This window comes from Bacillus cereus (genome assembly GCF_002561295.1).
GTDB classification, from domain to species: Bacteria; Bacillota; Bacilli; order Bacillales; family Bacillaceae_G; genus Bacillus_A; species Bacillus_A cereus_S.
The window spans coordinates 1-57671 of record NZ_NTUG01000011.1 but is presented as its reverse complement, the minus strand read 5'-3'; the positions used below and the strand labels follow the sequence as shown (position 1 = coordinate 57671).

Sequence of the window (57671 nt, the reverse complement as noted above, 5' to 3'; positions counted from 1 at the left end):
ACCAGGATCAGGGATTTTATATGATTTAGGATCGCATTTAATTGACCAAGTATTACATTTATTTGGAAAACCAGATACGGTTAGTGCGGATATCGTAAAGCAACGACCTGGGGCCGAGACAGATGATTATTTCCATATTGTACTTCATTATGGGGTTAAGCGTGTTATTTTACATAGTAGCAGTTATGTGAAACATGCAGGACCACACTTTAGTGTTCATGGGGATAAAGGTTCGATTGTGAAATATGGTATGGATTCACAAGAGGAGCAATTAAAGCTTGGTATGAAGCCAGGTAGTGTAGGATATGGGGAAGATAGTGAAAGTAATTTTGCTGTTTTAGAAACAGAAGAAGAAGTGAAATGTATTCCAACAGAAGTGGGATGCTATGAAATGTATTATAAAGGAATTCGAGATAGCATTGTAAGTGGAGCGCCAGTTCCTGTAACAGCGGAAGAAGGTTTACAAGTTATTCGTGTTATTCAAGCTGCTATTGAAAGTAGTGAAGCAGGTAGGGTTATTTCATTATAAATGAAAAAGACACGATTTCGTGTCTTTTTTTGATGAGTTTCGGGATTGAAATATATGATGGGTTTGTTTAGATAGAAACATTTTTTAATATTTGTTAAAAAAATTTTTAATTGCTTCTAGCTGTATATTATGACTACAGTGCTCACAAGTGTATTTTCCATTTCTATTTTCTTTAAAGAGTTTGTATATTTTGGTTCCTTCATATGCTTTAAATATTTGTTTACAGCTCATACAAACCAATTCATAGAACAGTTTATCTTGTGACATGTAACATTCCCCTTTGATCTTAATAGCCCAATTCAAACTTTCTTTTTCATTTTTGTGAGTCGTATTGTCGGGATTAGAAAGTCCATAAAAAAATAACGCAACAATATCTTTTATATGTTTTTTACGATTTCCTTCTAAGAACTGTGCCCCATAATCTTCACCTAACTTACTAAACATTTGAATGTATAATAGCACCATTTCTTTTGAAAGGTTTGGATTAATTTCATTTTTATCCCGCATTAACGGGCAGTAATACTCCCACCTCAAAATTCGGCGAAGGCAAAGTCTAGCTCTAGCGGCTAGANNCGTAAAAGCCCGATTGGTTCTACTAATAATCAGTGGGGGATGAAGAAAACCCCCACTGATTAAAGTTTCACTTTATGCTGTGCGTTTTCTAATATCTCGAAAAACCAAGGAAGGGCTGTCTCGCGCTGATAACGATATAGAAATTCATGGAGTTCTGGATCTTTTTGAGTTGCTTGCAATAGCATTTCAGGATGAAATAAACTGCCACTTTCCATCTTCCGTAGTATCATTTTATGCATCATATCGTGAAATGGCATGTTTTCAGCTGCTATTTTTTGATAGTATTGGAATTCAGTTGTCGCAAATTCTTGAATAAGTTCTCTAAAAAGGGCATCTTTACTCCCAAAATGGTTATAAATTGTCACCTGAGATACTTTAGCCTCTTTTGCAATATCCTCTATTTTTACTTCGTTAAATCCACGTTCTAAAAATAATAACAACGCGGCATCTTTAATGGCTCGTTATGTAGATAAAGGAGCAATGGCTTACTTGTTGGCAACACCGGTATCGAGAGTGAAAATTGCAATCACACAAGGAGTAATTCTTATTCTGGGGTTACTAATCATTATAATTGCGACGTATGGGGCAGGTGCATTAGGAGTAGAGTGGCTCTTGGAAGAAAACAATTTAAATCAAGAAGTATTCTTCAAAATGAATTTAGTTGGGGGACTGTTGTTTCTCGTAGTAAGTGGCTATTCATTTTTATTCACTTGTATATGTAACGATGAAGGAAAGGCTCTTAGTCTTTCTGCTAGTGTGACAATTTTATTTACTAGATATGGTAGGGAAATTAAGCGATAAGCTAGAATGGATGAGAAATATATCATTATTTACGTTGTTTCGGCCAAAAGAAATTGTGGCAGGGACATATAACATATGGCCGGTGAGTATTGGATTAATTTGCGGTGCGATTTGTATCTTTACAGTAGCGATTGTATTGTTTAAGAAAAGAGATTTACCGCTATAGATAAATAGAGTAGAAAAGATAGTTAGTTTCTAAAGAAATTAACTATCTTTTTTATTTATAGAAAATTTAAAAAAAGATGAACCTTTTCCCTTACAAATCCGTCTAATAAGTGTAGAGTTTTATTGAGAGAAATAAAACAGGAGGATAAACAGTGAAAGTAATACCGTTATATAAAACGATAGTGAAGGAAGAGAACGATGTTTCTTTAGCTAAAAAAGGCGATCATGAGGCATTTGTCTCTTTAATACATACACATAAAATTCAACTTTATCGTATAGCGAAGGCTATGCTATATGATGAAAATGACGTAGAAGATGCGATACAAACAACCATTTTAAAAGCTTATGAAAATATAAAAAAGCTTAAAAAAGAAGAGTTTTTCCAAACATGGTGCATTCGAATTTTAATTAATCAGTGTAATGAGGTGATAAGATCACGAAAAAAGGTAATCGCAATAGAAGGAAATAATGATTACATGATCGCATTTGATTCCTATGAAGATATAGACCTTCATAATGCGATTCAATCTTTAAATGAAGAATTAAAAGCTGTAACAGTACTTTACTATTATGAAGATATGAATCAAGAAAATATTGCAGCGTTATTAGAAATACCAAAGGGAACAGTTAAATCAAGGTTGTCACGGGCGAGAGAACAATTGCAAAAGAAATTACAAATGGAATAGGGGGGTGTATGCGTTGGATAAGGATGAATTGTTTGATGAAAAGTTAAAAAAGAGAATGGAACGAGAGAAGACTATGTTACCAGAGCATGTGAATCGGAAAATAAATGATACATTACATAATCTTCCGGTTAAAAAGAAATCTTATAGGATTCAAGTTATGGTCGTGAGTGTGGCAATAACGGTATTATCGATTGTTTCTATGTTTGAATTTTCTTTACAAAGTTTTGCACAAAAAGGTGGCGTATTTGAATATGTAACGAAAAAGGCATTTTCAGATTATGAAAATGAGGAAGAAACAGAACTCAACGTGAAGTATCCCGAAAAAGAGAAAATTCATCAAAAAATGCTTGATTCAATTGATTATTTTAAAAATGTTACAGGGCAATTTGAAGAGTACGCTAGCTCAACTCGTCTCATCACTACTTATAAGTATGCAATTGATGCAAAGAATCAAAGAGGAATTTCTTCTAAAGAGAATCTTCAGTCGAAAAAAATGACAGTTTTATATAATAAAGGGAAAAGGCAAGAATTTAATGATGCAGATTATACATATAAAGAAGTGAGTTGGGATCCAGAACCTAAAAGTAAAGAGTTACTAAAATTAACGCCTACTGAAAGAGCGTTTAACAAAATGGGCGAAAAAAAACGGTATGATGATGAATACGTTGGATTCGTTAAATATAGTATTCAATCAGAGTTTGCGGATTTGTTAATCAGATATAAAGATTGGGATTTTACAGAAATAAAGTATCTTGGATTAGATTGTTACAAAATAGAGGGCGTTATAAACATAGAGATGCCTTTAAGTACTTCCGAAGACTTACGAGGGAAATTTGAAATGGTTGTAGAAAAAAATTCGGGGATTATGTTAAACTTTCTTAGTTTTCATAATGGAATGATCCAGTATTCTATTACTACGGAAAAGATACAAGTAAACAAAGGAATTGATGAAAACGTATTTCAAAAAGATGTTTCTTCATATAAAAAATTGAAAAACGTTTTGAATAAATAATGATTTTGCTAGTTTTTAATTTGGATGGAAAAATATATATCGGAGGAAATAATATGGAGAAAAGCTCGCTTTCACGTAAAAAAAAGAGTAAGAAGAAATATAGAAAAAGGACAGTAGTAGGAATAATAGTAGGAATCTTGTTAGCTAGTGGAGTTGGATATGGTGCGTATTTATACAATAAAGCTTCAAATGCGGTGCAAAAAGCTTCGCTCAGCCTAGCACGTGGAGAGAAATCTGATTTACGTGAGGAGACCGTAAAGCCAATAACAAATAATGTTTCTCTATTAATTATGGGCATTGATGAAAATGAGAAGCGTCAAAAAGAATATAAGGGTGCATTTCATACGGATGCATTATTATTAGCTACTTTTAATAAAGATGAGAAGACAGTCAAGTTAACCAGTATACCGCGTGATACGTATACATATATTCCAATTGAAAAGAAAAAAGATAAAATAACACATGCATATGGAAAAGGTTTTGTGAAAAATGGAAAGGATGGCGGACCACAAGCTGCTGTTGAAGCCGTAGAAAAATTATTGCATGTACCAGTTGATTATTTTGTGAAATTCAATTTTAATTCCTTTATAAAAATTGTTGATGATTTAGGTGGTATTGAAATAGATGTTCCAATTGAGTTTTCTGAGCAAAATAGTAAAGATGAACATGATGCTATCCATCTGAAAAAAGGAATGCAAAAATTAACAGGAGAAGAAGCACTGGCTCTCGCACGAACACGCCACATTGATAGTGATGCTATGAGAGGACAGCGTCAGCAACTTGTCATTGAGGCAATTTTAGCAAAGTTAAAAAGTGTAGGATCTGTTACGAAAATAGGAAAGATGATTGATGCTGTAGATGGTGATTTAAAGACAAACTTAGCCTTAGATAATATGCTGTCGTTTTATAAATATGGATTAGATGCTTCAATTGAGAAAATTCAATTAGCTGGAGATGATTTATATTTGCCGAATGGACCGAACGGCGAACGTGTATATTATTATAATCCAGATACAAAGAGTTTAAGAGAACTTAGTGATACACTTCGAACCCATCTTGGGTTAAGTGAACAACAGGCTAAAAAAGAAAGTGAAGAGAGTTAAGGGATATAGAAAACACAATATAAATATTTTTAGTGAAGCAGATCATTGTAAGTATCTGCTTTTTTTATTTTGTTAAGAAAGGTATTTTTAAAATTATACATTATTTATTAACAATAATTAACAAGGGTTTTCTATAAAATCGAAATAAATAGAAGAAAGGGCTTCTTCATATGGCAATAAAGAGAAAACGTCATATCGATCTAATGGAATTTTTATGAATATTACTGCAATAAAATAATTTTTATAAAATTTTTAATAATAATACTTTACAAAAAAATAAAAACGAGTAGAATGATAGTTAACAAGAATCTTTTGATAAGAATATAAAGAAAAACAGAATTATCAGAAATTTCTTAATCTAGAAACGTACAGGTAATTAGGGAGGGTACAAAAATGAAAAAGAAAAAGATGAAAAAATTAACAGCAGTCGTAGCACCAGTTTTAGCAATGAGTATGGCATTAACTGCATGTTCTACAGGTGGAGACAAAAAAACAAGTACGAATTCAAGTGGAGATAGCAAATCAGGTGAGAAATTAGCAGCAAAACAAGTATTGAATCGTACAGAAACAAACGAAATTCCAACGATGGATGTTTCGAAAAATACAGATACTCTTGGATCACAAATTTTAGGGAATACGATGGAGGGTCTATATCGTCTTGATAAAGATAATAAGCCAATCCCAGCAGCAGCTGAATCTAGCACAACAAGTGAAGATGGCAAAAAATATACATTTAAACTTCGTAAAGATGCAAAATGGTCAAACGGTGATCCAGTAACAGCGAAAGATTTCGTATATGCATGGCAACGTTTACTAGATCCAAATACAGCGGCTGAATACTCGTTCATTGCATACTACATTAAAAATGCAGAAGCGATTAATAAAGGAAAAGCGGAAGTATCTACACTAGGTGCAAAAGCAATAGATGATTATACACTTGAAGTAGAGCTAGAAACAGCAACTCCATACTTCTTGAACTTAACAGCATTCCCATCGTATTATCCACTAAATGAAAAATTTGTGAAAGAAAAAGGGGATAAATTCGGTTTAGAATCTGATACGGTAGTTTATAACGGACCATTTGTTTTAACAGATTGGAAGCATGAAGAAGGTTGGAAGCTGAAGAAAAATGATAGTTATTGGGATAAAAAGAGTGTGAAGTTAGACGAAATCAACTATAGCGTTGTAAAAGATATGTCAACTCGTGTAAATCTATATGATAGTGGTGAAATTGACTTTACGCTATTAAGTGGTGAGTTTGTTGATAAATATCGAAATAACAAAGAAGAGTTTGGAACATATTCAGAACCAAGTACGTTCTACTTACGTTTAAACCAAAAACGTGGTGGTCAAGATACACCATTAAAGAGCAAAAAATTGCGTGAAGCAATTGCGTTATCAATTAACAAAAAGGATTTAGCAAATGTTATCTTAAATGACGGTTCTAAACCTGCGGATTATTTAGTACCGAAAGGATTAGCAAAGAGCCCTGACGGAAAAGATTTCCAAGAAGAGTTTGATAATGGTTTAAAACATGATACGAAAAAAGCAGCAGCAGCATGGGATGAAGCGAAAAAAGAACTTGGTAAAGATCAAGTGACATTAGAGTTCTTAAACTATGATACAAGTAATGCGAAAAAAGTTGGGGAATATGTAAAAGACCAAATTGAGAAAAACTTAAAAGGTGTAACAGTAAATATTAAAATGCAGCCATTCAAACAAAAACTGAAATTAGAATCTGATCAAGATTACGATTTCTCATATGGCGGCTGGAGCCCAGACTATGCAGATCCAATGACATATTTAGATATGTTTGAATCTACGAACTCTCAAAACCAAATGAGTTACTCAAATCCAAAATATGATGAAATCATCAAACACGGTAAGACAGATTTAATGGCGGATGCGAAGAAACGTTGGACAGAGTTAGGAAAGGCTGAAAAACTATTACTGGAAGAAGATGTAGCGCTTGTACCATTACATCAAAATGCTAGATCATATGTAATGAAACCAAACGTAAAAGGTGTTGTAAAACATAACATCAGTCCAGAATATAGCTTCAAGTGGGCTTATGTAACTGAGAAAAAATAGTAAGTAATAAAGGTAAAAAAGCATTTCTAAAAGTAGTATAACTACTTTTGGAGGTGCTTTTTTTCTATGCAGTGAATCTTTTTTGAATTCTATTTAATAGAAGCGATGTTTGGTAGTGTACCCTATATATAAAGTGAAACTTTAATCAGTGGGGGGTTCTTCATCCCCCACTGATTATCAGCCCGCACCAATTGGACTTTTACGGGCAGTTCATCTCTCGCCTAACTTCTTTAGCCGCTAGAGCTGGACATTGTTTTTGCTGAATTTTGAGGTGGGAGTGTTACTGTCCGTTAATGCGGGGTAATTTAATATATTGTTATTATAGTAGAAAATACTTTTAAGATTTTAAAAAAATAACTTTACAAAAGATAAAAAATAGTAGAATATTTAATCAATTAGAATTTTCTGATAAAAAATATTGGAAATCTATCGAGAATATCATCGTGTATATAATTTAGGGAGGGTACAGAAGTGAAAAAGAAAAAGTTAAAGAAGTTAACAGCGGTTGTGGCGCCGGTTTTAGCAATGAGTATGGCATTATCGGCGTGCTCCGGATCAGGTGGGGATAAAAAGACGGGGACAACGTCTAATAGTGGGGAAGATAAGAAGTCTGATATTAAATATGCAGCAAAACAAGTATTAAATCGTACAGAGAATCAGGAAATTCCAACGATGGATACTTCGAAATCAACAGATACACTTGGAGCGCAAATTTTAGGGAATACAATGGAAGGCCTATATCGCCTTGATAAAGATAATAAACCAATCCCAGCTGTGGCGGAGTCTAGCACGAAAAGCGAGGATGGTAAAAAATATACATTTAAGCTTCGTAAAGATGCAAAATGGTCAAATGGTGATCCAGTAACAGCGCACGATTTTGTGTTCGCTTGGAAGCGCTTACTAGATAAAGAAACAGCTGCTGAATATGCGTTTATTGCTTACTATATTAAAAATGCAGAAGCAATTAATAAAGGGGAAGCAGACGCATCGACATTAGGTGCAAAAGCAGTCGATGATTATACACTTGAAGTAGAATTAGAAAAACCTGTTCCATACTTCTTAAACTTAATGGCATTTGCATCCTACTATCCGTTGAATGAAAAGTTTGTAAAAGAAAAAGGAGATAAATTCGGTTTAGAGGCGGATACAGTTTTATATAATGGACCATTCGTCATGTCTGAATGGAAGCATGAGCAAGGTTGGAAGTTAAAGAAAAATGATAAATATTGGGATAAACAGACTGTGAAATTAGAAGAGATTAATTATAGTGTTGTAAAAGAAGTAGCTACAAAAGTAAATTTATATGAGACGAATGCAATTGACTTTACACTATTATCAGGAGAATTTGTTGATAAATATAAATCTAATAAAGAAGAATATGGTGAGTATGCAGAGTCAAGTACGTTCTTCTTACGTTTAAATCAAAAACGTGGAGGCCAAGATACACCACTTAAGAGTAAAAAATTACGTGAAGCGATTGCGCTATCAATTGATAAAAAAGGTTTAGCAAATGTTATTTTAAACAACGGATCGAAACCAACAGACCAATTAGTACCAAAAGGACTAGCAAAAGGTCCAGATGGTAAAGATTTTACAGAGACATTTAAAAATGGTGTAAAACAAGATACAAAAAAAGCAGCGGCAGCATGGGAAGAAGCGAAAAAGGAACTTGGTAAAGACCAAGTATCAATTGAATTGTTAAGTTATGATGATGGAACAGCGAAAAAAATTGCAGACTATGTAAAAGACCAAATTGAGAAAAATTTAAAAGGTGTAACAATTAATACGAAAATTCAGCCGTTTAAACAAAAGTTAAAACTAGAGACAGCACAAGACTATGAAATTTCTTACGCAGGCTGGAGCCCAGACTATGCGGATCCAATGACATTTATCGATATGTTTGAAACGAAGAGTCCTTACAATCAAATGGGTTATTCTAATCCAAAATATGATGAAATGGTCAAAAAAGCAGGGAATGAATTAATGTCCGATCCGAAAAAACGTTGGGAAGAGTTAGGAAAAGCGGAAAAATTATTGCTTGAAGAAGATGCAGCGATGGTACCATTATATCAAACAGGTAGAGCGTATGTAATGAAACCGAATGTAAAAGGAATTGTAAAACATAATATTAGCCCGGAGTATAGCTTTAAGTGGGCATATGTAGAGGAAAAGAGCGGAAAATAATCTGAAATGAGGAAAGCATCTTCAGAGGTGATCCATCTACTTCTGGAGATGCTTTTTCATAGAAAGAACATGATGAATTTGGAATTCTTAAAAATATATTATTTATATTACTGATGAAAGTTTCACTTTGTATAGAATTCGAAAAATAGAAAAGAATAAGCAGGTTCTAGTGCTCATATAGTAGAGGGGGAGAATCTTGTAATTGTACTCTAAACAAAGAGAATTATTATTATAGAAAAAATTTTCAGAATTTTAAAAAATAACCTTTACAAACTCGAAAAAAATAGTAGAATATTAATTAATAAGAATCTTCTGATAACTAGATGGATATCAGGATATCTCTCAAGAATAACACCGTACATATAATTTGGGGAGGGTACACAAATGAAAAAGATGAAGAAACTAACAGCAGTTGTAGCACCAGTTTTAGCAGTAAGTATGGCATTATCGGCATGCTCGGGATCAGGGGAAAAAGAAAAAGCAAATACAAAGCCAAAGGAAAGTGAAAAAGCAGGCGGGAAATTAGCTGCAAAGCAAGTGCTTAATTTGACAGATTCGAGTGAAATTCCTTCTATGGATTCTACGAAAGCGACAGATGCTGTATCATTTAATGTTATGAACAACGTAATGGAAGGTTTATATCGTCTTGATAAAGATAATAAAGCAACGCCTGGAGTTGCTGAATCATATAAAAAGAGTGATGATGGCAAAAAGTATACATTTAAATTAAATAAAAATGCGAAATGGTCAAATGGTGATCCAGTAACAGCAAAAGATTTTGTATTTTCATGGAAGCGTGCTATTGATAAAAATACAGCAGCTGAATATGCATATATCATGTTTGATTTAAAAAATGCAAAAGCTATTAATGAAGGAAAAGCAGAACTTGATACATTAGGGGTAAAAGCTGTTGATGATCATACATTAGAGGTAGAGTTAGAAAATCCAGTTCCTTATTTTGTAGAGTTAACATCATTTGGAACATTCTATCCTTTAAATGAAAAATTCATGAAAGAAAAAGGAGATAAATTTGGATTAGAAGCAGATACAACGTTGTATAATGGTCCATTTACTTTAAGTGAGTGGAAACATGAAGAAGGCTGGAAAATGAAGAAAAATGCGCAATATTGGGATAATAAAACAGTAAAATTAGAAGAGATTAACGTTAACGTAGTAAAAGATACTGGAACACGTATCAATCTATATGAAACTGGAGCAATTGACCGTACGGGATTAGTATCTGAATTCGTTGATAAATATAAGTCTAGCCCAGAATTCTATACACAAAAGACACCATCAACATTCTTCTTACGCTTAAATCAAAAGCGTGGCGGCCAAGATACAGTGCTGAAGAATAAAGACTTACGTAAAGCAATTGCAATGGCATATGATAAAAAAGGATTAGCAAACGTTATTTTAAATGATGGTTCCGTTCCAGCAGGTTACTTAGTGCCAGCAGAGTTTGCGAAGAGTCCGGATGGAAAAGATTTCCGTAAAGAAAACGGAGAGGGTATAAAAACAGATGCAAAGAAAGCGAAAGAACATTGGGAAAAAGCAAAGAAAGAACTTGGTAAAGATGCTGTAACGGTAGAATTATTAAACTATGATAGTGAAAATGCGAAGAAAGTTGGAGAATTCTTAAAAGCACAACTAGAGCAAAATTTACCAGGCTTAACAGTAAACTTGAAGAACCAACCGTTTAAACAAAAATTAGATTTAGAAACAAAACAAGATTATGATCTATCTTATGCTGGATGGGGACCTGACTACTTAGATCCAATGACATTTATTGATATGTTCGTGACAAATGGTTCACATAACCAAACAGGATATTCAAATCCAGAATATGATAAACTTGTTGAACAAGGAAAAGGTGAATTATTATCAAAACCAAAAGAGCGTTGGGAAGCTTTATTGAAAGCTGAAAAGATTTTACTTGATGATGTAGCTATTGCACCTTTATATCAACGCGGTGATTCAATCGTTCAAAAACCAAAAGTGAAAGGTATTGCTAAACATCCAGTTGGCGGAGATTATAGCTATAAGTGGGCGTATATTACAGAAGATAAGTAAAAAGAAAAAGGGACGCGATGAGGCGTCCCTTTTTGTATGCACTGCTTTTTTCTTTTTGAATATAAACAATAGAAAAGGAGAATTCCATGAAAAAGAACATTTACATTGATTTTTTAGCCTATTATGGAATTGGTAGTGCGCACCCTGGTGGGTTTACATTAACAAAACAGTTATTGGCACAGTTTCCGCTACACCGAGAAGCAAATGTACTTGAAATAGGCTGTGGAACAGGAAGGACAGCAGCTTACATGAGAAAGCAATATGGTTATAACGTCACAGCGGTTGAAAATAATGAAGTGATGATTCAAAAGGCGAAAAATCGATGGTTACAAGAGCAACTATCGATTGAACTGATTAAAGGAAATGCGGAACAGTTACCGTTTTTGAATGAACAATTTGATCTTGTGTTAGGAGAATCTGTACTTGCTTTTACAAATAAAGAGCAGACGATTCCAGAGTGTTATCGTGTTTTGCAAAAGAACGGAAAACTTGTTGTTATTGAAATGATAATTGAGAGGCATTTGCCAAAAGAGGAAGAGGATAAAATCATGCAATTATATGGACTAAAGGAATTACAAACAGAAATGGAGTGGATGAATCGATTTCAAATAGCAAATTTCAAAAGGATAACGATTGTAGGTGGAGGAACGATTGCAGAGACGGTTGCAGGCCAAATTGAACAGCCGGAATGGAACTTGTCCCATGTTATTCCAAGTGAATTGTATGATGCATGGGTGCAACATGAGCAAGTATTGCATATGTACCGACATGTATTGGGGCACCGCGTCTTCATTTGTGAAAAATAAAAATCGTATAATAAAGGAGTTGACTACATAGTGCAGTCAGCTCCTTTATCTCGCATTAACGGGCAGGAATACTGCCCGTAAAGGCCTGATTGGTGCGGGTTAATAATCAGTGGGGGATGAAGAACCTCCCACTGATTAAAGTTTCACTTTATATAGCTAGATGAAAAATAACCCAGCTAAAGCAATACCAAAAATAAACCCGAAAGCTAATTCAATTGCACCGCCGCTGCAAAAACCACCACGGCAACCTCTATCAAAACCAAATCCACATCGATCACATTCACCTAGTCCACCACAACAATCACAGCCGCCATCTGCGTATGCGTCATAGTAACCAAATCCTGTATTAAACGATGATTCATGAACTGGATCAATCCAAACGGAATCATTTGTCACATCAACAATCTTACCGATATGAACATAACCATCTACATCTTCAATACGTACGAATTTACCAAAATAACGATGACAAGTATTATAACATTTTTGACAATGCATGTTCTTTTGCCTCCTTCCATATACAGTAATACGATATGTCATAGGGACAAATGCGGCTTGTACGATTGACCTAAGTTTCATAATTGTTATGAAAAAGGGAAAAGATAAGGGGAGAGTGTATGTGGAAAAGGAGTGGGAAATATGGAACCTAAAGATCAATTTCAAACATATGAAGTTCCTTGGAATGAATTTACGAATGCCCTTCGCAATGAAATGGAAAAGCAAGTAGGAGCAGATATTGTCGATAGGATTGTTTGTGATTTAGCGGATGGATTTGAAGTGTATACATATATACAAGGGGATTTGGGTTTTGAATATAGAGAAGCACTTGAACGAAAATTTGGGAGTGATGGAAAAACTCCTAATTTGTTAACTGTCATGTTATTGGCAAGTATTTATCATACAAGTGAAGAGAATATTCGTTTGCATGCGGATCGTAAAGATAATCCTATTGTTGAGGTATATGTGAAACAATAAAAAACACGCTTTTATAGGCGTGTTTTTTATTCGTATGATAAAATGAAAGAAAATTCTAAATTAGAGGGGAGAGGGGACATAGTGCGGAAACGGTTGCGGGAGCTTGGAGTTGTAATAGGGAAATATGAAACAGGTTTGTGGAATGCAATAACAGATGTGGAAGGAGTTCAAGTTGGACACGTTACACTTTTTGAAAAGGGTAACGTTCGCACGGGTGTTACGGCTATCTTACCCCATTCTGGAAATGTATTTTATGAAAAAGTATTCGCGAGTAGTTATGTAATTAATGGATTTGGCAAAACAGTTGGAACCATTCAAGTACAAGAACTAGGTACTATAGAAAGCCAAATTTTAGTAACAAATACACTATCAGTAGCGGCTACTTTGCAGGGCACTATTCAATATATGCTGCGGGAAAATGAAGAAATTGGGCAAGCTGTGGGAACGGTAAATGTTGTTATTGGAGAATGTAACGATGGCTATTTAAATGATATTCGGGGGATGCATGTGAAACCAGAGCATGCAATTGAAGCAATTGAAATCGCACAAATTGGTCCAGTCGCAGAAGGTTGTGTGGGAGCTGGTACAGGAATGGCTTGTTTCGGTTATAAAGGTGGGGTTGGCACGAGCTCTAGAATTATAACTTTCACTACGAAAACATATACACTAGGCGTACTTGTCGTTACGAATTTCGGTAGAAAAGAAGATTTATATAGGAAGGAAGTAGATCATAAACAGCTACCAGATGGATCTATTATGATTATAATTGCAACAGACGCGCCGCTTAGTGAACGACAATTAAACAGAATTGCGAAACGTGCAACATTTGGTCTAGCCAAAGCAGGGTCATATGGAGCACATGGCAGTGGTGATATTGTTATTGCTTTTTCCACGGCACATCATATTCCTCATACTCCTGCTATAGAAAATTTGCAATACTCCTTTTTACGTGAAGATGGCAAAGAAATTTCCCATCTATTTGCGATGACTATCGAAGCGGTAGAAGAGGCAATTTGGAATGCTTTATGTATGGCGAAAACGACAAGCGGAAATGGAAAATGTTTAGAAGAAATACCGTATGCAAAGGTGAAAGACTATTTTTGTAGGTAGATTTTCATTTTTGTTCAAGAGTTATTACTTTCAGAAAGAAAAATCCAACTTTTATATGAGAATTTTTCATATGAAATGTAGGAAGATTCAGCTCGTAACAGTCCGATTGGGGAAGGCTAAAAAATGAGTGAAGGGGATGAAGGCTCTCTTCACTCATTTTTATATAAAGGATTAAGCGTATAAGACGTACAATTCATTAGACATTACAAGAAGGATTATTTCAGCAATATTGTTTACATAATAAAATTATAGAAACTTGATTATCCGAAAATACAAGTCATATATCTTGTTTCTTTTCATAAATTTAAACATAGGAATTTGTCTACAAAGGTGGCGAAGCCTCATCATGAAGATTCGAATCTGTGCCACATTCATCTTTTTTCTAGCATTATGTTTGAATCCTTTTTTAACTTTGGCAAAAGGAGAGGAGGCAAAAGAAAGGGTCGTTTCACTTGTATATGATGATTCCGGCAGCATGAGAAATAACGATCGCTGGAAATATGCCAATTACGCTTTGCAAAGTTTAGTTGCATTATTGGATGAAAAAGATAGTTTTTCATATATTCCAATGAGTCGTCCCACTGAGGCATTACAGGTCATGCTAACAAATGAAAAAAGGCAAACAGAAATCAATCAAATTGGAGCGTGGAAAAACTATTTAAATACACCGTTTCGTGCTGTAGAAACAGCGATGCAATCTATTAAAAAGGAAGCAGATATAAATGGAAAACGTGAATTTTGGCTTATTGTATTAACTGACGGGGCATTTAATGAATTAGAAAAAGAAAAGACTGATGGTAAAGAACAAATTACGCAGAAGCTAGGACAATTTAAAAAAGAAATGGAAGCGAAAAAAATATCATTGCATCCAATTTTAATAACGATGGAAGACAATTTAGGACCACAAGAACAACAACAGATGAATATATTCAAAGAAATTTGGAAGAAAGAAATAAACGGTATCACCATGCCAACGAGCGGGGAAGATGGAGTTATTGAGAGTGTAAATAAGGCCGCGGCTTTAGTGGCGAATCGAGATCCATTTTCTGCTGTTGAATCTGCTGTGAAAACGAATGTATCTGGAAATAAATTAGAGATTACCACGCCATTTCCATTAAAAAGAATGACATTCGTGCAGCAATCTTCTAATGCATCGCAATATCAAATTGAAAAACTTTCTAAACCATTAGCAGTGCAATCTTCCTTTTCGATTCAGGCGCCAGGAGAATCGAAGTTATATGGTGGTATTACACATATTGGTGCTACGAACGGTGAAGTGATGAAACAAGGAACATATACGCTAGAAATTGATAGAGATATTGTGAAAGAGGGGTTAAAAGTACTTGTTGAACCAGCTCTTGATTATATTGTCTCTACTTATGATAAAGAAGATAAAGCGAAAAAAAATGTTGGGGAAATGTATGAGGGAACAAAAGCGGTGATTGAAGCAAAACCGACAGAGCTGCCTATTCAATCTTCTTATTTTCAGGCAGAGATAGAACTAGATGGAAAACTGTATCCAATGAAATGGGATGATAAGAAAAAACGATTCTATTATGAAACACAGGTCGAAAAGCGAGCTGTACGTGGGAAAGTCCATATGAATATAAAAGGGTTTTACAGGCAGACAAAGGAATTTCGAATTGATTCGGTGCCAAAGGCGAAATTATCTCTACAGGTTCTCACGAAAGATTATGAAGAAAAGGTGACGAGTTTAGAAAAGAGTAAACCATTTGTGTTGCAGCCATTACTAAATGATGAGCCGATGACAGAAGCGGAAGTAAAGAAACTATTGCAATCTACAGGTGTCACATCCAATCAATCAATCAACTACGAACTGCGGCAACATGGCAATCAAATTTATGTGTACCCTCGTCCTTACTACTCCGACACATTCAATTTTACAGATACAGGCACCGTAGAAGCTACCATCACGATAAATGATTCAGGGTTACAAAAAGTGAGAAAAACCATTTCGTTTTATATTCACAGTGCACCATTTTGGGAGCGTTACGCGCTAATTTTTCAATTTGTAATCCCAGTTGCATTTCTACTTTTGCTTGTTGCGATTCTTATTTTAGGATGGATTATTCGGCCAAGGTTTCACCGGAAAGCGATGTTGTACTACGAATGGGATCAAGAAGTAGCGAAGGATTGGCTCTATCAATCTGAACCAGAATTACTAAGAAATAAGTGGTGGAAACATTATTTTGGTATCCCATTTCGTGCAGAACGAAAGACAATACAATCGATAACTTTTATAGCGAAAAAAGGTTCAAAGTCTATATTTATAGCAAAGGAATCACAAGTAATCGGCATGGTTATTGATGGTATGTTTATAACAGAGGGAGAGGCTGGAAATGAGCATAAGACGTTATATCCGAATGAGGTTGTATTGATTGATCGGGAGTATGGAAAGGAAATCTATCGATACGAATGTGAATGATAGGAAGTTCAAAAAGTCCGGTAAAGATAGCTTTCGCATTTCGTCGTTGCATCGCCAGTCCGATACTCATGTAGTGTCAGCTACACTCCGTATCCTCCTGGCTACTGCGCCTCGAACTGCTCGGCCCACTTTATCCTCCTTTTTGAACGTATATTTTAATAGGAAGTTCAAAAAGTCCGGTAAAGATAGCTTTCGCATTTCGTCGTTGCATCGCCAGTCCGGTACTCATGTAGTGGCAGCTATACTCCGTATCCTCCTGGCTACTGCGCCTCGAACTGCTCGGCTCTCTTTATCCTCCTTTTTGAACGTATATTTTAATGAGAAGTTCAAAAAGTCCGGTAAAGATAGCTTTTGTATTTCGTCGTTGCATCGCTAGTCCGGTATTCATGTAGTGTTAGCTACATTCTGTGTCCTCCTGGCTATTGCGCCTCGAACTGCTCGGCTCTCTTTATCCTCCTTTTTGAACGTATATTTTAATAGGAAGTTCAAAAAGTCCGGTAAAGATAGCTTTCACATTTCGTCGTTGCATCGTCAGTCCGGTACTCATGTAGTGTCAGCTACATTCTGTGTCCTCTTGGCTACTGTGCTTCGACCAGCTCGGTTCTTATTCTATATTTAAATAGGAATTTCACAAATAGGAAGGTGACTCACATGACATTACAAGTTCCTACAATTTTAATTGGCCTTGGCGGGATTGGTAGTACTGTTACTCATCAAATATATGAGAAGTTACCAGAGGAACGACGTAAAAAGGTAGCGATGCATGTGTTTGATACAGATGTGAATACGTTAAGTAAATTTGAGCATATTCGTAAGTTCAAGACACAAACGAGCTCCAGTAAAACGCCCAGGGAATATATCGCGGGAGATCCAACGATTCCAGAATGGTTTCCAATGGACCCGACCATTCTGGATAAACCGTTAACAGAAGGAGCTGGTCAGCTTCGTGTGATTTCACGTTTAGCTCTTCGGGCAGCGATGCAAGAAGATAAATTGACTGCTTTTTGGCAAGAAATTGAAAAGATTTTTCCTGTTACAAGTGATCAAACAGAGTATGGTGTTCGCGTTATTATTGTTACATCATTAGCTGGTGGTACTGGTTCAGGGATGTTCTTGCAAATTGCGTTGTATTTACGTGAAATGCTTCGGAAAAAATTGCAGCATCATAACATTTTAATACGTGGTGCGTTTTTAATGCCGGATGCACTTGTTAAGACACGAACCGTTAGTGCGAAAGAATTTGAAACTGTGCAGGCAAATGGTTATGCATCATTAAAAGAACTACATGCGATTACACTGGGTTCAACAGGTGAATTATCAAAGCGGGGCGGTGTAACAATTGAGCTAGAGTATCGCCCAGATCAAGTGGATGAAGACGGAAGAACGAATCATACAATTAAAGAACATCATTTACCATATAATTATTGTTTCTTATATGATTATGAAAATTTACACGGTCATCATTTACACAATCTATCAGACTACATGGAACAAATGACAAATACGATTTATTTACAGCTATTTAGTCCGATGTCAACAAGTCATTTTGCACAAGAAGATAATCAAATTCAGCAGTTAGCAGAATCAAATGGAAAAGCACGTTATTGTGGTGCTGGAACTGCAAAGCTCATTTATCCATATGAACATGTGCTAAAGTATTGTGCTTTGAAATGGGCTGTGCAAGGGTTAGATGAATCATGGCTACATTTAGATCAACTATTTCAAGAGAAAAAACAGCGGTATGAACAAGATGTTCGCCGCGGTATGCAGCGTGAGAAGCCAGAGCGAGGCAAGAGCTATTTAGAAGATTTAGAGCATCTTGCTACTCGTCCAGAACAAGCACATATTTTCTATCGACAAATGTACAATGAAACACGTGAAGGGGCAGAAGGCGGGAAGGTTGGCGTTGCGAAATCAAAGTTGTTTTTAGAAGCGGTTGAAAGTTATGTACAGCGTACGGTACAAAAGGATGAAGAGTTAAATAGGTTACAGCATGAATGTAAAATATATGCCACAAAACTGAAAATAATGGAGCAAATGAAGGGGGAAGTGGCAAGAGTTGATCACGCTGTTCGGTTGTATGCCTATGCGATACCAAGCCGTGTGCATGAGCATGTGACGACACTTTTATATGACATGATTGAATCAGACCGCTATACACCAAGTGGTTCAGAGGGACAGTCGTACCAACTAAATACATGGTTTTTAAAGAAAACGGAAGCTGTTCATCCGGTGGCCGCTCGTTTTATGTTGTATGAGATTCGTAAGCAATTAATAGAGAAGATGAATCGATTACATGAGAATAATGAACAAAAACGTAATTTAATTCAAAACTACGATAAGAAATTTAATGTCAGCAATATCGATGGTACAGTAACCGCAGTACGGCGCGTGGAATTGGCGCAGCAACAAGGGTGGTTTGGGAAGTTGTTTTATAATCAGCAACGTACATTCCGAAAAGAATTTGAAGATATCGTCACGCAATATGTGCATAAGTTGAATGAATATCGTAAAGAAATGTTACTTGAACTTGTTTATCAATCACTATATCAGGCTGTAAACAAAATGATTCAACATTGGGAAAGATTCTTTGATAACTTACAGGAGACGCGTGAAAACTTACTATTTGAAATTCAAAAGCGGAGTAAAGAATTTGAGGGGAAAACAAATCCGACAAATGTATATGTGTTAGCAGATGAAAAATTACAAGAAAAAATTTGGCAAGATATGCAGCAACATTTAAATTTAGGTGTACTCCCAAAAGATATATCAGCGGAGATTTATATGAGTTTGTACGGGGAATATTGCCGTGATGCACAAGCAGAAGAAAGCCAATCGAAGAAGGTAGAAGATTTTTATCGAGAGCATATTTTAACGTATTGCTATGCTGAACTTCAGATGCGATATCGTGACAAACTAGAACTCAATATTATTGAAGCTTTACGCAAAGAAGCTGACTTTAAAAAACGTGATCGCAACGAATATGTGAAAGAAAAAATTGAGGATCTTTTTCATTTAGCAAGTCCATTTATTCCGAAAGTAGCGCATCATCGAGAACTACAATATTGGGGTGTACATCCATCGCTAAAACAAGAATTGCAGGAGGAACTATTGCAAGAAATGTTTCAAGAGAAGGATACGGTGAACGAAGCATTTTCGCCATTTGAGGTAATTTGTTATCGAGCGCACTATGGATTATCGTTGCAAGATTTTCCTAAGTTGTCTTCTGGGCATATTGCAAATGGTTTTATGCATGATAAAGGTGATTATTTTCAGTCGTATTATCGCCGCGTGAATAAATTAAATATTAAAAAATCGAATTTAACACCGCATTTAGATAAATATTGGCACTTACCAGCCTTTATGCCGGACTTAAATGCGACGCAAACAAAGTTAGATTATGATAAGTGTAATCGAGCACTTCTTTATGCATATATGTATCGGTGGATTAGTCTTGTCGCTGTCGATGGTCAATTTGTTTATCAATATAACGGTGTAGGACGTAGTTTTTTAATTCAGTCAATGGGGAAAAATATTTCAAGTGAAAGTTATAAATTACACCGTGCATTGCTTCATAATCCGTTTATTTATGAAAATATTTTATCTCGTTTTGAAGAAGAACAAGAAAAAGCAATGCTTCAAGGCGGACATTTGTATACACAAGCTTTTGTGTTAGGTGCACAAGATGTAAGATGGCTTAGAAAGGAATATGTCCATAATATTTTAGATGTTATTTTAATGTATGACCGGGAAGCAAAGTACGATCCGACGCTTGAAGAAACATCAGATGAATTGTTACGGCTACTTCTTGATGAAATTTTAGTTTATTTCCAAAATTATTATGGAACTGGTGCTGAAATGGTAGCAAAGAAAGAAGCAGAGTTGTTTGTAAAACAACTATGGGACCGTTCGCATGCGAACGGTTATGTGGATCCAAATAGTGCGCCTTATAAAAAATGGCAACATATATTACATGTTCAAGATGAGGAACAAGACACAAAAACGAATGTATAAAATGAAGATAGGGAACCCTTAATTATGTCCATACTATTTTTGAAAAGAGGGGTTCAGATGCCATTTTTAGGAAGTGTGTATCAAATATTTGGATTATATCCAGAGATTTATCATGCGATGATTTCGGCGGAAACAAAAGAGCAACAATGTATAGCTGAAAATGAAGAGCAGGCAGAAACAGAAACAGAAGTATGAATGACCATGCAGGTTAGCCTGCATGGTTTTTTCGTGTTACAATAAAGGGAATTTTTTTAGGGAGAGAAAGAAATGAAGTGGATTTATTTTAGTATGATTAATATTATCGCATTTAGTCTTATGGGGCTAGATAAACAAAAAGCGAAGAAGAAGAAATGGCGAACGCCAGAAAGTACATTGTTTTTAGCTGCGGCAGCTGGAGGAGCTGTTGGTGCATGGATTGGGATGTATGTATTTCATCATAAAACGCATAAAAGTAAATTTGTTTTTGGTATCCCAGTGCTTGTTGCTGTTACACTAGGTTTACTCTGGTTGATATGAAGAAATTGAAATGAGAGAAATGTCGAAAAAGTTATAAGAGGTAACATTAGTAAAGTAACCTTATGACAACGTATAATGAAGAGAAAAAAGAGAAGAGGAGAAAAAGGGAAGATGGAGAGTCAAAAAGCACTGCAACAGAAGGGGATTTTATACGCAGCTGGGGCTTATATGATGTGGGGCGTTCTACCTATTTATTGGAAATGGGTTGAAGAGGTTCCTGCAGAAGAAATATTAGCACATCGCATTGTTTGGGCTTTTGTTTTTATGTTGTTTATTTTAGGGATATCAAAGCGGTTTGGGAAATTTGTGGGAGAATTGTTGAGTCTTTTTAAACGTCCTAAATTATTCATCTCATTAACAATCGCTTCTATTTTAATTAGCGGAAACTGGTTCGTGTACATATGGGCTGTGAATCACAATCATATTATCGAAGCCAGCCTAGGATATTATATTAATCCACTTGTGAGCATTTTACTTGGGACAATTGTATTAAAAGAGAAGTTGAATTTTTGGCAGTATGTTGCGGTAGGATTGGCTGGAATTGGCGTTATCATTTTAACATTCCGATATGGAACGATTCCATGGATTTCGCTGTCACTTGCATTGACTTTTGCATTGTATGGATTAACGAAAAAATTATTAAACTATGATGCAATGATTGGTCTTACGATGGAAACAATGATTGTAGCGCCGCTTGCGGTTATTTACTTGTTTATGAATGGTGAGCATGGATTTGGTTCATTTGGATCGATTTCGCCTGTTTCAACTTTACTTTTAATGGGAGCAGGTATTGTTACTGCTGTGCCGCTCTTTTATTTTGCAAAAGGAGCGCAATTGATCCCTTTATATATGATTGGCTTTTTACAATACATTTCGCCGACCATTAACCTTATTTTAGGTGTATTTATTTTTCATGAACATTTTACATCAACTCATATGGTTGCATTTTTCTTTATTTGGGTTGCGTTATTTGTGTTTTCAATGGCAAAAACAAAGTTTTTACTACGGAAGCAGCCGAAGTTTTTGAAAAATAAATCAGCAAAAGTATCCTAAAGCGTAGTATTTTCTACGCTTTTTTCTTTATACTTATAAGTATAGAATTTCCATTACTGCAAGTAGGGGGCTGGAAATATGGAAACAATTTTACATAACGATCCACTTATGGCAGCTGTACTCGCTTGGTTTTTGGCGCAATTAACGAAAGTCATTTTTAAATTAGTCAAGGCGAGAGAATTTGATTTCGCGCAATTTTTTGCTTCTGGAGGAATGCCAAGCTCTCATTCTTCAACGGTTACTGCATTAGCAACAGGTGTTGGAGTGGTAGAAGGAATTACAAGTGCCGTGTTTGCTGTTGCAGCCATTTTTGCCATCATTGTCATGTACGATGCTTCAGGAGTGAGACTTGCGGTAAGTAAACAGGCAAAGATTTTAAATGATTTTTTTCATGGTAGACAAACCGAATATAAAAAGCTGAATGAGCTTGTTGGACACACACCGTATCAAGTGGTTGTCGGGGCTATTTTAGGAATTGTTGTTGGAATTGGATATTGTTTATGAGCAGAATGTGTATTTACATGTTCTGCTTTTATTTATTTTACATATAATTGCGTGTGAATGGAATATCATATACGGATTTAAAAGGGTAGGTGAAAAGGGTGTTATTATATGAAAAAGTGCATGAAGAAGTTAAGGAGAAAATGGCTGCACTACAAGCGATGCAACAACAAGATGGAACGTGGCGTTTTTGCTTTGAAGGCTCACTGTTAACAGATTGTCATATGATTTTTTTACTTACATTATTAGGTCAGGATCAAGAGATAGAGCCATTTGTTGCAAGATTGGCAGCTCTGCAAACAAATGAAGGAACGTGGAAGCTTTATGAAGATGAGCCTGATGGTAATTTATCGGCTACTATTCAGGCATATGCCGCTTTACTTGTCTCTAAAATGTATAAGAAAGAAGATATAAATATGAAGCGTGCGGAAGTATTTATTCGTAAGCAGGGCGGGATTACAAAGGCTCACTTTATGACGAAGTTTTTATTAGCTCTTCATGGAGGATATGAATACCCTCCCTTATTTCACTTTCCAACACCTATATTATTTTTATCTGAGGATTCCCCGCTTAGTATATTTGAGCTAAGTAGTTCCGCACGCATTCATCTCATTCCAATGATGCTTTGTATGAATAAACGATTTACCGTTTCAAAAAAAATGCTTCCGAATTTAGATTATATTTCAGGTGGGAGTAAAGAGCAGTGGTTTCGTGAAGAACGTTCGCCGCTGTTTCAAACGTTGCTTAGAGATGTGACGAAATTTTTATCATATCCGTTATCGTTGCATTATAAAGGAGATAAAGCAGCAGAGCGTTTTATGATTGAACGGATTGATACAAATGGAACATTATACAGTTATGCGAGTGCAACCTTTTACATGATTTATGCGCTCCTCGCACTCGGGCATTCTATTCAGTCACCGCTTATTTCAAATGCAGTATTAGGATTGAAAACTTATGTATGGAATATGGATAGAGGGGCGCACCTTCAAAATTCACCATCTACAGTGTGGGATACCGCTTTACTAAGCTATTCATTGCAAGAAGCGCGTGTACCACATGATAACGAAATGATTCAAAAAGCAATCAATTATTTATTGCAAAAACAACATAAAGAGAAAAAAGACTGGAGTGTGCATGCTCCAACGCTTGATGCTGGAGGATGGGGATTTTCAGATGTGAATACGACAATCCCAGATGTCGATGATACGACAGCTGTACTTAGAGCATTAGCAGGAAGTAGGCAAGGAAATCCTAAAGTAGAAAGTGCTTGGAGAAAAGGAATTGAATGGGTAAAGGGATTACAAAATAGTGATGGGGGATGGGCAGCTTTTGAAAAAGGTGTAACAAGTAAAGTTTTAACACATTTACCTCTTGATAACTCAGGGGACATGATTACGGATCCGTCTACGGTAGACATTACAGGTAGAGTGTTGGAGTTTTTTGGAACATATGCTCCAAATGAGTTACAAGGTGACCAAAAAGATCGAGCGATTCGTTGGTTAATTTATACGCAGGAGAAGAACGGGTCTTGGCATGGGAAATGGGGTGTGTGTTACATATATGGTACTTGGGCGGCCCTCACAGGGTTACGTGCTGTAGGTGTTCCATCTAATCATATAGCTCTACAAAAAGCAGCTACATGGTTAGAGAGTATTCAACATAGCGATGGAGGGTGGGGGGAGTCTTGCAGGAGTAGTGTAGAAAAGAAATTTATTTCGTTACCGTTTAGTACACCGTCACAAACAGCATGGGCACTCGATGCGCTTATTGCTTGTTATGATTCAGAAACACCAACCATTCGAAAAGGGATTTCTTATTTATTGAAACATTCGACTAAGCATCAAGAATACCCTACAGGTACAGCGTTAGCAAATGGATTTTACATTCGCTACCATAGTTACCATCATATATTTCCACTCCTTACTTTTGCACATTATATAAAAAAATACAGAAAATAAACCGAGAAATAATCTCGGTTTATTTTTGTGGATAGTAGGACCCAATTGAAAAGAATAAGGTAATCAATCGTACCTTATTTTTTTGTTGATTGGCGTTTTTGGCGTGCATCGGCGGCATCTGCACGTGCGTTTGCCTCTAAGTCATCGTGGTCAGCAAATTCACGAGAGAATTCGACATCAATGCCATCAGAGGCTTTGTTTCTCTTTAAATGCTTTTTGTTCATTCGACACAATCTCCTTGTGTTTATGCTTATGTTGCAAGTTTAGTTTGACACAAATAGACTTTTTTATACAAAAAGGATTTAGAAAAGGAAAAGCCGAAATATACAGTATAAGCGATAGAAATGGGGGAAAATCATGGAGTTTTTAAATGGGAGAACAGCGGTTATAACAGGTGCTGCACAAGGGATAGGTAAGGAGATTGCTCGCACTTTTGCAAAGTTAGGGGCAAAGGTGTTAATCAGTGATGTGAATGAGGAGAAATTAAAAGAAACAACAAGAGAATTTTCAGATCAAGGGTATGAGGTAAGTGTATACGCATGTGATGTAAGTAGCCAAAATGAAGCAAAGTCATTAATTGAATATGCGGTTCAAACATTTGGCGGGATACATATTTTAGTTAATAACGCTGGAATTACAAGAGATGCGATGTTACATAAAATGGAGAAATCAGCTTGGGAGCAAGTTATGCAGGTGAATTTAACAGGGGTGTTTTATTGTATGCAACCGGCACTTCTTTATATGAGACAGCAACAATTCGGTCGTATCATCAATATTTCTTCCATTAGCAGGGAAGGGAATATTGGACAAGCAAATTATGCTGCAACGAAAGCAGGAGTTATCGGATTAACAAAAACGGCAGCAAAAGAAGTAGGTGGGTTTGGTATTACTTGTAATGCCATTTGTCCAGGGTTTATGGATACGGATATGACAAAAACAATACCGGATAAAGTGAAAGAGAAGATGGTTGGAGCAATTCCAGTTGGAAGAATAGGGACGCCACAAGATATTGCAAATGCAGCAGCCTTTTTAGCGTCAGAGTATGCGTCTTATATTACAGGCGAGGTATTAAATGTGAGTGGTGGATTACAAGTTTAAAGGAAAAGAGCCTGACTTTATAAAGTCAGGCTCTTTTCCTTAGTTTAAGTTTACCCAAACGCTTTTTACTTCAGTATAGTTATTTAAAGCATACGATCCCATTTCACGTCCAAGGCCGGATTGTTTAAATCCACCAAATGGAGAAGCAGCATCAAATACGTTATAACAGTTTACCCATACTGTACCAGCACGAACTTTGCTTGCAATGTAATGTGCATTTTTTACGTTTTCTGTCCATACACCAGCGGCAAGACCGTAATTTGATTTATTGGCACGTTCAATTACTTCGTCTAAATCATTAAACGGTAAGGCAGAGATGACAGGACCAAAAATTTCTTCTTTGGCAATTGTCATTTCGTCATTTACGTCGGCGAAGACGGTTGGAGATACGAAATAACCTTGGTCAAATGGATTATTTCCGCCACAAAGGACTTCTGCGCCTTCTTCAATACCTTTTTCAATATATCCTAAAACGCGTTTTTGTTGTTCTTCAGAAACAAGAGGTCCAATTGTAGTTTGTGGATCTAAACCTGCACCTTGTGTTAATTTTTTCGAATATAGCACAAGATCGGCCATAACATTGTCATACATTTTCTTTGGAATAAATAAACGGGATCCTGCGGAGCACACTTGTCCTTGGTTAAACATAACACCAGAAAGTACACCTGGGATTGCACGAGATAAATCAGCATCTGGCAAAATAATATTGGGTGATTTACCACCAAGTTCTAATGTAACTCGTTTCAGTGTTTCAGAGGCTTGTCTCATAATGTGTTTGCCGACAGGAGTGGAACCGGTAAATGCAATTTTATCGATGAGAGGGTGATTGACAAGAGCTTGTCCAGCTGTTTCACCGAATCCTGGTACGATGTTGACAACACCTTTTGGGAATCCAGCTTCTTCAAATAATTCAGCTAAGTATAATGCGGAAAGGGGTGTTTGTTCTGCTGGTTTTAAAACAATTGTACAGCCAGTTGCAAGTGCAGCTCCCATTTTCCACATCGCCATAAGGAGCGGGAAGTTCCATGGAATAATCTGTCCAACGACACCAACTGCTTCGTGGCGCGTGTAGTTAAAATATTCACCAGATACTGGGATTGTTTGACCAATGATCTTTGTAGCCCAGCCAGCATAATAACGCATATGTTCAATGGCAAGCGGAATATCTGCTGCTGACGTTTCACGGATTGGTTTTCCGTTATCTAATGTTTCAAGTTGTGCTAGTTCTTCTTTATGCTCCTCCATTAAGTCAGCAAGCTTGTACATAAGGCGGCTTCGCTCAGCAGCGCTCATACGAGACCAAGGACCTTCATCAAATGCAACTCTAGCAGCTACTACAGCCTTATGAATATCTTCGCGACCAGCTTCCGAAACAATTGCGAGTGTTTCACCAGTTGCTGGGTTAGGAGTTTTAAACGTCTTTCCGGAAGCGCTTTCAATGAACGCTCCATTCACATATAATTTTTTTGTTCCTTGAAGAAACTTCTCTACTTTTTCATGAAGATTTACAGCTAGTTGACTCATTGTATAACCCCCTTGAAAATATAATATAAACGCAGTATGGAACGGCGCTTATTTTTGACATAGAGTTGTAAAGAAACTAGGTGAAAGACCTCTAATTTAAATCATAAATAAAGAAGATTAAAAATTCAAATTTCATTTATGTTACAATTGTAAAAAATATGTAATATGAAGCTGAATTCTATATCTTTTTAAAAAATCCTTCTAGTTTTTCTTTTCTAGTAGGAAAAACTAGAAGAAGAATGTTACAATTATACCTCGTGAGAGGAGGGAGAAAATGAAGGATTATCATGATGATCCACGCTTTCGAGTTGCTCATAAAGAAGCGTTGATAGGTCTTGGACTTGCTGTTATTAATTTTATCATATGGTATGGGTTTGCTTATGGGCTTGGTAGTAAAGATCCAAGTGAATATACATATGTATTAGGCTTTCCGGCATGGTTTTTTTATAGTTGTATAGTGGGTTTTGTAGTAGTAGTTATTCTACTTATTTTAATTGTGCGTTTTGCATTTCAAGATATTTCGCTCGATGAGGAAGAAAAAAGTGAGGAATGATAAATGAATTGGTACGTAATAATTCCAATGATAATTTCTTTTATCGTTGTATTTTTAATTGGTGTATATGCATCAAGACGTGTACAAGCAACGGCTCAGAATAAATTTTTGCAAGAATACTTTCTTGGAGGACGTGAGTTAGGCGGTCTATTATTAGCTATGACGATGATTGCTACGTACGGTAGTGCGAGCAGTTTTATTGGTGGACCTGGAATTGCATATAATATGGGGCTTGGATGGGTATTGCTATCAGCAATCCAGGTTGTAACGGGTTACATCGTCTTGACGGTAATTGGTAAAAAGTTTGCAATTATTGCAAGAAAGATGGAAGCAATTACGCTTATTGATTACTTAAAAGGAAGGTACAATCATAAAGCGGTAGTCATTCTTTCGGCATTATGTATTATTATCTTTTTATTTTCAGCGACAGTTGCCCAGTGGGTTGGTGGCGGAAGGTTAATTGAATCGTTAACAGGTCTTTCGTATACAACGTCTTTATTTCTTTTTACCTTTTCTGTACTTATATATGTTTTAATTGGTGGATTCCGTGCAGTCGCTTTATCTGATACATTGCTCGGCATTATTATGTTAGCGGGTACGACAATTATTTTAATTGCAACGGTGATTGCTGGTGGCGGAATTGAAAAGATTATGCAAGAACTCGTTCAAATTAATCCTAATTTAATTACTCCATTTGGAGCCGATGGGAGTTTAACGAAAACATATGTAACATCATTTTGGATATTAATTGGGGTTGGTGTTGTCGGCTTACCCCAAATTAGTGTGCGTGCGATGTCTTATAAAAATTCAAAAGCGATGCACCAAGCTTTAATTATCGGAACAATTGTTGTCGGGACCATTATGATTGGTATGCATTTAACAGGTGTGTTTGCCCGTGTGGTACTTCCTGGTGTAACAGTGCCGGACAAAGTAATGCCACTTCTTGCAATGGAAGTGTTGCCACCTTGGCTTGCTGGAATCTTTTTGGCGGCCCCAATGGCGGCTATTATGTCGACTGTAAATTCACTTTTATTACTTGTGAGTTCATCGATTATTAAAGATATATATGTGAACTATGTCAATGAGAAAGCAACTGATGCCGCTATCAAAAAAGGAAGTTTGTGGATTACTGGGATCGTTGGTTTACTCGTGTATGCAGCAGCTATTAAACCGCCAGATTTTTTAATTTGGTTAAATTTATTTTCCTTTGGTGGTTTAGAGGCCGCTTTTATTTGGCCAATTGTTTTAGGGCTATATTGGAAAAAGGGGAATGCATACGGGGCGCTTGCGTCTATTCTTGTTGGTGTCGGTTCTTATATGATTGTTCACCTATGTTTTCCAAATCCGTTTGGTATACATACAGTCGTGCTGCCGATTTGTTTTGCTTGCATTGCGTATGTAACAGGCAGCTTGTTAACGTCAAAAAACAATGTGAAAATATAAATGCATGTCAATTGGTGATATTTAATAGAATGTATGGGATGGGGGTATCCTTCCATCCCATACATTTTCCATAAAAAATAGAGCTCCTATAAATGGAATAGGAGCTCTATTTTTATGTATAGAACTTATCTATGATGCGAATTTATGTGTAGGATAAGTTGGAGTATTATTTTTGTTCTTACTGAAAAGTTTTTGGAAAACAAATCCGTCCAAACCGATGCGCCCTGCATTATGTCCTGCTACTAAAATAAGGATAGACAGTAATATCATATTTGGGTTTGTACTTATAGTACCACTTAAAAGAAAAGCAGTATTCATAATAATTCCGAAAAATGCAGCCGTTTTTGTTAATCCTCCTAAAAGAAGCCCTAATCCGACTAAAACTTCTCCCCATTGCACAAAAAAGCTAAATAAATCAGCATTTGGAAGAGCGACATGTTGTAGAAAATCAGCCCACCAACCTTGTACAGCTGGATGATCTCCACCCGCCTTTGCGATTGCTCCTTTTAAAAAGCCGCTTGCGTCAAATTGTTGACCAAAAATTTTCCCTAATCCAGCAGCTAGCCAAGCATACCCTAAATATAAACGGAGAGGTAAAAGGATAAATAATGCTTTCGTGTTACTACGTAAAAAATGAATAAACATAATAAATTCCTCCTATACATAATAAAATGTATTTACAAGTTTATTATGTATTTTTGTGAATCGAATCACAATGAACGAAATTTGAACAAACAGTTTGAATTGGTTGTTTTTTTGTATAATTCATTGTTTGTTCAAAAGTCAGTGCGCAAATTTCATATTTCATGTGTATGGTATAAACGATAAAGAATATGCTTTTGGTAATAAGGGGTGAAAGGATGGAAAGTATCATGAAAAAGGTTCTTTTTTTAGGGGATCCTGGAATTGATGATTCTTTGGCGATTATGTATGGATTGTTACACCCTGAAATTGAGATTGTTGGGATTGTCACTGGATATGGAAATGTGACACAGGAACAAGCAACAAGCAATGCTGCTTATTTAATGCAACTAGCAGGGAGAGAGGATATACCTATCATTAATGGGGCAAAAATGCCGTTATCAGGTGAATTTACAACATATTACCCTGAAATTCATGGAGCGGAAGGATTGGGGCCGATTCGCCCCCCGAAAACAATTCAGCCAAATATTAAATCGTTTTGTACAATCTTTGATATTATTGAGCGATATAAAAAAGAAGTCATTATTGTTGATGCTGGGCGATCAACAAGCTTAGCAACCGCATTTATTTTAGGAAAAGACGTCATGCAAAATGTGAAAGAATATTACTGTATGGGTGGCGCTTTCCTCATTCCAGGGAATGTAACACCTGTAGCAGAGGCAAATTTTCATGGAGATCCACTTGCATCCAATCTCGTCATGCAGCATGCGAAAAATGTAACGCTGATTCCGCTTAATGTCACAAGTGAATCACTGATTACGCCGGAAACGGTAAAATATATAAAAAAACATTCTAAAACTGGATTCAGTAATTTAATTGAGCCTATTTTTGAATACTATTATAAGGCGTATAAGAAAATAAATCCGAAAATATCAGGTAGTCCGATTCATGATGTTGTTACGATGATGGCAGTTGTCAATCCTTCTATGATTGAATATGTATACCGGAAAGTAGATGTGGATTTAGAAGGGAGTGCAATGGGGGAAAGTATTGCTGATTTCCGGCCACAACCTGATGCAAAAGCTCTTAAAGATTGGGTGAGAATTGGATGGAAATTAAATTATAAGAAATTTGTTGAAAACTTTGTTCGAATTATGACATAGACATAATAAGAGATTACAAGTTAAAATAATAGAGACGATTATTTAAATAATCGTCTCTATTATTTTGTGTATAACTGTATATAAAAGATATAAATTAGGAGAGGGAATTCACTTGAGAAAAGTTATAATATGTGCAGGAATCATTGGGGTATTTATAGTGCTTATATCCGGTAACTTTTTAGTGAAAAAAGTTTGGAGCTCTAGTAATGATGATGCTCAATATATCGCCTCATATGTGGAAGAACATAAAGATGAAAAAAACAGCGCCTTACTTATAAAACGAAATGATAAAGTCGTTTATTCTGTAAATCCCAATGTTGTATTACCAGTTGCGAGCACGATGAAGTTAATTGTCGCATTTGAATTTACGAAACAAGTTGTAGATGGGAGAATTGACCCGAATAGTTATGTGTCAATTGATGATGTAAATCGCTATTATGTTCCGAATGCAGACGGTGGTGCGCAGGATCGTTGGCAAAAGTATTTAATAAGAACGGATAAAATAGATGGAAATGCAGTGCCATTAGAAGAAGTTGCAAAGGGAATGGTGAAGTTTAGTTCAAATGCAAATACAGAATATTTAATGGATCGACTTGGGCTAGATCATATTAATCAAAATTTACAAAACTTATCACTTCCTTCACATCAACCATTATTTCCAATCGTTTCTTCTCTATATATTCCGGGATATTTGCATAAAGAATTGCATATTCCGAAAGATAAGTTAGAGAAAACGCTAAAAGAAATGCCTTTAGAAGAATACCGTCGTTATGCGATTTTAATACATGAACGATTAAAAGAAAAAGGACCATTATTACAAAAAGAGATTCCGCTATATTTAGAAGAAAAATATGAGAAAATATGGTCGGATAAGTTGCCAGCTGCATCCGCAAATGATTATATGGTACTTTTGGAAAAAGCGAACCATAAAACAGGATTTACAAAAACTGAAGAAGAAGAATGGGCAAACCTTGTCGAAACGGATATGAAAGCAAAGAAGTATCGTAAGTCATTCAAACATGCTGGGCAAAAAAATGGGTATACACCATGGACGTTAGCAAAAGCCGTTTATGCTACCGATAAATTTGGGAATTGCACAGAAATTGTGTTTTTAGCAAATCAATTGGATGAAGATGATAGTATAGAGCTTCGTAAGCATCTGCGAAATTTACATTTCCAGGTGCTACAAAGTGAAAAATATGATGCAACTATTATTAAATAAACCTGATGCATGGGGCATCGGGTTTATTTGTGTTCATCGAATTAAAGTTTCACTTTATACACGCACCTTTTCAGAAGCTCAGGGTATGATGGTTAGTAAATAACTGGGCGAAAGGGGAAAGAGTGATGCGACAGGATAAGAAAGGATTTATAAAGAGTGAAGGCGCTGATTTCCCTGGAGAAACCTATGCAAATTGTGTATTGCAGCATGTGTTTCAATTTCAGCGAGATTATTTATTACAAGAGATGTTTATGATTCATCGTGCTCATATTATCATGCTTATGGAACAAAAAATAATGAAGAAAGAAGATGCGAAAATTATTTTAACAGCGCTCGAAAAAGTGTCTCGTATGCCAAAGGATCAATTCGTGTATAAGAAGGAACATGAAGATCTCTTTTTTTTAATTGAACATTTAATTGTAAAAGAAGCGAACGATGATCTAGTAAGTAATATGCATATTGGTAGAAGTCGTAATGATATGGGAGTCGCAATGTATCGCATGAGTTTACGACGGTATATATTGCGTTATATAGAGCATTTTCTACTTTTGCAAGAAAGCATACTAGAGGTTGCAAACGAACATATGGAAACCGTTATGCCGGCATACACGCATACACAACCTGCTCAACCAACAACATTTGGGCATTATATGTTAGCGATTTATGATACGATGCATCGGGACTTAGTGCGAGTTTGGAAAGCGTATGATCTCGTGAATCAATCGCCATTGGGGGCTGCTGCTCTTTCTACTACTAGTTTTCCGATAAATAGACAGAGGGTTGCAAATTTGCTCGGATTTTCAAGCGTGGTAGAAAACTCATATGATGCGATTGCAAGTGCAGATTACTTATTAGAGACAAGTGCGGTGCTAATGGTAACGATGACGAACAATAGTAGATGGCTTCAAGATTTCTTATTATTAGCGACAAAAGAATACAATGGAATTACTGTTGCAGATCCGTATGTGCAAATTAGTAGTATCATGCCACAAAAAAGAAATCCTGTATCAATTGAACATGCTCGTGCGCTTGCGAGTAGCGCATTTGGAGAGGCTTTTACTACATTTCAAATGATTCGTAATACACCGTATGGAGATATTGTTGATACGGAAGATGATTTACAGCCACATTTATATAAGGGGATTGAAAAAGCAATTCGTGTTTTTTGTATGATGAATGCAGTGATTCGAACAATGAAAGTGGAAAATGAGGTTTTACGAGCTAGGTCGTTGAAACATGCGATTACAATAACAGATTTTGCAGATGCGTTAACAAAAAATTATCAAATTCCTTTCCGGCGTGCTCACCATGCGGCAAGTCAACTTGCCAAAATGTCTATGCAGCAACAAAAAGAGTTGCATGAATTAAAACTGATAGAAGTAAATATGTATTTACAAGAAAATTTTCATATCATACTCTCAGAAAAAGAATGGAATGACATTATATCGCCAGAAACATTTATTGCAAAAAGGAATGTGTATGGAGGACCAAGTAAACTGGAAATGATGCGTATGATTCAAAAGAGGAGAGAGCTTATTAAGAAAGAAGAAGTTAAATTTGAAATGGAGAAGCAAAGAATTACGCAATGTGAAAAAGAAGTAATGATGGCAGTCTTGAATATTATTGAATCGTAAAAGAAGGATTTTGCGAATGAATCTCCAATATTCTATTAAAATATAAATAGAAGGAAGAGAATGTTGATGGTTCAATTACAGGTGTATGAAGATATTTCTCATTTTAAGAATGAGATCGTCCCTATTTTAGAAAGGAACGAACAAGAAAATAATTTAATATTAGGGGGGCTACACTCCGTAGAAAGCCCACTATTTATGGCAGCGGCAAAGCAGAATGAAAACAGCGTACTCATACTTCTTCAAACTGAGAAAAAGAAAATGATCGTTGCTAAATCTGAAGTATCGGAGAAGGACATAAAAGAAATAGCGAAACAATTAGTGAAGGTGTATCCCAATATACCTGGATTAATCGGGGAAAAGAGAGTTGTAACACAACTAGCTGAAGAAATCGCGCAGATAGAACAAAAGAATGTTTTTATCCGTATGAATCAAGGGATTTATGAATTAAAAAAAGTAAAGAAAAAATGGGATAATCATGGTGTCTTCCGTCAAATAAGAAACGGAGAATTACCATTAATTGAAAAATGGGTGTACCAATTTTGTGAAGATGTTGGATTGCCGACTACGGAAGAAAAAGCAAAAGAAACTGCAAATACATTAGTCAGTACAAATCGTTTATTTGGTTGGGAAGTAGACGAGAGACTGGTTTCAGTAGCTGCGATAACAAGACCGACGAAGAGTAATATTACAGTCAATTTTGTATATACACCGAAAGAAGAACGGAAGAAAGGGTACGCTTCTAATTGCGTGGCTGCACTGAGTCAACGTATGTTAAATGAAGGGTATGAAACGACTACATTATATACGGATTTAGCAAATCCAACGTCTAACAAAATTTATCAAGAAGTAGGATATGAATTCATAATGGAATCTGTTTTAATATTTTTAAAATCATAAAAGGCTCGCCTATTGGCGAGCCTTTTATGATGAAACTATTTTTCATCAATACGAATAACTCCACCTTGCTCAAAATCTTCTGTTTCTAGAAGGTGAACAATGGCCTTTGCGACATATTCAGGGGAAAGTAATTTTCCTTCTTCTTTTAAAGCGATAAATCGATCTAAGTTCGTAAAATCTTCTTTTTCTGTTTGGCGAATTTGTTGTTGCATGTTTGTATCTACAACGCCTGGTGCAAAGGCAATGGTTTTAACGGGATATTCTTTTCCTGCTTCTTCTGTAGCGATGCACTTTGTAAACATATTGATGCCTGCTTTCGTTGTGCAATAAGCTCCCCAGCCAAAGTATGGATTTTGTCCAGCGCCAGAAGAAATGTTAATAATACGTTTTTCTACTTCCAAATCTTTCGTATGTTTCATAAAAGAAGAAGTAAGAAGCATTGGTGCAATTAAATTAATTTGCACATTTGCAATTAAAAGATTACTCTCTGACTTTTCGATAGGTTTCATTGGAGCCAGAACACCCGCATTATTAATTAAATGGATAGATGAAACAGTCTCTTTTTCAATTGATGTAAAGATTGTGTCCATTGCAGTTTCAAGGTTATGTACATCTTGAAGATCGATTGAATGAAATGTTAAAGAAATATTTTTTTGCTTTGCTTGTTCCATAAGCTTTTCATTTTGTCTTCTGGAAATACAAATGAGTTTAGTGTCGTCCTCTAATAACTGTGTTGCAATTGCTTCTCCTAATCCTTGTGAAGTACCTGTTAGAATCACATAGCGCATTTTTATAAACTCCTCTCGTATGAAATATTACTTTAATTACTTTATATACCTCGCATTAACTACCCGTAAAAGCATGGTACATGAGGATTAATAGTCAGTGGGGGAAGGTTCCGACGCACTGATGAAAGTTCCATCTTATATGTTATCGTATAGAAGATTTTTAATAAAGAAATAGATCCCCTCATGTGAAGGGATCTATTATTATGCTAAAGAAAGTAGTCGCTTGAACAAAATATTGTTTTCAAGGTGTACATGTTGGAATAAATCGGATTCGAAATCTTCTAAGCGATTATATACCATGCGATATGTGCGGCAAGCATGCTCTGGAGGAGTAAAGTCATTTGTAATTCTTCGTAGTTCTTTTATTAGATCACCAGCTCCGTCATGCTCTTGTTCTAATTCTTCAAGCTTTTCGATTGCTAAAACTAGGTTTTCTTGAGTTGGATTTTCTTCGTATTGTTTGATAAGTGGGAATACGAGAGTTTCTTCTTTAATTATATGTTGTTCAAGTTCGAGCTTTAATTCATGAAACAGTCGGTGTACGTCACTTAAATGCGGTCCTGTTTGGCCATGCACGCGAAATACTTTTGTTACATATGGGCTCAGTTGTGGTAATTCTTCTTGAATATAGCGATGATGCTTTTGAATAATATGATCTATTAACGTTGTGAATGAAACTTCATTCCAGTTTGTATCTTTATGGTGTTCCGATATATACAAAGTGTATTGATTATTTAATGTTTTTAACAGTTCGTCAGCTGAAATTTCTTTTGCTTCTGTTGCTACTTCGATTGTTTTATCCCCACCACAACAAAAATCGATGCGATGTTTTTTGAACAAATCACTTGCTTGTGGGAAGATGGAAACTACTTCACCAACAATAGATGTTTTCGTAAAAAGTGTAGACATATGAATCATTCCTCCATTCGTTACTCTATTTCTAGCATAAAGAAGAAGAGAGAAAGTTGAAGTGATTTCAATCACAAATATAATGGAAAGTTTATGACGTTTTTGGATTACTGCGTGCCTTTCATTATAAGTTCACATGATATAATGATGCAGGGTGATGAAATTGAAACATAAAATGGGCCTATATAATGAACCATTTCAATCTATTCGATCTGGAAAAAAAGTATACGAAGTGCGCTTACGCGATGAGAAGCGTCGGAACATACAAAAAGATGATGAGATTGAATTTACTAATTTAGTAACAAAAGAAATACTTTGTGTAAAGGTGACGGAATTAAAGTATTATCAAACCTTTCAACAGATGTATGAGGATATTGAAAAAGAGCTGCTAGACTGTGCCAATTGGAGTTTGCAAGAGATGCTAGCAAGTACATATGAAATATATACAAAAGAACAAGAGCAAAAGTGGGGAACGGTTGCAATTGGGGTTGAAGTTATAGCATGAGTCGAAATCGTGGCGTGGCTATTATTAGAGAGGATGATAAAGTCGCTCTTATAAAACGTATTCGGAACAATGAAGTATACTTTGTATTTCCAGGTGGAGGAATTGAAGAAGATGAAACACCAGAAGCGGCAACCGTACGTGAAGCTTATGAAGAACTAGGTGTGCATATTGAGATTCAAAGACTGGTTACGAAGTATGAGTATAACGGTACGCAATATTTTTATGAAGCACGTATCGTTGGTGGTATTTTTGGTACAGGAAAAGCTGAAGAATTTACAAATGGTGATAGAGGACAATATATTCCGGTTTGGATTCCTATACAAGAGCTATTCCATCTAAATATCAAGCCATATGAAATAGCAGAAAAAATTGTCCATTGTTACAAAAATGTGAAGTCTGACGACATACAATAAAAACTATTGACACGGCCTTCTGATTTCAGTATTGTAGTCAAGTATGTGCTTAAAATCAGGAGGTTTTTATGGAGAATCAAACTACACATCATGTGAAAATGACAACAGCGGATCCATCTGGAATTGGTCTATTTGGATTAGCGATGGTAACACTTGTAGCGTCATCGCAAAAATTAGGATTAACGGATGGCGTTTCACTTGTATTACCATGGGCAATCTTTTTAGGAGGATTTGCGCAAATCTTTGCATGTATTCACGATGCGAAGCATAACAATACGTTCGGTACAACTGCATTTGGTGCATATGGCCTGTTTTGGTTAGGTGTTGGAACGTCTTGGTTAATTCAACTTGGAGTATTTGGTGAAAAATTAGCCCAATCTGCAGATTCAAAGCAGCTTGGTGTAGCCTTTATTGGATATTTAATCTTTACCATTTTTATGACAATTGGCGCAATGGAAACACATAAAGTATTATTTATGATTTTTGTACTTATTGATTTCTTATTTATTGGTCTTTCATTTAGTACTTTAGGTGTTATGCCACATGCTATGCATAACTTAGCGGCGTATTCTGAATTATGTATTTCACTACTATCCTTCTATGGTTCAGCAGCGGCTGTATTAAATACACACTTTGGAAAAGTTGTATTACCAGTAGGAAAACCATTTGGTATTTTTAAGAAATAAGAATGAAAAACACGAATGACGAGAATGGTCATTCGTGTTTTTTTGTACAAATAAATAGATGGTTTTCGGATTGTATAAATAATTAGCGGAGGATAAAGGAAACTCCCACTCATTAAAGTTTCAATTATTTGTAGAAAAGAGAAAAATACATTTGCAATTGATTCTCATTATTAATATAATGAGAATGATAATCAATTGCAAAAAAAGGGGGTGTCGACATGGCGAAAATTTTAATAGCTTATGCAAGTATGTCAGGAAATACAGAGAGTATTGCAGATTTAATTAAAGTCAGTTTGGATGCATTTAATCATGAAGTGGAATTAAAGGAAATGGAAGGAATGGATCCAGAAGAATTATTAGCGTATGATGGTATCATTTTAGGATCTTATACGTGGGGAGACGGGGAGCTACCATTTGAAGCAGAAGATTTTCATGATGATTTAGAAAGTATAGATTTAGCTGGGAAAAAAGTTGCTGTATTTGGATCTGGTGATACAGCCTATGAACAGTTTTGTGAAGCAGTAACTATTTTTGAAGAACGTCTTGTAGAATGCGGTGCAGAGCTTGTACAAGAGGGATTAAAAATTGAGTTAGCTCCAGAAGAGGAAGAAGATATCGAGAAATGCAGTAACTTTGCAATCGCTTTTGCTGAAAAGTTCTAGGAATGGGAGTGTCATCGTGGAAACAATGTTAAGTGCAACTGCCGTAACGAAATTAGAAGATGGGAAACTCATGTTAGCTACTACATATGATGGATTATTCATTGAACAAGATGGGAAATGGGAACGGATTTTAAGCGGATTTCAAAAAAGGATTCGGGATTTACAGAGTAGCGGCAATGTAGTTTATGGTGTAGGCGACGAAGGGATTTTTATTCGTAGTATGGATTGTGGTGACAACTGGACGATTCAACGCTTTCCAACAAAGGCAACAAGTTGGAATGTATGTAGTAATAAGAGTGGAGCAGTTATTGCACATGGGGATAAAACGTTATATCTTTCTAATAACTTCGGTTCCACTTGGGAAACGATTCATCCATTTCTTTGTTATGGTAGTGGTGCACCGTCTATTCGTTCGCTATTTTTATACAAACACTATTTATTTCTTGGTACAAAAATTCATGCGAAGCATGGTGGTGTTTGGCTTTTTGACTTGCAAAAGCGTGAGTTAAAAAGAATTAAAATAGCAACGAACCAAATGATTTCTGCGTTGACATTACATAACTCCTACCTAGTAGCAGCAAGTGGATCTTGCAGAGGAATAAGTGGGAATATATCTTTTTGTAGTATAGATGAGATTATCAAAAAGAAAAGAATAAGTTGGCATACATGTCAAAGTGAACAAAAAGCAAGTAGCTATTTAGATTTGAGTGTTGATCAACAAGTATTATATGCAACATCTACACAAAATAAAGCTGGAATTAGTACAGTATGTCGTGTGTTCCTAGATGAAGGCACTGTAACGGTATGTGGATCTATTAAAGGTCATGGATGGCGCATTGTTAATCAGAAGGAAGGCTATGTTGTGGCTGGATCAGGAGAATTAAAAGTGATGCAGGGATAAAAAATGTGTAAAAAATAAAATTCAGCTTTACTTTTATTATATTGATATGATATAGTGATTATAAACCATTTTACTTTTAATAATATAGAGATTTAAATGAGCTGTAACTTCAGAGGAGGATAGCAATGTTAAATCTCCTCTGCGGTTGCAGTTTTTTAATGTCTTTATTATTGTTGTAAAGTGGTCGAAAATGAATATGTACATATAGGTACATTGTAGGAGGATTTTTTCATGCAAAACGGTAAAGTAAAATGGTTTAACTCAGAAAAAGGTTTCGGTTTCATCGAAGTTGAAGGCGGAGAAGACGTATTCGTTCATTTCTCAGCTATCCAAGGTGACGGCTTCAAAACTTTAGAAGAAGGTCAAGAAGTTACTTTCGAAGTAGAACAAGGTAACCGTGGACCACAAGCTACTAACGTAGTTAAGAAGTAATTGAATGAAAAGGAGAAGGGCTTGCCCTTCTCCTTTTTTTGTTGGAATGAATTCATTGTATTCTTTCGCATGTATGTTTATCCTGCTAGCCATTGGAAATAATTTAGGGGAAGAAAAGGAATTAGGCGGGAGATAAAGAATCCACGATTAATAGAAGTTTTATTTTAATTTGTATCATAATATTCAAGAAAATAGCTAGGTATTTATAAGTGGGACTAGCTGGATATAAATATCATCAAATAAGGAAGAGGTATGTGACTTGAATGAACCTAAATATTATATTGTATTTGATGTAGAAAGGAATTTTCGGCCTTATAAATCGCAAGATCCATCGGAAGTAGTTGATATTGGGGCAATCAAAGTGGAAGCAAGTACAATGCGTATGATAGGGCGGTTTGCTTCACTTGTTAAACCAACTGCGCCTCTAACGCGCCATACAACAAAATTAACAGGAATTACAAAGCAAGACTTAAAAGAGGTAGAAATGTTCCCAAAGGTAATAGAGCAATTCCTTCAATTTACCGAAGATAACTGTATGTTTGTAACATGGGGGAAGGAAGATTATAAATTTCTCGCACAAGATTGTCAGTTACATCATATAGAATGTCCTAGTATAGAAAATGAAAGGAAATTTGATTTACAAAAATTTGTATTTCAAGCTTATGAAGAATTATTTATCGATACACCGAGTTTGAAATTTGCGGTGGAACAATTCGCTTTAGAATGGGAAGGGAAGCAACATCGTGCTTATGCAGATGCGAAGAATACGTTAAATATCTTTCTTAAAGTATGTAAGGAAAAGGATATTTATAAGAGATATAAAAGAAATGAAGAACTTGTACTTACTAAGAATGGTGTATTAACTGAAAAAGCAAAAAAGAAAATGAAAAGATGGGTATTTAAAGAATTAAAGAAAAAAGAACACATTCCTTTTCATTGGGCTGATTTTCAAAACAGTAAGACGTGGGGAAATATAGAAGAACGATATTATATTCATGAGGATACAATCATGCTTTTACAAAATTATTTTACTGTCGCTGTAAAGAAAGGTGAGCAGCAGTTGCGAGTGTTAGAAGAAATGAATAACGAAATAAATGATGTGTAATTAAAAATTTAAAATGCTCGTGTAAATGGATGTGAAAAATATTTTTTAGTCAGGCTTGTTTAATTGAAAGAACGATGGTTATAAGTACACGGATTTTCCAAAAGTTAATGTGCGAAAGTACATGGTTTTTGAGGTGAAGAGATGAAAAGGTTGTGTTTAGCAACAAGTGCTTTTCTAAATTTTATTTTTGGTTTTCTTTTTACGTATGTCCTTTTATGGTTATTAATAACTGTTTATTCAATTAATTGTCTCTTTAATGGTTGTTCAGATATGGTAGGGGAAGAGTGGGTGGGGATCATTATGGGAATGGTTATTACTTTCATAATAAGTGTTATTCTTTTTCCTACAATCATATTCACAAACAGAAAATTTTTGCATGTTGTGAGGATTGAAAAGAGACGCTATGTTCTGGTCGTTTTCCTCTCTTTTGTCTTTGGTGCGTTGCTTCGTTTTTATTTACGATTGAACCACGTCGGTCCATTCTAAGGCGGGGGGATGTGAGTGGAAATGAAAAAGAGCGCTATGGATTAGCGCTCAATAAAAACTAGGAAATAGACGTCTGTAAACATTATTAAATTGAATGCGAGAGCATAATGGTTTTTGTATGAATAGAACTGTAACAATGTAGTGATTTATTTAATACTCATGTGGACTTGAAGCTTTTTTCTCAATCCTCTCAATCACATCCTGCAGCTCATCTGGTTTTAGAAACTCAATCGGAGAGAATCCCTTCTCAAATGTCAGGGAATCTGCCTCAATCATGAGTACATATCTGTCATTCACCTTCGCAATATGAATTTGGTCTCCAAAATCAGCAAGCAGTGCCTTCACAGAAATATGATCTGCCTTTAGCTTTAATTCAATCTCAGGAGCATGCTCGACGATTTGAGCAGTTGCTTCCATTACTTCTTCTGTTGAAAATTGTTCCATAATTTCACGTTTTGGACTCGCAGCCCATACTTCCATTGCTTGGTCAAATTGTTCCCGCTCTTCTGTACCTTCTTCAAATACGTCTTCAATTTGGTCATATACCATGTCCATAACTTGTGTTTTCATAATTTCGGGCATAGAACGCTCGTATTCAACAAATTTTAAGAAATCCTCAAAGTAGCGGGCATGTGATGCTTGGTGGATTTTTAGTTCTGCTACTTCTACAATACCTTCCTCTGGCATGTATGGGTATTGGATAGATTTCATGTTTTTTGTTGTAATGGCCATTTCAACGTTGCGAATGAGTGTTGCTTCGTCAGATATGGAAGCAACTTTTGGCTCGAAGTCACACTTCATAACGAAAACGAATGGATCGTCAAAGTATTTACGTAGCTTTGCTTGGGCGATTAAAAATACACCACCTCGTACGGCACTCGTATCGATATATGTATAAACGAGAGGTTCACTCATATCTTTGAAATTCTCTTTTGTTTCCGCAAAGCGAATGCGGTTGAATAAATTATAGTGAGGGTTTGAATCTAATTCATGTCCAGTTTCTACAATAAAACGTCCAATCTTTGTTGGGGCTTGTTCGGTCTTTGCGTGACGTTCTACTTTTCGCTTAGATATTTTTAGTAATTCCCCATCTAAGAATTCTTTTAAAGAGCTGTCTTCATATTCTTCAGCATCTAACGTTTGGAAATGTTTATATCGTTTATCTGCTTGTTCACCTTTTCCTTCTACTTGTACAACGTAGAAAGAGAGGAAATTTATTTCAAAATCCATATTTATCACCTTGTTTCATTTCATTGACTCTTATCAGTATAGAGATGGAGAAAACTTTCGTCAATTTAATAAAGTAAAATGAATAATAGTTACTATTTATTAATACGGAATATAGGAAGGGGAAGCCCCTCCCTTATATAATTCTTTGTTTTGTAAATTAGAATCCATCCTCAATTGCTGAAAATGGTATGTTAAGTCGATTTTCTACAGTGCGTAAACGCTGGTTTAATCGGTTGAGTCTACGTGTATGACGTTCTACGGTGTTTTGAAGTTGATTTACTTGCCGGTTTAACTGGTTTACTCGTTGTTCTAGCTCGGTTACCCGTCTTTCTAGTTGACGTCCACCACCGCCAGGGAATGAAATTGGAATTTGAAATTGTCTGTTTGGATCATATGGATCAATTTGTTCAGTTTGTTCAGTTTGTTCTATATATGGTTGGTATTGCGTTTGTCCGTTATAGTGATCTTGATACTGATAAGGAGCGTAGGGGACATATGGATTGTAGGGGTACATAAACATCCTCCGTTCTTTCAATTTGGTTGAATTCATCATAATGTATGTGTAAAAGCGGATGGGGGGCACGGCAAATACCTATTTTGAATAGGGGATTTCATCAAACGTATGTAAGAGAGTTTTTATAAAGTGAAACTTTGATCAGTGGGAGTTTTTCTCATCCCCACTGATTATTAGCCCTCGCCAATCGGGCCGTTAGCGCGGGATAAAATATAACTTTGTATAAATATTCTAAAATATTAATGTATTAAAATTGTTTTGGTTAATATTTTGGTATATACTGGTTAAATAAGGATAGAGATTACAATCTTAACAAACATAGATTTTTTAAGTAAATATATGTGGACATTTCTTGAAGAAAAGAGTAATTTTAATATAGCGGAAATCATATTGTAATATTTTGTAGTCATATTGCAAAGTTTAGTAATCATACATACATAATTTAGAACCAAAGAGTAATAGTAGGAAAAAGGAGCGAGTGTATTGTTACGTAAAGTACAAAGTGTAGTAATAGGGGCGCTGTGCGTAGGCGTAGTGAGTGGATGTGGTACAAAGGTAAGTGAAGTTTCCTTAGTAAGCGGCATAGGAGAGCATACAGTAGAAGCGAAGACTGGCGTTAGTGAAAGTGTAAGCTTAGTGGACCCTAGAAGTGGGCAAGAAGTAAAAAATGTAAATCTAGCAAGTTTAGGTTATTTTGAAGATGAAAATACGTTTAAAAAAGAAGTAACAAAGGTTGCTAGGGAAGTAGGGAAAAGTATCGATCAAAAGATGGTTCCTTCTCGTATGGCAAGCGATGGTACGTGGCAAGAAGGTAAACCTTCTTATGAGTTAATGGAACAAGAGCTAGTTAATAAATTGATGAACGTAGGTATGTGGGATACTTCATATCAATTGCCGATTGTTGAGAAAAAACCTGCAGCGACACCAGCAGATGCAAGTGGAAATGGGGCTGTTCTAGGGAGATATGAAACAAACTTAGGTGGTTCTACAGGTGGTAGAATTGAAAATATTCGTTTGTCTGCGAATAGCATTAATGGTGTAGTATTAGCAAAAGGAGACCGTTTCTCTTTTAACGCATTAATTGGAGATACAACACCGGATAAAGGATATCAGTTAGGGAAAGAAATTGTTGATGGGAAATTAGTAGATGGTTATGGTGGCGGAGTATGTCAAACATCTTCTACGCTTTATAATGCAGCCGATCAAGCTGGTTTAAAAATGGTAGAAAGAACAACACACTCTAAAACAGTAGGATATGTTCCGAAAGGCCGAGATGCTACAATTGCATATCCATATTTAGATTTAGTATTTGAAAATACAAATGATGTACCAGTGAAGCTTTATATGAGCATAGAAGGTGGAAAGCTTGTTGCTGAAGTACGTGCAACAAGATAAGAGTCGTATTCTAGTTTGTAAAAATTTGATTGTTTCAATTCGCCGTTCTTTCTAGTATTTTTCTAGAAGGAAGGGCTTTTTGTATATTGATCAACTAGAGTGAATAACAAGGAAGGAGAGCTGGGTTATCAAATATTTGAGGGGGGTAAAGTTGTGCAATTCATTTTAGAAACGGTAGCAATTGCCGGAATCATATTCATTATTTTGATTTTAGGATTGAGTAAAACGTTAAAAGATGCCAATAGAAGGAAGGATAAAGAAGAAAAATAATATAGAGAAAAGGTGCTTATGTATAGAAAGCACCTTTTTTCATGAAGGAAAATTTAAGCTTTTGTATAATTTAAATCCCAAATAATACCGAAGCAATCTTTCACTTTCGCAAATTTTGCTTCCCAGAATGTATCTTGTAATTCCATAAGTACAGTTCCTTTTTCGATTAATGCATCGTAAATTTTTTGAATTTCATCTTCACTATCTAATTCAAGAGCTAGTGAAATGTGATTTCCGATTTCAACGGATTGACCTAAAAATGCATCGGATACCATGAAAAATAAACCATCTTTCTTGAATCGAGCGTGCATAATGCGATTATCCATTTCTGGTGGCGTGGGGAATTCAGCCTCACCGAAAGTTTGGATTCCTTGAATTTCTCCTTCAAATACTGATGTATAGTATTCAAGTACTTCTCGCGCATTGCCGTTGAATGTTAAGTATGGCGTAATTTGTTGTTTCATTTGTAACGCTCCTTTCATGTTTTATTATGTTACTTAAGTAACTGTCTATTTGTTATATTCAGACTCAGCAATCGTTTTAAAACGATTAACGAAGTCAACTACAACTTGATTTGTAGCAGATTTCATATATAATTCAGCTTGCTCAGTTAATGGCTGGTTTGTAGCGGTATATTTAAATAATGTTTGCATTTCATCTATTTGTCTCAATTCGTATGTAGCAGTAATATTAAACATATTAGCAAGAGTAAAACCGAACTTTAGACTTTTATAAATTGGTGTATTGATATAATCAAGTGTTTCTACATCATATTCCTGAATGTCTTCGCCTTCTTTATATTTTTGGCGGTAAACATTTCCAACGATTGCGTCTGTTTCTTTGAGAGGTGTATTTTCTATTACCTGAGGCATCAGTTTTTGCATTTGAGCTAATGAACCATCTAAATAAGAAAATAGGTGCTCAATGGGTGTATGAATGATAATTTCTTCTGTCCAGCTTTTCATTACAGTTCCCCTTTCTATTTTGAATTAATTCCATAATACAAACAAATGTTCGCTTCGTCAAGTTATGTATAGAATTTTGCGTTTATTTACCAATTAAAATCAATTTCTATCAATTTATCCCGCATTAACGGGCAGTAATACTCCCACCTCAAAATTCGGCGAAAACAAAGAAGGTAGGGGGAAATGAATATTCTAATTTTCCTATTTATTAAGGAGGGTTTCTTTGTTTAGAAGTGTATTTGTAGAAAGGAGTAAAATCATGAATTAACAGAGAAAGTGAATGGGTTTACAGTGGTGGATCCAATTAGAATTACGGTATAGTTTGAAGTAGAGGTAAGGTAATAAAAATAAGGAGGAGAGCGGAAGGGAGCTTTTCTCCTTATTTTTGATATGTAATTCAAGTAGGATAAGGATGAAATGAACTTTATTTTTTTCGAGTTGTAAATATCTGATTAAGATGATGATTCATATGATCAATATAATCTGTAACAAGCCACTCTAAAGTTACTTCTTGTTGGTCTTCTAATTTGCATGTAAGTTGCCACTGTTCATTTTTTACATTTCTTAGTAATTTTATAATTTGTATGTTAATAGCTTCCCATAATTTTAGAACTTCATTTGATGAAAAGGATTGTTGATAATTATGTGCATATACCCACGAATCTTGAGCGTAACCAGTGAGTGTAATAGATTTCTTTGAAGTAAGGATATCAACAAAACGTTTATGGTTAATTGTTCCAGAATCGCAAAGGTGCCCTAATATTTCTTTTTTGGACCATTTTGTTGGTGTAAGCTTTATGTCCATATCAGAAATGAGTATCATTTTTTGAGATGCTGTATGAATGATAGTTTCTAATTGAGTTGTTAATGTAGACATGTGAATCCCTCCTTTTTCCCTAAGTACTGGGCGATCATAGATCAATCCAATACCTTCTTACAACATTTCCATTCTCTTCAATAAAGTCACTGTCACGAAGACCTCTGTTATGTAAAATTGTTTTTTCAGAAGCAACATTCCATTCGTCGCAAACGACAAGCACTTTTGTAACATCTAATTCTTTTATTTTTTCCAATGATAAAGCTAACAATTTTGTAGCAAATCCTTTTTGTCTTGCGGAAGGGCGGATGCCATAACCAATATGTCCGCCAGCGTTGAATAGATGTTCTGTTAACTGATGACGAATATTTACAGCGCCAACAATTTTTTTACAGTCTGTGACAAGCCAATAAGTAGAATCAGGTACCCAACCTTTAGGCAGATTTTTTCCTTCTGCTGCATCAAGTAGTTCTTGAACCATATTACGGAAATTGGAGGGATCTTTCTCGATAACCCAAGGAATCATTGTTTCACCACTATTTTTCCATTCTTGATAGAATTCAAGGTATTCTTCTTGTAAGTCAACTGTAGGCTCTACTAAGTAGACATTCATTTTAATTAAACCCCTTTATACGATTTTTGAAATATTAAAATAATCTTAACATAATTTGGATATTAGAGGAATAAAGTACTTGCGGATTATGACGTTTATAGATTTAGAGACTTATAGATTGAGTTGACCAAATATTGTTCATTGCTTTAATGAACATGTACGTAATACTGTAAGTAGACATGTGAAACTCGATTTCGATATTTTACCATATAGAGTAATGAAGGTAAGTAGATGAAATTTTGTTGGTTTTCATTTAAACTAAATATAATATCCGATTAGGAGTATTGATAAATACTACTTAAAGAATATTAATTTAGCTGTTTAGTAAGGAGGATTCGCATGATTGATTTACTGAAAAAGATAGGTTTGTCTGATTTAGAAGCAAGGTGCTATTTGACATTACATGAAGAATCAAATTTGTCCGGATATGAAGTTGCAAAACGAGTATCTGTTTCAAGAACAAATGTATATGCTGCATTATGGTCACTAACAGACAAAGGGGCTTGTCGAAGTATAGAAGGAGAAACGGCGCTTTATAATGCTGTTCCAATTGAACAATTAATCCGCCTTTTTCAAGTTGAGTTTGAAAAAACTTCGAAGGATCTTATAAATCAATTAAAAACTCCGCCTAAACCTACCCCTGCTTTTTACAATTGGCAAGGAGGTAACGCGTTAGATAAAGCTGTACGTCGCATAATTGTAAATGCAGAAACATCTATAGTTGTAGATGTTTGGTCAGAAGATTTGCATCATATAGAGGAAGCGTTACTTGTAGCAGAAAAGAAAGGGGTTAGTGTTATCTTAATTACAATGGGAGCATGTAAAACATCTCTGAAACATGTATTTCAACATTATAGAGGTGAAGAGTGGCCTGCGGAAGAAAGGAAATTTTCGATTCTCTGTGATTCTAGTTTAGCTTTAATTGGTAGTTTCGAGGGAGAGATGAAGCCATCGGCATTAGAGACGAATCACCCATCAGTAATTGAGGTAATAAAAAATGCTTTTTACCACGATATGATGATGCAGCATATCGAAGAAGATTTCGGAAAAGAGTTTCAAGAGAAGTACGGAGAAAATTACCGGAAAATGTTAAGTTATTTCAAAGAAAAAGGCTTGCATGTGTAATAGAGATAATTGGAAACAGAGATTTTGACATTTTAAAGTAGGATATGCTTTTTCATATAGAATAAAAAGAGTCCGATACAGATGGACTCTTTTTATTTTTTGAGGACATAACGCTATTCGCTCTGTCGTATCAAACAATATAGTGCTTAAACTAAGTGCGAATTGTTTTTTGTACTTTTATGTAATGAATAATATACAGTTTTATCATTTTTGCTCATTAATTGTATATTAGTATCGAATCGTCGTCTGTAACTTTAGTTATTGGAAAATTCAGTTTTTTAAAACTACAAAGCATTAGTTTTACCTGTATAAATAATGTATAGAAGATATATTTATAGGTTTTACCTTTTCCTTTCTCAATAGTTAATAAATGTAAATATAAGTACAATAACTATGGTAGTGATAAAAAATTGTAAAGTAGGGGAGAAATATGAGGGGTTATTCAAAAAAATTGTTAACTGGAGTAAGTTTAATTGCTTTCATGTTAGGTAGTTTCCAAGGAGAGGTACTAGCGAAAGATGATAAGAAAGAGAACACTCACTCTTATCGAAATGTATTACGAATGGAACCGAGTGGTGAGCGAGTACCGTTACAGGAACTAGCACATTCATCAAACGTATTAGAAAATAAGTCTTTTGAGAAAAGGTTACAATTAGCAGATTTATCTCAGCGTCCACCAGAGGCTATGAAAGAAGCGAAACAAGCAGTACCAGCAAAAAAATATACAATAGCTGAGTTAAATCAATTAAGTAATCAAAATTTAGTAGATTTGCTTGTGACAATTAATTGGGAGCAAATTTCAGGGCTTTTTCAATTTAATAATGATAGCCTAGCCTTTTATCAAAATGATAGTCGAATGCAGGCGATTATTGATAAATTAGCACAGCAAGGACAAACGTATACAAAAGATGACTCAAAAGGAATAGAAACATTAGTAGAAGTATTGCGTTCAGGATTCTATTTAGGATTTTATCATAATGAATTAAGTAAACTATATGAGCGTAGTTATCGTGATAAATGTTTACCAGCTTTAAAGGCAATTGCGAAAAATCCCAATTTTAAGCTAGGTACATCTGAGCAAAATAAAGTAGTGTCTTTATATGGGAAGTTAATCGGGAATGCCTCTAGTGATGCGGAAATAATTTCACTTGCTGCACCGATTTTTAAACAGTTTAACGATAACCTTTCTACGTATGTTGGCAGTCGTTCAGCAGGGAGTGCTGTATACGACTTAATGCAAGGCATAGATTATGATATACAATCGTATTTATATGATACGGAAAAAGGGCCGAAAGATACGATGTGGTATAGAAAGATAGATAGCTATATTAATGAGTTAAGTCGTTTTGCACTAATTGGTACAGTTACAGATCAAAATGGCTGGCTTATTAACAATGGGTTGTATTATACAGGTAGACTTGGAATGTTCCATAGCACGCCTACAAAAGGGCTGCAAGTTGTAACGGAAGCACTGAAAGTATATCCATATTTAAGTGAACAATACTTTGTCGCGGCAGAACAAATTACTACGAATTATGGTGGAAAGGATGCGAATGGAAAAGTAATAGATTTAGATCAAATTCGTGAAGATGGAAAGAAAAAATATTTACCAAAAACGTATACATTTGATGATGGTGCAATTGTCTTAAAAGCAGGAGACAAAGTAACAGAAGAAAAAGTAAAACGTTTATATTGGGCAGCGAAAGAAGTAAAGGCACAGTTCCATCGTACGGTTGAAAGTGATAAGTCACTTGAACAGGGAAATCCAGATGATGTACTAACAATGGTTATATATAATAGCCCGGAAGAATATCAATTTAATCGTCAACTATATGGGTATGAAACGAACAATGGTGGCATTTATATTGAAGGGACGGGGACTTTCTTTACTTATGAACGTACACCTGAGGAGAGCATATATAGTTTAGAAGAATTATTCCGTCATGAATTTACACATTATTTACAAGGAAGATATGAAGTGCCAGGTCTTTGGGGACAAGGGAAGTTTTATGAAAACGAACGCTTATCTTGGTTTGAAGAAGGAAATGCAGAGTTTTTTGCAGGGGCAACGAGAACAGATAATGTTGTTCCGAGAAAGAGTATTATAGGAGGGCTATCTTCTAATCCAGCAGATCGTTACACAGCAGAAAAAACGTTGAATGCAAAATACGGAACGTGGGATTTTTATAATTATTCCTTCGCATTACAATCTTATATGTATAACAAGAGATATGACATGTTTGATAAAATTCACGATTTAATTCGAAAAAATGATGTGCAAGGATATGATGCATATCGTTCAGCATTAAGTAAGGATCAAGGATTGAATAAAGAATATCAAGATTATATGCAAATGCTTATTGATAATCGTGAGAAATATAATGTTCCGTTAGTGTCAGATGACTATTTAGCAAATCACGCTCCGAAGCCTGTTTCAGACATCGCATCGGATATTACGGCGGAAGCAAGACTAAAAGATGTGAAAGTGACAAAACATAAATCACAATTCTTTAACACATTTACATTGCAAGGAACATATACGGGAGATGCTGCGAAAGGAGAATATGAGGACTGGAAAACGATAACGAAAACGGTGAATGATTCATTGAAACGTTTATCAGCAAAAGAGTGGACAGGCTATAAAACATTAACAGCTTATTTCGTTAACTATCGAGTAAATGCATCTGGTCAAATGGAATATGATGTTGTATTCCATGGTATCAATACCGAGGGGAATACAGAGAATAAAGCGCCAATTGCAGTTGTAAATGGTCCGTATACTGGAAATGTAAATGAATCCATTTCTTTCAAGAGTGATGGTTCTAAAGATGAAGATGGACAAATTCTTTCTTATAAATGGGAATTTGGAGATGGTCAAACAAGTGGTGAAAAAAATCCATCTCATGTTTATACAAAAGAGGGAACATATACAGCGAAATTAACTGTAACAGATGATAAAGGTGTGTCTACTTCTGTAACAACAAGTGTAACAGTTCAAAAGAAAGATACCGGAAGTGTAGAAACAGAACCGAATAATTCATTTAAAACCGCAAATAAAATTACGCTTAATCAACTATTACGCGCTAGTTTGAGTGATGCTGATAACAATGATTTCTTTGAAATTAACGTTGAGACTGCAAAAAATCTACAAATCAGTGTAACAAAGGAGAATAATATTGGGGTGAACTGGGTATTATACTCTGCAGCTGATTTAAATAATTATATTACCTATGCGCAGCCAGAAGGAAATAAACTAGTAGGTAGTTATTATACGTATCCAGGAAAATATTATTTACATGTATATAAGTATAGTGGTGGGTCTGGAAATTATACAGTAGAGGTAAAATAATGAAACAAGGTCGCTAAATGAAATATGGCGACCTTGTTTCATTTTTATTGATTTATGTTAATGATGAAAGTGGAAAAATTCTACTTGTAAGGAGAATTTTTCATTGGATTTTCTGTAAACACTTGAATTAAAATAATTTTCAGATTATTATGTATGAAATAGTTCATCAGATGAATCGTTATAAAAGGATTTTAAATTGTATGTTAAAACTGTAATAAAAGGATGGGAGAGAGTGAAATGAGAACTGAAACAGCGAATGTAGTCATTGCTTTGAAAGAGATACTGCCTGAAGCACAAGTGGTGATAAATGAAACAGTGAGGGAGTTACACGGTAGGGATGAATCTTATCATACTAGCAGTCTACCAGATGTTGTTGTATTTCCAACAACGACAAAAGAGGTTAGTGAAATAATGAAACTGGCGAACAAGTATGAAATACCGATTGTACCATTTGGTGTAGGGTCAAGTTTGGAAGGGCATGTTATTCCATATGAAAACGGGATTACAATCGATTTTTCACTTATGAATCAAGTGTTAGAGGTAAGGGAAAAGGACTTTCTCGTTAAAGTTCAACCTGGTGTAACTCGTATGCAGCTGAATAAAGAATTAAAAAAGTATGGTTTATTTTTCAGTGTAGATCCAGGAGCGGATGCTACATTAGGCGGGATGGCTGCTACAAATGCGAGTGGGACGACTTCAGTAAAGTATGGCGTGATGCGTGATCAAGTTCGGGATTTAGAAGTTGTACTGGCAGATGGAACGATTATACATACGGGGACGTTAGCTGCGAAGTCATCATCTGGTTATCATTTAAATGGAGTTTTCGTTGGATCAGAAGGAACACTTGGTTGCTTTACAGAGTTAACTTTAAGAGTGTATGGAATACCCGAGCATACGATGGCAGCAAGAGCATCTTTTCCGACAGTGAATGATGCAGTAGAAGCTGTGATTGATATTTTGCAAGCGGGCATTCCAATCGCGAGAATTGAGCTTGTTGACGAATTATCTATGAAACAGGTTAATACATATAGTGAAACAAACTATAGAGAAGAGCCGACGTTGTTTTTAGAGTTTCATGGTAATGAAGCAGGGTTAAAACAAGATGTTGATTTCACAACAGAAATTGTGAAGGATCATAAATGTAACGGTATTTCATTTGAAACAGAAACGGCAGCAAGAAATAAACTGTGGGAAGCAAGACACAATTTAGCATATGCTTATGTTCACAGTAATCCAGGGAAGAAACTGATGAGTATGGATATTTGTGTCCCTATTTCAGAGTTAGCAAATGCAATTCAGTATGCAAAAGAGACGTTAGATGACATGGGGATTGCTGGGGGAATATTAGGACATGTTGGAGATGGAAATTTTCACGTTCTATTAATGGTGAATCCAAATGATATAGAGGAAGTACAGAAAACAGAAGCGGTCAATGAAAAAATTGTGATGTATGCTTTGGAGTACGGCGGTACATGTACAGGTGAACACGGGGTAGGGGTTGGTAAACGGAAATATCAAGAAAAAGAGCACGGTGCAGCGCTTCTTGTGATGAAGAATATAAAACAAACTCTTGATCCGAAAAATATTTTGAATCCGAATAAGATTTTTAAAATCAAAGAATAAGGGATGGTTCGATGAAAACGTTGGAAGCAATTAGTAACGTAGCAGGGGAATATTTTGCCATTTGGGTTATTTGTATCGCAATCATTGCATTTCTATTTCCGTCACCGTTTCTTTGGTTTAATGGATATATTACGATTTTACTAGGGATTGTTATGTTTGGAATGGGGCTGACGCTAAAAGCAGTTGATTTTAAAATGGTTGTGACGAAGCCTTTACCAGTACTGATTGGAGTATGTGCTCAGTTTATTATTATGCCGCTTGTTGCATATGGACTTGCATATTTGCTGAATTTACCCGCTGAACTGGCTGCGGGATTAGTGTTACTAGGATCAGTGCCCGGTGGAACTGCGTCAAACGTAATGGTGTATCTTGCGAAAGGAAATTTACCTTTATCTATTGCGATGACATCGTTATCAACATTGCTTGCACCGATTGCCACACCTTTTATTTTATTACTACTAGCGGGGCAATGGATGCCAGTTGATCCGATGTCGATGTTTCTTTCTATCGTACAAGTGATCATTGTCCCAATTATTTTAGGGATAGCAGTGAGAAAGCTCTTTCCAGCGGTAGTGAATAAAGGAATTACAGTTGTACCTCTTATTTCAGTGTTAGCAATTATTATTATCGTTTCAGCGGTTATTTCAGCGAATGTAAGTAGCGTTGCTTCTTCTGGATTCGTTATTTTTGCAGCAGTGATGCTCCATAATGCCTTTGGATTTTTACTTGGTTATTTGACAGCATTGGTACTCGGGCTTGATGAGGGAACGAGACGGGCGATTTCGATTGAAGTGGGGATGCAGAACTCTGGATTAGGTGTAGCGCTAGCCACTGCACATTTTGGGCCACTAGCAGCTTTGCCAAGTGTTTTGGCAGCAGTATGGCATAATATTGCAGGGCCTATCCTTGCTACGTTTTGGTCGAAAAAACCAGCGGATATTTTGCAGAGAAAAACTATTCAAACAAGTGTAGAAAGGTGAGTGCGTACCTATTTTAAACGTTTTTCAGTTCAAATACTGAAAGGCGTCTTATGATGTATAGAAGGAGTACCGCCCTTAAAAGATAATATAAAATGACAATAAAGTTTTTTAATTTTAACAGCTCAAACAGGCATAACCCCGTTCTACATTTAGGACGGGGTTAAAAATGTAGTTGTTTAATTTTTGATGTAATATACTTTGCTACACTAAAAAATATAACAATAAAGTCGTTTGAAAATCTAAGTTTTATTCAACAAAAAGAGTGTCAATCCTTCGTGGATCAACACTCAGATACAAAGCTGATTTTAACACCTTACATGTTTACGTTTAAAACCAAGCCTTCCTCTATCAATTTCTTTATGAATACTTTCGGAAGCATTTAGGAAACTGCTTTTTTTCTTGTCCCGTTTTACTTCTACTATACCTACTTCCTTTGCGGTCTCGACTGCTTTTTCGTGTAGCGGCAAATATGAAATCCCTACGGTGTATAGAAAAGTATTCATAGCTGATTTTGTTCGTTCCGGCGAATCATGAATCGTATTTTTCACAATTTCAAGCATACTGGAAATCTTGCTTTCGGAAAATTCATTGTCTTGGCGATTCCCTAAAAGCCAGCAATAGCAACTCCAGCCCGCTGACATTCTCAGCTCGTCACCGCTTGCAATCCACTTATCAGCAATGTCTTGTGCGAAATCTGATTCTGATAAAGTTACTGCCACTACATAATCAGACAGCATATAAAAATACGCTTCATCCATCCAACGATCAAAATCCGACTCACTCATAGCTTTTGGATCTGCAATAATACCTGCAAAGTACATTGCATCGTAGTTACCTGTGGAATAAAGCTCTTCAGCTAAACGTTGATTTATTTTTATTTTCTTGGCGATTGGTTTCATAGCACCTGTAGCTACGCCAAAAAGCGGATCGTGCGCACCATTTGATATGTATATTTTCTTCGTTCGTTCCTTACCGAGGGCTTCAAGCTCCTGCATAACTGTTTCGAAATCCATAGTTTTGCACTTCCTTCCTTCATAGTAAGACTCTTTTAATTGTAACCAACTCTTTTATATTCTTTATCAAGTCTTTCGTGCTTCTCAATTTTACCATTAATCTTATTTAAGTAGGGCGTCTATTGTCTACAATTCTAGACGTTTGGAATCTATATATTTTGTTGCTATTTATGTATTTCTTAGCTTTTTCAGGATAAAGAATAAATTGAATTAAGGAAAAGAAATGCTCTCTCTTCAATTGAAGGGAGAGCAAACTTCTAACCACTCACGTACCACAAAACGTTCGATAAGGACGGGATGAGGCGGCAGGTAATGTAGCATATTCACATTGTTCAGGTGAATGGGCGTAAGGGTTTGAAAGAACCGCAAGCAGTCGATTCATCACGTTGTAATCCCCTTGTTTTACCGCGGCTTCTAGTGCCTCTTCCACGCGGTGATTTCGCGGGATGACTGCAGGATTATTATCTCGCATCAACTGTTGTGAAGCAGAGTTTGATTCCTGCTGTCTGCTTAATCTTTCTTTCCATTTTTCATTCCAAGCCGTAAATTCTTGGCTTGTAAACAAATCGGTATCTTTATCAGTATCAAAAGTTAGAGCAAGGAAGGTGTTCGTATAATCAGCTTGGTATTTCTCCATCAATTTAAGGAGCCCATCAATAAGCGCTTTATCTTCTGCTTCTTCATTACATATACCTAGTTTTGCCCTCATTCCAGTAAGCCAATGCTCTTCATACAATGCACCGAAATTTGAAAGCTCATCTTGGGCTAATTGGACAGCTTGTTCTTCGTCTTCATATAGCAGTGGTAATAATGATTCCGCAAAACGGGCAAGATTCCAAACGCCAATATAAGGCTGGTTGCCATAGGCATATCGTCCTTGCGTGTCAATAGAACTGAATACAGTTGCTGGATTATAGGTATCCATAAAAGCACACGGACCGTAATCAATTGTTTCTCCGCTAATAGCCATATTATCAGTGTTCATCACTCCGTGTATAAAGCCAACGAGTTGCCATTTTGCAATTAAGCTTGCTTGTTGCTTCATCACTTCTTGAAGGAGCGCTAAATATGGCTTTTCATCTGATTGAATAGTTGGAAAATGACGTTGAATCGTATAATCAGCTAAAGCTTTTAAATCCTCAACTGAACCGTTTGCTGCTGCATATTGAAATGTTCCGACGCGTATATGACTGCTGGCTACACGTGTCAAGACTGCACCTGGTAAAGCAGTTTCGCGCAAGATTGACTCACCTGTTGTTACCACAGCGAGACTACGAGTAGTAGGAATACCGAGTGCATACATTGCTTCACTGATAATATATTCACGGAGCATCGGTCCAAGGGCAGCGCGTCCATCTCCGCGGCGGGAGTATGGTGTTCTACCAGGACCCTTTAGTTGAACATCAAATCGTTTACCTGAAGGTGTAATCTGTTCACTAATTAGCAGAGCACGTCCGTCCCCTAGCATGTTGAAATGTCCGAATTGATGCCCAGCGTATGCCTGAGCAAGAGGTGATGCGCCTTCAGGTACTTTATTCCCAGCAAATATTGCCACACTTTCTTCGCTTTGAAGTAGTTCTACGTTTAATCCTAAAGATGTTGCTAAAGAATTGTTAAGAATGATTAACTTTGGTGAACGAACGGGCGTTGGAGAAGTTTTTGTGAAAAATGATTCTGGGAGACGAGCATAACTATTGTCAAAGTTCCATCCGGTTTCTTGTATTTCTTTTTTCTTTTCCATTGGATCTCCTTTTATCGTTTTTTTATAATATAGTTCATTTTAGTATCTACTTCTGTCAATTTATTATATCCTTTCTACACAAAAGAGGCATCTTTGAAAGCTTAATCCTCTTAAATGATAAGAAGGTTTGCTTTTTTGTTATTTCATTTTTTATGTATAATTTATGTACACGATATTTGAAGTAGTAAGGAATGGTGTAGAAATGGAGAAGGATTTTATGATGATATGTTTCAGTTTACGGGATGAAATGTGCTGTTTTTGGTAGAGAAAAAAACTTCGTGAAATTTAGAGGTGGGTAACAAACTTTATTAATAGAACTTTTAAATTTATGGCGAAAATAAAGAGTAACTTTCATCTAATCTGTACCCTTTGTA

51 protein-coding genes and 3 pseudogenes (1 of these 54 running past the window's edge) are annotated in these 57671 nt (G+C 35.8%); 37 read left to right on the top strand and 17 right to left on the bottom strand.

What is annotated here, in order from left to right; translation table 11 throughout:
* Nucleotides 1-529, top strand: the 3' portion of a protein-coding gene (locus CN373_RS09745) for an oxidoreductase (protein ID WP_098359188.1). It extends 500 nt beyond the left edge of the window; only the last 529 of its 1029 coding nucleotides appear in the window; the start codon falls outside the window, past its left edge; it ends in the stop codon at nucleotides 527-529.
* Nucleotides 530-613: 84 nt separating this feature from the next.
* Here the strand turns inward: CN373_RS09745 and CN373_RS09740 are convergent, their stop codons facing one another.
* From CN373_RS09740 to CN373_RS09730, 3 genes and pseudogenes are all read right to left on the bottom strand, one after another.
* Nucleotides 614-796 (bottom strand): hypothetical protein, encoded by a 183-nt coding sequence (locus tag CN373_RS09740; RefSeq protein WP_098359228.1) that lies wholly within the window; start codon nucleotides 794-796, stop codon nucleotides 614-616.
* Nucleotides 797-859: 63 nt separating this feature from the next.
* Nucleotides 860-1027, bottom strand: a pseudogene (locus CN373_RS09735) (TetR/AcrR family transcriptional regulator); the annotation flags it as partial.
* Between the two features lie 149 nt (nucleotides 1028-1176).
* Nucleotides 1177-1557, bottom strand: a pseudogene (locus CN373_RS09730) (TetR/AcrR family transcriptional regulator); the annotation flags it as partial.
* Here CN373_RS09730 and CN373_RS09725 point away from each other — a divergent pair.
* The 8 genes and pseudogenes from CN373_RS09725 to CN373_RS09690 form a co-directional block, all read left to right on the top strand.
* Nucleotides 1544-2069, top strand: a pseudogene (locus CN373_RS09725) (ABC transporter permease subunit); the annotation flags it as partial. The pseudogenes CN373_RS09730 and CN373_RS09725 overlap by 14 nt on opposite strands.
* Nucleotides 2070-2220: 151 nt before the next feature.
* The gene (locus tag CN373_RS09720) at nucleotides 2221-2754 is read left to right on the top strand and encodes a sigma-70 family RNA polymerase sigma factor (protein ID WP_000864760.1); all 534 of its coding nucleotides are present in this window, start codon (nucleotides 2221-2223) and stop codon (nucleotides 2752-2754) included.
* A 13-nt stretch (nucleotides 2755-2767) separates the two neighbouring features.
* Entirely contained in the window at nucleotides 2768-3766 is a 999-nt protein-coding gene (locus CN373_RS09715) for an anti-sigma factor (RefSeq protein WP_098359186.1), read from the top strand.
* A gap of 53 nt (nucleotides 3767-3819) precedes the next feature.
* Entirely contained in the window at nucleotides 3820-4869 is a 1050-nt protein-coding gene (locus CN373_RS09710) for an LCP family protein (protein ID WP_098359185.1), read from the top strand.
* Between the two features lie 393 nt (nucleotides 4870-5262).
* Complete coding sequence (locus CN373_RS09705; protein ID WP_000727506.1) at nucleotides 5263-6960, top strand: peptide ABC transporter substrate-binding protein; 1698 nt, start codon at nucleotides 5263-5265, stop codon at nucleotides 6958-6960.
* 471 nt (nucleotides 6961-7431) lie between these two features.
* Nucleotides 7432-9144, top strand: a complete 1713-nt coding sequence (locus CN373_RS09700; RefSeq protein WP_000727495.1) for a peptide ABC transporter substrate-binding protein — start codon at nucleotides 7432-7434, stop codon at nucleotides 9142-9144.
* Between the two features lie 384 nt (nucleotides 9145-9528).
* Nucleotides 9529-11217: a peptide ABC transporter substrate-binding protein gene (locus CN373_RS09695; RefSeq protein WP_000738325.1), complete on the top strand. Its 1689-nt coding sequence runs from the start codon at nucleotides 9529-9531 to the stop codon at nucleotides 11215-11217.
* Between the two features lie 86 nt (nucleotides 11218-11303).
* Nucleotides 11304-12023, top strand: coding sequence for a class I SAM-dependent methyltransferase (locus tag CN373_RS09690; RefSeq protein ID WP_000739602.1), 720 nt, complete (start codon nucleotides 11304-11306; stop codon nucleotides 12021-12023).
* Between the two features lie 156 nt (nucleotides 12024-12179).
* Here the strand turns inward: CN373_RS09690 and CN373_RS09685 are convergent, their stop codons facing one another.
* Nucleotides 12180-12521 carry a hypothetical protein gene (locus CN373_RS09685; RefSeq protein ID WP_000543548.1) on the bottom strand — a complete coding sequence of 114 codons (342 nt, stop codon included), beginning with the start codon at nucleotides 12519-12521 and terminating at the stop codon, nucleotides 12180-12182.
* Between the two features lie 141 nt (nucleotides 12522-12662).
* Between CN373_RS09685 and CN373_RS09680 the strand changes: the two genes are divergently transcribed.
* The 9 genes from CN373_RS09680 (at nucleotide 12663) to CN373_RS09640 (ending at nucleotide 24599) form a co-directional block, all read left to right on the top strand.
* Nucleotides 12663-12998, top strand: a complete 336-nt coding sequence (locus tag CN373_RS09680; RefSeq protein WP_000433400.1) for a hypothetical protein — start codon at nucleotides 12663-12665, stop codon at nucleotides 12996-12998.
* Nucleotides 12999-13040: 42 nt separating this feature from the next.
* A complete protein-coding gene (locus CN373_RS09675; RefSeq protein ID WP_002057185.1) occupies nucleotides 13041-14108 on the top strand; it encodes a P1 family peptidase in 1068 nt (355 codons plus the stop codon).
* Nucleotides 14109-14454: 346 nt separating this feature from the next.
* Nucleotides 14455-16554, top strand: a complete 2100-nt coding sequence (locus tag CN373_RS09670) for a vWA domain-containing protein (RefSeq protein WP_000702050.1) — start codon at nucleotides 14455-14457, stop codon at nucleotides 16552-16554.
* Nucleotides 16555-17205: 651 nt separating this feature from the next.
* A complete protein-coding gene (locus CN373_RS09665) occupies nucleotides 17206-20568 on the top strand; it encodes a tubulin-like doman-containing protein (RefSeq protein ID WP_098359184.1) in 3363 nt (1120 codons plus the stop codon).
* 57 nt (nucleotides 20569-20625) lie between these two features.
* Entirely contained in the window at nucleotides 20626-20763 is a 138-nt protein-coding gene (locus CN373_RS09660; protein ID WP_098359183.1) for a phosphonate ABC transporter permease, read from the top strand.
* A gap of 72 nt (nucleotides 20764-20835) precedes the next feature.
* On the top strand, nucleotides 20836-21084 hold the full coding sequence (locus CN373_RS09655) for a DUF1294 domain-containing protein (RefSeq protein WP_098359182.1): 249 nt from the start codon (nucleotides 20836-20838) through the stop codon (nucleotides 21082-21084).
* 111 nt (nucleotides 21085-21195) lie between these two features.
* Entirely contained in the window at nucleotides 21196-22137 is a 942-nt protein-coding gene (gene rarD, locus CN373_RS09650; RefSeq protein WP_098359181.1) for an EamA family transporter RarD, read from the top strand.
* Nucleotides 22138-22215: 78 nt separating this feature from the next.
* Nucleotides 22216-22641 (top strand): divergent PAP2 family protein, encoded by a 426-nt coding sequence (locus tag CN373_RS09645; protein WP_098359180.1) that lies wholly within the window; start codon nucleotides 22216-22218, stop codon nucleotides 22639-22641.
* Between the two features lie 98 nt (nucleotides 22642-22739).
* Entirely contained in the window at nucleotides 22740-24599 is a 1860-nt protein-coding gene (locus tag CN373_RS09640) for a terpene cyclase/mutase family protein (protein ID WP_098359179.1), read from the top strand.
* Between the two features lie 74 nt (nucleotides 24600-24673).
* On the opposite strand, the gene CN373_RS09635 is transcribed toward CN373_RS09640, so the two are convergent.
* Complete coding sequence (locus CN373_RS09635; RefSeq protein ID WP_113745325.1) at nucleotides 24674-24823, bottom strand: YfhD family protein; 150 nt, start codon at nucleotides 24821-24823, stop codon at nucleotides 24674-24676.
* Nucleotides 24824-24956: 133 nt separating this feature from the next.
* On the opposite strand from CN373_RS09635, the gene fabG reads away from it, so the two are divergent.
* The gene (gene fabG / locus CN373_RS09630; protein ID WP_000395048.1) at nucleotides 24957-25697 is read left to right on the top strand and encodes a 3-oxoacyl-ACP reductase FabG; all 741 of its coding nucleotides are present in this window, start codon (nucleotides 24957-24959) and stop codon (nucleotides 25695-25697) included.
* A 39-nt stretch (nucleotides 25698-25736) separates the two neighbouring features.
* Here fabG and dhaS read toward each other — a convergent pair whose 3' ends face one another.
* Nucleotides 25737-27221, bottom strand: a complete 1485-nt coding sequence (dhaS, locus tag CN373_RS09625) for an aldehyde dehydrogenase DhaS (protein ID WP_098359178.1) — start codon at nucleotides 27219-27221, stop codon at nucleotides 25737-25739.
* A gap of 274 nt (nucleotides 27222-27495) precedes the next feature.
* Here dhaS and CN373_RS09620 point away from each other — a divergent pair, with 274 nt between their 5' ends.
* Together CN373_RS09620 and panF are read left to right on the top strand one after the other, a co-directional pair.
* Nucleotides 27496-27774: a YhdT family protein gene (locus CN373_RS09620; RefSeq protein WP_000656246.1), complete on the top strand. Its 279-nt coding sequence runs from the start codon at nucleotides 27496-27498 to the stop codon at nucleotides 27772-27774.
* A 3-nt stretch (nucleotides 27775-27777) separates the two neighbouring features.
* Nucleotides 27778-29217, top strand: a complete 1440-nt coding sequence (panF, locus tag CN373_RS09615) for a sodium/pantothenate symporter (protein ID WP_001104849.1) — start codon at nucleotides 27778-27780, stop codon at nucleotides 29215-29217.
* Nucleotides 29218-29346: 129 nt separating this feature from the next.
* On the opposite strand, the gene CN373_RS09610 is transcribed toward panF, so the two are convergent.
* Entirely contained in the window at nucleotides 29347-29862 is a 516-nt protein-coding gene (locus CN373_RS09610; RefSeq protein WP_000469853.1) for a DoxX family membrane protein, read from the bottom strand.
* Between the two features lie 227 nt (nucleotides 29863-30089).
* Between CN373_RS09610 and CN373_RS09605 the strand changes: the two genes are divergently transcribed.
* The 4 genes from CN373_RS09605 to CN373_RS09590 all read left to right on the top strand — a co-directional run bounded on the left by CN373_RS09605 (nucleotide 30090) and on the right by CN373_RS09590 (nucleotide 34775).
* Nucleotides 30090-31022, top strand: coding sequence for a nucleoside hydrolase (locus tag CN373_RS09605; RefSeq protein WP_098359227.1), 933 nt, complete (start codon nucleotides 30090-30092; stop codon nucleotides 31020-31022).
* A 112-nt stretch (nucleotides 31023-31134) separates the two neighbouring features.
* Nucleotides 31135-32244, top strand: a complete 1110-nt coding sequence (locus CN373_RS09600; RefSeq protein ID WP_098359177.1) for a serine hydrolase — start codon at nucleotides 31135-31137, stop codon at nucleotides 32242-32244.
* A gap of 125 nt (nucleotides 32245-32369) precedes the next feature.
* Nucleotides 32370-33878, top strand: a complete 1509-nt coding sequence (gene argH, locus CN373_RS09595) for an argininosuccinate lyase (RefSeq protein WP_098359176.1) — start codon at nucleotides 32370-32372, stop codon at nucleotides 33876-33878.
* Between the two features lie 66 nt (nucleotides 33879-33944).
* Nucleotides 33945-34775 (top strand): GNAT family N-acetyltransferase, encoded by an 831-nt coding sequence (locus CN373_RS09590; protein ID WP_000250420.1) that lies wholly within the window; start codon nucleotides 33945-33947, stop codon nucleotides 34773-34775.
* Nucleotides 34776-34810: 35 nt separating this feature from the next.
* Here the strand turns inward: CN373_RS09590 and CN373_RS09585 are convergent, their stop codons facing one another.
* Both CN373_RS09585 and ric read right to left on the bottom strand, forming a co-directional pair.
* A complete protein-coding gene (locus CN373_RS09585) occupies nucleotides 34811-35563 on the bottom strand; it encodes a (S)-benzoin forming benzil reductase (RefSeq protein WP_098359175.1) in 753 nt (250 codons plus the stop codon).
* 201 nt (nucleotides 35564-35764) lie between these two features.
* On the bottom strand, nucleotides 35765-36472 hold the full coding sequence (gene ric, locus CN373_RS09580) for an iron-sulfur cluster repair di-iron protein (RefSeq protein WP_000105543.1): 708 nt from the start codon (nucleotides 36470-36472) through the stop codon (nucleotides 35765-35767).
* Between the two features lie 163 nt (nucleotides 36473-36635).
* Between ric and CN373_RS09575 the strand changes: the two genes are divergently transcribed.
* The 7 genes from CN373_RS09575 (at nucleotide 36636) to CN373_RS09545 (ending at nucleotide 41176) form a co-directional block, all read left to right on the top strand.
* On the top strand, nucleotides 36636-36977 hold the full coding sequence (locus CN373_RS09575; RefSeq protein ID WP_000681086.1) for an ASCH domain-containing protein: 342 nt from the start codon (nucleotides 36636-36638) through the stop codon (nucleotides 36975-36977).
* Nucleotides 36974-37390, top strand: coding sequence for an NUDIX hydrolase (locus CN373_RS09570; protein ID WP_000089351.1), 417 nt, complete (start codon nucleotides 36974-36976; stop codon nucleotides 37388-37390). The genes CN373_RS09575 and CN373_RS09570 overlap by 4 nt, the downstream gene beginning before the upstream one ends.
* Before the next feature lie 68 nt (nucleotides 37391-37458).
* Complete coding sequence (locus tag CN373_RS09565; RefSeq protein WP_000431480.1) at nucleotides 37459-38076, top strand: acetate uptake transporter; 618 nt, start codon at nucleotides 37459-37461, stop codon at nucleotides 38074-38076.
* Between the two features lie 218 nt (nucleotides 38077-38294).
* Nucleotides 38295-38738, top strand: a complete 444-nt coding sequence (locus CN373_RS09560; protein WP_001062771.1) for a flavodoxin — start codon at nucleotides 38295-38297, stop codon at nucleotides 38736-38738.
* A 16-nt stretch (nucleotides 38739-38754) separates the two neighbouring features.
* The gene (locus CN373_RS09555) at nucleotides 38755-39639 is read left to right on the top strand and encodes a WD40/YVTN/BNR-like repeat-containing protein (protein ID WP_000449524.1); all 885 of its coding nucleotides are present in this window, start codon (nucleotides 38755-38757) and stop codon (nucleotides 39637-39639) included.
* A 231-nt stretch (nucleotides 39640-39870) separates the two neighbouring features.
* The gene (gene cspB, locus CN373_RS09550) at nucleotides 39871-40071 is read left to right on the top strand and encodes a cold shock-like protein CspB (RefSeq protein WP_001179149.1); all 201 of its coding nucleotides are present in this window, start codon (nucleotides 39871-39873) and stop codon (nucleotides 40069-40071) included.
* 259 nt (nucleotides 40072-40330) lie between these two features.
* Complete coding sequence (locus tag CN373_RS09545) at nucleotides 40331-41176, top strand: exonuclease (protein WP_001005146.1); 846 nt, start codon at nucleotides 40331-40333, stop codon at nucleotides 41174-41176.
* Between the two features lie 636 nt (nucleotides 41177-41812).
* Here CN373_RS09545 and CN373_RS09535 read toward each other — a convergent pair.
* Together CN373_RS09535 and CN373_RS09530 are read right to left on the bottom strand one after the other, a co-directional pair.
* Nucleotides 41813-42892 (bottom strand): DUF3900 domain-containing protein, encoded by a 1080-nt coding sequence (locus tag CN373_RS09535; protein WP_000345025.1) that lies wholly within the window; start codon nucleotides 42890-42892, stop codon nucleotides 41813-41815.
* 157 nt (nucleotides 42893-43049) lie between these two features.
* Nucleotides 43050-43445, bottom strand: a complete 396-nt coding sequence (locus CN373_RS09530; RefSeq protein ID WP_176540918.1) for a hypothetical protein — start codon at nucleotides 43443-43445, stop codon at nucleotides 43050-43052.
* Between the two features lie 444 nt (nucleotides 43446-43889).
* Here CN373_RS09530 and CN373_RS09525 point away from each other — a divergent pair, with 444 nt between their 5' ends.
* Nucleotides 43890-44801, top strand: a complete 912-nt coding sequence (locus CN373_RS09525) for a VanW family protein (RefSeq protein WP_000944898.1) — start codon at nucleotides 43890-43892, stop codon at nucleotides 44799-44801.
* A 323-nt stretch (nucleotides 44802-45124) separates the two neighbouring features.
* On the opposite strand, the gene CN373_RS09520 is transcribed toward CN373_RS09525, so the two are convergent.
* The 4 genes from CN373_RS09520 to CN373_RS09505 all read right to left on the bottom strand — a co-directional run bounded on the left by CN373_RS09520 (nucleotide 45125) and on the right by CN373_RS09505 (nucleotide 47466).
* Nucleotides 45125-45535, bottom strand: coding sequence for a VOC family protein (locus CN373_RS09520; protein WP_098359174.1), 411 nt, complete (start codon nucleotides 45533-45535; stop codon nucleotides 45125-45127).
* A gap of 45 nt (nucleotides 45536-45580) precedes the next feature.
* On the bottom strand, nucleotides 45581-46036 hold the full coding sequence (locus CN373_RS09515) for a hypothetical protein (RefSeq protein ID WP_098359173.1): 456 nt from the start codon (nucleotides 46034-46036) through the stop codon (nucleotides 45581-45583).
* A 424-nt stretch (nucleotides 46037-46460) separates the two neighbouring features.
* Nucleotides 46461-46913, bottom strand: coding sequence for a DinB family protein (locus CN373_RS09510; RefSeq protein ID WP_000105965.1), 453 nt, complete (start codon nucleotides 46911-46913; stop codon nucleotides 46461-46463).
* 34 nt (nucleotides 46914-46947) lie between these two features.
* The gene (locus CN373_RS09505; protein ID WP_001103755.1) at nucleotides 46948-47466 is read right to left on the bottom strand and encodes a GNAT family N-acetyltransferase; all 519 of its coding nucleotides are present in this window, start codon (nucleotides 47464-47466) and stop codon (nucleotides 46948-46950) included.
* A gap of 339 nt (nucleotides 47467-47805) precedes the next feature.
* On the opposite strand from CN373_RS09505, the gene CN373_RS09500 reads away from it, so the two are divergent.
* The 4 genes from CN373_RS09500 (at nucleotide 47806) to CN373_RS09485 (ending at nucleotide 54543) form a co-directional block, all read left to right on the top strand.
* Nucleotides 47806-48591 carry a TrmB family transcriptional regulator gene (locus CN373_RS09500; RefSeq protein WP_000566265.1) on the top strand — a complete coding sequence of 262 codons (786 nt, stop codon included), beginning with the start codon at nucleotides 47806-47808 and terminating at the stop codon, nucleotides 48589-48591.
* 430 nt (nucleotides 48592-49021) lie between these two features.
* On the top strand, nucleotides 49022-51940 hold the full coding sequence (colA, locus tag CN373_RS09495; RefSeq protein WP_001215142.1) for a collagenase ColA: 2919 nt from the start codon (nucleotides 49022-49024) through the stop codon (nucleotides 51938-51940).
* Between the two features lie 237 nt (nucleotides 51941-52177).
* Nucleotides 52178-53563: an FAD-binding oxidoreductase gene (locus CN373_RS09490; RefSeq protein WP_001258602.1), complete on the top strand. Its 1386-nt coding sequence runs from the start codon at nucleotides 52178-52180 to the stop codon at nucleotides 53561-53563.
* An 11-nt stretch (nucleotides 53564-53574) separates the two neighbouring features.
* Entirely contained in the window at nucleotides 53575-54543 is a 969-nt protein-coding gene (locus CN373_RS09485) for a bile acid:sodium symporter family protein (protein ID WP_098359172.1), read from the top strand.
* Nucleotides 54544-54848: 305 nt separating this feature from the next.
* Here CN373_RS09485 and CN373_RS09480 read toward each other — a convergent pair whose 3' ends face one another.
* Both CN373_RS09480 and CN373_RS09475 read right to left on the bottom strand, forming a co-directional pair.
* The gene (locus tag CN373_RS09480) at nucleotides 54849-55556 is read right to left on the bottom strand and encodes a DNA alkylation repair protein (protein WP_098359171.1); all 708 of its coding nucleotides are present in this window, start codon (nucleotides 55554-55556) and stop codon (nucleotides 54849-54851) included.
* Nucleotides 55557-55821: 265 nt separating this feature from the next.
* A complete protein-coding gene (locus tag CN373_RS09475; RefSeq protein ID WP_000412264.1) occupies nucleotides 55822-57297 on the bottom strand; it encodes a protein adenylyltransferase SelO in 1476 nt (491 codons plus the stop codon).
* Between the last annotated feature and the right edge of the window lie 374 nt (nucleotides 57298-57671).

Excerpts from the sequence above, each read along its gene's own strand:
- CN373_RS09670 (WP_000702050.1), top strand. The coding sequence starts at position 14,455 with ATGAAGATTCGAATCTGTGCCACATTCATCTTTTTTCTAGCATTATGT.
- dhaS (WP_098359178.1), bottom strand. The coding sequence starts at position 27,221 with ATGAGTCAACTAGCTGTAAATCTTCATGAAAAAGTAGAGAAGTTTCTT.
- CN373_RS09500 (WP_000566265.1), top strand. The coding sequence starts at position 47,806 with ATGATTGATTTACTGAAAAAGATAGGTTTGTCTGATTTAGAAGCAAGG.
- argH (WP_098359176.1), top strand. The coding sequence starts at position 32,370 with ATGCGACAGGATAAGAAAGGATTTATAAAGAGTGAAGGCGCTGATTTC.
- panF (WP_001104849.1), top strand. The coding sequence starts at position 27,778 with ATGAATTGGTACGTAATAATTCCAATGATAATTTCTTTTATCGTTGTA.
- CN373_RS09510 (WP_000105965.1), bottom strand. The coding sequence starts at position 46,913 with ATGTCTACATTAACAACTCAATTAGAAACTATCATTCATACAGCATCT.
- CN373_RS09660 (WP_098359183.1), top strand. The coding sequence starts at position 20,626 with ATGCCATTTTTAGGAAGTGTGTATCAAATATTTGGATTATATCCAGAG.
- CN373_RS09535 (WP_000345025.1), bottom strand. The coding sequence starts at position 42,892 with ATGGATTTTGAAATAAATTTCCTCTCTTTCTACGTTGTACAAGTAGAA.
- CN373_RS09515 (WP_098359173.1), bottom strand. The coding sequence starts at position 46,036 with ATGAAAAGCTGGACAGAAGAAATTATCATTCATACACCCATTGAGCAC.
- CN373_RS09710 (WP_098359185.1), top strand. The coding sequence starts at position 3,820 with ATGGAGAAAAGCTCGCTTTCACGTAAAAAAAAGAGTAAGAAGAAATAT.
- CN373_RS09645 (WP_098359180.1), top strand. The coding sequence starts at position 22,216 with ATGGAAACAATTTTACATAACGATCCACTTATGGCAGCTGTACTCGCT.
- CN373_RS09665 (WP_098359184.1), top strand. The coding sequence starts at position 17,206 with ATGACATTACAAGTTCCTACAATTTTAATTGGCCTTGGCGGGATTGGT.
- CN373_RS09480 (WP_098359171.1), bottom strand. The coding sequence starts at position 55,556 with ATGGATTTCGAAACAGTTATGCAGGAGCTTGAAGCCCTCGGTAAGGAA.
- CN373_RS09520 (WP_098359174.1), bottom strand. The coding sequence starts at position 45,535 with ATGAAACAACAAATTACGCCATACTTAACATTCAACGGCAATGCGCGA.
- CN373_RS09585 (WP_098359175.1), bottom strand. The coding sequence starts at position 35,563 with ATGCGCTATGTGATTCTAACAGGTACTTCACAAGGATTAGGAGAAGCA.
- CN373_RS09705 (WP_000727506.1), top strand. The coding sequence starts at position 5,263 with ATGAAAAAGAAAAAGATGAAAAAATTAACAGCAGTCGTAGCACCAGTT.
- CN373_RS09695 (WP_000738325.1), top strand. The coding sequence starts at position 9,529 with ATGAAAAAGATGAAGAAACTAACAGCAGTTGTAGCACCAGTTTTAGCA.
- CN373_RS09675 (WP_002057185.1), top strand. The coding sequence starts at position 13,041 with ATGAAAGAAAATTCTAAATTAGAGGGGAGAGGGGACATAGTGCGGAAA.
- CN373_RS09610 (WP_000469853.1), bottom strand. The coding sequence starts at position 29,862 with ATGTTTATTCATTTTTTACGTAGTAACACGAAAGCATTATTTATCCTT.
- cspB (WP_001179149.1), top strand. The coding sequence starts at position 39,871 with ATGCAAAACGGTAAAGTAAAATGGTTTAACTCAGAAAAAGGTTTCGGT.
- CN373_RS09485 (WP_098359172.1), top strand. The coding sequence starts at position 53,575 with ATGAAAACGTTGGAAGCAATTAGTAACGTAGCAGGGGAATATTTTGCC.
- CN373_RS09685 (WP_000543548.1), bottom strand. The coding sequence starts at position 12,521 with ATGCATTGTCAAAAATGTTATAATACTTGTCATCGTTATTTTGGTAAA.
- CN373_RS09655 (WP_098359182.1), top strand. The coding sequence starts at position 20,836 with ATGAAGTGGATTTATTTTAGTATGATTAATATTATCGCATTTAGTCTT.
- colA (WP_001215142.1), top strand. The coding sequence starts at position 49,022 with ATGAGGGGTTATTCAAAAAAATTGTTAACTGGAGTAAGTTTAATTGCT.
- fabG (WP_000395048.1), top strand. The coding sequence starts at position 24,957 with ATGGAGTTTTTAAATGGGAGAACAGCGGTTATAACAGGTGCTGCACAA.
- CN373_RS09560 (WP_001062771.1), top strand. The coding sequence starts at position 38,295 with ATGGCGAAAATTTTAATAGCTTATGCAAGTATGTCAGGAAATACAGAG.
- CN373_RS09740 (WP_098359228.1), bottom strand. The coding sequence starts at position 796 with ATGTCACAAGATAAACTGTTCTATGAATTGGTTTGTATGAGCTGTAAA.
- CN373_RS09690 (WP_000739602.1), top strand. The coding sequence starts at position 11,304 with ATGAAAAAGAACATTTACATTGATTTTTTAGCCTATTATGGAATTGGT.
- ric (WP_000105543.1), bottom strand. The coding sequence starts at position 36,472 with ATGTCTACACTTTTTACGAAAACATCTATTGTTGGTGAAGTAGTTTCC.
- CN373_RS09505 (WP_001103755.1), bottom strand. The coding sequence starts at position 47,466 with ATGAATGTCTACTTAGTAGAGCCTACAGTTGACTTACAAGAAGAATAC.
- CN373_RS09590 (WP_000250420.1), top strand. The coding sequence starts at position 33,945 with ATGGTTCAATTACAGGTGTATGAAGATATTTCTCATTTTAAGAATGAG.
- CN373_RS09680 (WP_000433400.1), top strand. The coding sequence starts at position 12,663 with ATGGAACCTAAAGATCAATTTCAAACATATGAAGTTCCTTGGAATGAA.
- rarD (WP_098359181.1), top strand. The coding sequence starts at position 21,196 with ATGGAGAGTCAAAAAGCACTGCAACAGAAGGGGATTTTATACGCAGCT.
- CN373_RS09475 (WP_000412264.1), bottom strand. The coding sequence starts at position 57,297 with ATGGAAAAGAAAAAAGAAATACAAGAAACCGGATGGAACTTTGACAAT.
- CN373_RS09565 (WP_000431480.1), top strand. The coding sequence starts at position 37,459 with ATGGAGAATCAAACTACACATCATGTGAAAATGACAACAGCGGATCCA.
- CN373_RS09570 (WP_000089351.1), top strand. The coding sequence starts at position 36,974 with ATGAGTCGAAATCGTGGCGTGGCTATTATTAGAGAGGATGATAAAGTC.
- CN373_RS09635 (WP_113745325.1), bottom strand. The coding sequence starts at position 24,823 with ATGAACAAAAAGCATTTAAAGAGAAACAAAGCCTCTGATGGCATTGAT.
- CN373_RS09490 (WP_001258602.1), top strand. The coding sequence starts at position 52,178 with ATGAGAACTGAAACAGCGAATGTAGTCATTGCTTTGAAAGAGATACTG.
- CN373_RS09530 (WP_176540918.1), bottom strand. The coding sequence starts at position 43,445 with ATGATGAATTCAACCAAATTGAAAGAACGGAGGATGTTTATGTACCCC.
- CN373_RS09620 (WP_000656246.1), top strand. The coding sequence starts at position 27,496 with ATGAAGGATTATCATGATGATCCACGCTTTCGAGTTGCTCATAAAGAA.
- CN373_RS09605 (WP_098359227.1), top strand. The coding sequence starts at position 30,090 with ATGAAAAAGGTTCTTTTTTTAGGGGATCCTGGAATTGATGATTCTTTG.